The following is a 57,671-nucleotide window of genomic DNA, read 5'->3' on the forward strand; positions in this document are numbered from 1 at the left end:
CGTCTTTGCGTCATGCCAACCTGGCTCCACGATTGTCCTGGAGATATAACGCTTGAGACGCTCAACGGTTGTCATGATTTTAGGAAATATCAATAGCATGGTCTCTCCGAGCACTATTGGAAAAATGCAGTTTGTATTCCGGTCTTCGGTTTGCGCGGCGGTAAAAGGGCGCTAGCATTGCGTTTCATGGAGCGGACGAGGCACGCTTTGCGTCGCTACAGACGTCACTGTGGCAGACCTAGGTAACTATCCTAGGCCAGCATACTGATGCCCAGTCACGAACCTGCTTTTTTCGGTATTGCGAAAACTCGCATTCCTGATTTCGGTGTGAAACGGGCGTTCGTCCAAAGAAAACCTGCGCGGTCACCCTGCTTGGCTTCTAATCGCGCATTACCGTCGACTTGAATCGACTCGACTACCTCTTCTTCAAAGAAGATTGGCCCTTCCACCGCGACTGAATCTCCTACATGGATGACATTCCGTTCGATGACAACACCGAACTTTCCAGTCATTTCTTTGGCGACGGTGCCGATGTATTGATAATGTTCCGGCACGACGTCTATGCGGCCAGTCCGGTAAAAGACCGGACGTATATCAGTGCCATTCCAGCCGAGTCTGGGAGCATTCACAGCGAGTCGATAGAGATCAAACGCTGTCATGAGACCGAGGTCGGTCCCCGTCGTGACGTCCAGTAACTCCTGCCGAAATGGCATTCGGTTCTCGCGGTCAAGCGGAGGAAGGTGTCTTTGATGGTTGATGATGGACAAACCTTTCACATCCACACGCTTAAGTTCCTTTGCCAAAATGAACACGTGTTTGTCCGCTTGTGTCGCATCATCGTCGCTCGGATACCCCCCGATGCCCTTGATATCGACAACGAGAAGAGGGCTTATGTCGTGAATTTGCAGATCCTCTCTACGAGTCTTGCCTTCGCGATCGCGCTCTTCGTCAACGTCGACGACCTTGTCAAATCCAAATGCCGCGAGCGCGTTCTTTACAGCGCTGACTAGGACGTCTCCCGTGCCAGTGAGCAAGTCGTGGAGCCATCCTTTCTCAGTTTTCTCTAGCTCGATCTCGTCACTTAGTGCCGCGACACGTCTGTCTGCTTCTTGTCTTATGGATGCCTGCGCTGCCTGCAGTTCATTGATGCGGGGTAATTCGTATTCCGGGCGATGCGTCCATTTCCCTTTTTCGATCTCAGGGAAGAGATGAGGTGAGAGGTCAGGAAGGACGTTGAGAATTAGATCTCGCAGAAATCCGGTCTTGTCAGCGATTTGCGGCACAACAATAACGGTTCCCTTACTTCCGAGGCAACTGGACAATGCCACTGGATCGCCGAATTTATTCACAGCGAGCGTGTCCCAACCGTTGTGATTGTTGTACTTCCCGGCAAGGGTGCATTCGAAACGGCCGCCGGGCAAATACTGCGCGAGTAACTTCGTGAGAGGAGAGTTCATATCGGTTATGAACATCTCTTGGCCTGCTTGGTCGGACACGTGGATATCCCTCAAGTCCTCAACCAAGCCCCAGATATTCCAGTCTACGCTGCGTTCTTGTGTGAAATGGCCACCGAATCCCCGAGCTACCTTTAACTCATGCTCCGCCGCAGGCGCAGCAAACGCCACAAACACCCCCCCGGCCTTAAGGATGCGATTGAACGCGGGTTGGGCCTGAGAGACGGTGCGCACCCTATTGTCGATGTAACCGAGGTCACATTTCGCCCAAAGATCCATTTCCCCATCCGGACGATGAGGGTCGCCGACAGAACCATTCCCTAGCTCACGCAAGGTGAAGTCTGCGACGACTATTTCTTGCTCTTCGTAATCTGTCAGTTCGATATTTTGTATGACTGGGAGGAAGCCTGTCCCCTTTTTGACCCGATATGGCCGCCCTAGAGTCGAGTCTGAAACATTTTCGAACCAATTGCGCAGATCGCTCGCTGCAGGTGAGGCAATGTCAAGCAGCATTATTTTTGGCTTTGCAAAGGCTTTGCTAGACGTCGTCCCGCTTGTGTCGACCTGTGTATCAGTTTTTTTATTTCTGAAGATTGTCATTTCACTTACTTTGCTTGCAAAGGTTGTGAGCTCAGTCAGCGACCAGCGCGGCAGATCGCCAGTAGGCGTCCCAGCCAAGCTATTTCATTAGAGCATGTGTGGAGTACTGGCAAGCATACCGCGATTGAAGGTTGAAACCGCTCGCTTTCTATCGGATTGAGCTCCCAAGGGCCGGAGCATTTCCAATGTCCACCGCGCGTAGTCAATGCCGCGACGTGTCGCCCCCCTATGTATGGTTTTCCACTATCGCAGTCCCCCTCCCCGCCTGCGCTTCTCTTGGGTGGCTGCTTTTGATGCAGTCACCGATACCAGGCCTGGCCGTGCCGCTGGAAGGGGGCGCAGGCTACTTGAGAGGTGCAGAAGTGATGCGTTTTGATGCGCGTCGCGGCGGCATCGTGAGCCTGCATAGCGTTAGCAACGTTCACGATCTTACAAACCGGCGCGGGCGGTTGTGACCCCGCCACACCTGCCCGGAAAAACGAGTGGTTTTTATGCACTCATGCGGCCCACCTCTCAGGCCGCCCGTGGCGGGGTCGCGGCGTGCACATGGCTCCGAAAAACTATGCGAATTTATGCACCCTGTTTATGCGACCGGGGCGACGCGCTCCTGCTGATTCTGGAAACGGCGCAAAAAAAACGTAACAACGTAACGTAGGTCGAGAATCGGGCGCAAACCCTTGTGGGCATTGGGTTTGCAGCGTTACAAAAAAACGTAACATAACGCAACCGAAGATGTAACGGAACACTTAACTATTTGATTCTAAAGAGAAGTGATTTTTTGCTATGTTACGTTTTTCCTATGTAACCTTGTTACGGTGTTGTTATCCTGAAGTTACGTTAATGTTACGTTTTTTCAAAAGCCTCTAACCCTTATGCAGCAAGGCTTTCCGGGATTTTTGCCGCCGATGTTACGTTTTTTCCTGAGCAAGGTGATTTTAAGAGGGTTTAGCTAATTTCGAGCCGCTTGGGCATTGGGTGCGGTCGACATGGCCAGTCGGCCGCCGGCGCTGCGCGCTCTTGCATGGCAGCCGGGAAGCGCCAATTGGTAGAAGTCTGCCGTGGCATATATAAGAATGCCTAAGTAATCTAGAGGGGACAGGTGGCAGATTTCTATTCACTCGCACTTGCGGTCAATATGCATCCATGCAGCCTGTTCCTGATGTCGGCCGTGATGGGGTTGTGCGACGGAGAGGCCATAGTTGATGTCGGCGACCGCTCGCTACGTCGATGTGGGATAGCCGCTCCTTCAAAAAACGGAAGGCGCTGCGACATTCATAGGGGGCTTGATGATCATCTCTGCGTGGCATGTCGTATGGGCTGCGATCACCCAGACTGTAACCCAAATGGGAATGACGCTACTTGGTATTAGCGCGTCAATCATCGTGTTGATTGTTGGCTTGGTAATAGTGTTTAAAAGAGATGGCATGACTGCTGTGCGTGTACATTGGAAGAAAAATATTGTGGTGGTTTTGCTGCCAATTTGCGCAATTTGGGGTGGTGTCGTTATATATAACGTTGTGGAAATGATTTACAGCGACCACGTCAGGGAAAGGAATGCACTAGAGAGACTCGCTACGGCATTAGAGTCATCGAACGATCTATTTAAGGATGCGGAAATTGAGTGGGACGGACGCGGAGATGTCACGTTTGTCTTCACCGCCTTGCGGTCCGGTGACGACCTGCACGTTTATCTCGATCTTCGGCAAGGGAGCAACGTGCTCGGCGAGTCCTATTTGTTCGGCGGCCAGCCTTCAAAGCAGCCGCGCGTCGAAATTGGTACTATTTCGCATTTTGTGCGAGACGAACGCCTGAAAGTCACTTTGGCAGCGGTTTCGCACGTGGAAGGAGGCCAAATGGTGTTTCAGTGGGGCGCCAAAAAATATCAGAATTATGCAGTCGGGGTAAACTACGGTGACTATATTGGAAGAATAGTTGCGGTAGAGAAAAGTGGTCCTAAAGAATATCATTCGTATTTTGTTGTCGTGCCCAGAACATTCTTTGATGAAAAATCTAATTCCGCTGTTCTCGGCCCTGCTTTCATTGTTGGACCTAGTGTTCTCAGGGTGATCAAGAATTGGGACGCAACTTAACGCTTCGTTGCCAAGTGGCAAAAAAGCCGGGGTAAGTAGAAAATGCGGGGTATTCGGCGTATCATCCCCTCCCCGTGAACTATCGCCGCCGGAGGAAGGCCGCCCAAGTGACGTTTGGCGGCCGAGTTGGACCCATTGCCGACTGTCGGGTCGTCGCGGTTCCGACGACAGATATCAGAGTGGTACGGCCATCCTCAGCCCTCGTCTATGAATCCGTCTGCGGCCTTTGAGGATGCTCAGGCAACGATCCAGACAACGCTCGCCCCCGTCGGTTGCCTGCAGTCCATTGGTTGATGGCTATATCAATTCGGTGAACGCAAGCTTTCGCCCCAGCACTCCCCGTTCTTCTGTATAGCGGAGGCTAACATCGGACCAACCTGCAATATTCGTGGGACAGGCCGAGACGCCGGGGCTTGGCCAGATACGCATAAGGACACGCGCAAACAGGTCAGCCAATCCCTTTTAAATATTCCAGTGCCTTTAATTGCTCTGCGCTCATTTGACCAATGCTATCCGAGATCAATGTAGCTTCCTTGAGCTTGTTTTCTGGCACAAAGTATCGAACTGGTCGTTTATCAACGGGCCCCTCAAAATTATTATCCCTTTCAGATGAAACGATGTTCCAAGCATCCAAAATATTTTTGGCTGTATAGAAAGAACTCCATGTCATGCCGACCACAAATGTATCATCTTTGGGCATCTCCCTGTCTTCTGCCGCGAAAAATACGTGTCCAATATGCTCACGCGTTTCGCGAAACGGCGAATTTGGCTTGCGTGTCAGAAAATAATTTATTGCCACTAAATCGTCCGAAGCCTGTTCAGCCAGAAGGTCAAAAATTGTCACCGCTTTTCCAACGCCCACCGTTGCCGAAATCGTGCCCCCTCGATTCCCCGTTGGAGCCGCAGCGGCTTCTTTTGCCGTAGCGTAGGTACGCAAATCAGTTCGAACGGCAAGCATATCTGATTTAAGCTCGGGCAATGCCTTGACAATTGATTGCGTCAATTCTAGGTTCGACCGCAGTCCGGCAGACGTGCTTTCCAAATCATTATGGGTACGGTCCATTCTGCCCAATTGAATGGATAATTGTTGATTGGTTCGATTCTGACTTTCACCTTGCATGAAAGCATATACGATCGCAACAATGCCCAAAACAATTGAAATAAGCGTCCCCGCAAGCCCAATCCCATCAACAGCACTTCTTATATTCGCCCAGTTATATGTCGCCTGATAAATAGAATGTTGGATTATGAATTCAGTTAATAACAATATAATTACCACACTAATTGCTACGCGTTTTTCTTTTTTATGAAAAATTTCTTCGTTGCTCATCTAATCTCTCGCTCAAATGCTTTCTTGCTTCTATTAAATTAATTTTGGATTCGATTTTACTTCATGGTGTGGCACCATCCTAATTGACCGAACGGCTTGCAGTATATTACCGCTTGTCAAGCGACACCGCGATCGAGCGAATGTACGCAGAGGCCGACGACATGCATTAAATCGCTGGGTCGAACGACTGTTGATGGGCGGAAGTGGCCGCAAGAACGTCCATCTGGCAGCCTACATGAATGCCGCTTCATGGCCGATTGTCGTCGGATGTGCGCGCGAGTCAGGACCAGGTAGCGGTCGGCTGCTGCTCAAAGAGGGGAATTTTGTATGCTACAGATTTACTATAGCAATGGCAGAAATCCCATCTGACGGGCGTTGCGCCTGTCGTTCCACCCCCTGAATTATCGTCGCCGGGCAAGACCCAGTAACATGACTGTGGGCAGCGCAGTTCGACACGAATCGGAAATTCGGAGTGAAGGGTTGGCGACGCAGTCCGGACACACTTATAAGCTGGTGACCGACCTACATGCTGCGCCACAAAAGAGAAGAGCCACCGCTAGCGGTGGCTCTTCTCGCGGATCTGCGCGATTGTCCCTAATTAAGCGTTCGCCCCATCACGCCGTCATAGTCGTCTCCAGAGCGCCCGTTGCCGCCGGAGCCTGCCTTGTCTCGAAGCAGCCCCTCAATCGAAATATCGATGTCGCGATCTACAATGGTCAATGCCTTGCCGGCGAACGAGACGTGCATCGTTGCAAGCTCTTCATCGGAAAGATCCTGCAGTTCCTCGATCATATCGACATGGAACACCTTGGTTTGTCCCGACACGAAATGAATCATGATGGCGCGCCCTTCAGGTATATAGGTAACCTCGTCGGCCAACGGTACCGCTCCGAATAGCTTCGTCCAAGCAAGACTGTAACCGTAATCGGACAGGTGACTTGTCTTGACGTCGACCTTTAGCTTGACCACATGCTTGACCACATAAAGGTCGTCCACCGTGTGTCCTGGCTCATCTTCCTCGACCTCGGGCGGCGCCTCATCGCGAGCTTGGATGATCTTCATAGCTGAATTCCGAATTCGCCTATACCAAAGACAGTCAAAGTTGTACGACGGGTGGCGGAATCATAGGTTCCGCCGAGAATCTGTCTGGCCCCAAAATGTCCCTTCTTGCCAAGGGGCTCAACGACTTCCCTTGTTAGATTCCAGTAGCGATTTTCCAGGCAAATACCTTTCACAGCATCCATCCAAGCGTCTCGCACGGCCGGGAGCACAGCTTTGATGGTAGCTGAAATTTCGATGACTAGCTTTCCGGACAAACCACCGCATGAGGCGTCCCAGAAACTTACCCCGTTGTGCCAAAAGGAAAACTGGAACCTCGCGGACCAGTCCTTTCCATCAACATGTACATGCGGCGGGCAATGTTCGTCTCTAGTAAAGACGGCAATTCGCATTCCGTTATATTCGGCTACCTTCATTCTCAGCGTCTCTTTTTCTTTTTGGCGCTTCGCCAGCATTACGCACGCAACGTGCCACACCGCCAAGTGTAGCCGATTGTCCCGAACCCAACGCGCGGGAATGTTGCGTCGCTTAGCACTAGATCGGCAACAGGTATCGCCAGCTACTCGCCCTGATGAGGCGCTTTTATCTCATTGGCGTCAACGATGGATTGTTCAACTCGCCGGCGACTTACGCCCTGCATGTAAAGCATGGCGGACACAGATGAGCGCACGCGAGCCGGGACCACGCAGCGGTCCGCTGATGCTCTAAAACGGAAAGTTTTTGCATGCTACAGATCTGCTACAGCGGTGGCGGAAGTCCATAACTGACGGGCATTTCGCCTGTCATTCCACCCCCTGAACTACGGGGCGAGGACCAAACCAAAACAGCCGCCGCAATCCCGCCGACAACCAACTCCCGGCAAGGACCAGGCGAGTCCAAATTCGCCAACGAGCGCAGAGCGCATCAAACACGCCTATCCACGAGGAGGGCTGCAAAGCCCGCCCCACAAAGCAAACGGCCCAGCGGGCATCACCCACTGGGCCGCGCGAACCACCCGGCACACTACATCAAGCAGCGCACCCCCGGCTCAACCTAGCTCGCTCAGAATTCCACCACCGCAAACTCCGCCTTGCTGACATCGCACAGCGGGCAGCGCCAGTCGTCCGGAATCGCGGCGAAGCGCGTGCCCGGGGCGATACCTTCTTCGGGAAGGCCTTCTTCTTCGTTGTAGATCCAGCCGCAAATCAGGCAGACCCAGCTCTTATATTCAATCAGTTCAATTACTTCGCTCACGACGTACTCTTCTTTGGTTCGGTGCATTGATCCGCCAAATCTGCCCCTTTTTTGGGCATGGCGGCGATCCGCAATATTACCGGAATTTGTCAATTGGACAGATATTTACCCATGCGGCATCGCCGCAAAGTGCCTGAGACATGTCCGGGCCCGCGTGACGGACCCGTCATACACAGCGTGTATGCTTTGATCCGCAGCTAGTCGTTTGGACAGGCGCGCCGGGCGCCTGGCATGCATTGCGACGATCGGCCCGAGGTAACTGGAACCACGATCGACGCCCGCATGGCCCGCGCATGACTCTCGTTTCCCAAAAAGGAGAAAAACGATGTTTAAAAACAAATGGTTGGCCGGAACTGTATTGGCCGGGTTGCTCGCGGTATCGGGCGCGGCGCAGGCCGCTGGCGTGTCTTTCGTGCAACCGGCGGACGGCGCGACCGTCACCAATCCGGTGCACGTGGTGTTCGGCGTCGACGGCATGAAGATCGCGCCGGCTGGCACGATGACGGAAGGCACGGGCCATCATCATCTGCTGATCGACGGTAAGCCGCTTCCCAAGGGCGAAGTGATTCCCGCCACCGACAAATCGCTTCACTTCGGCAAAGGCCAGACCGAAACCGATCTGACGCTGCCGCCGGGTGACCACACGCTGACGCTGCAATTCGGTGACGGCGCGCATCGTTCGTATGGCCCCGAAATGAGCAAAACCATCACAGTGCACGTGAAGTAACGTCACAGGTGAGGCGGCTGGACGAGCGCGAGCGCCGTCCGGCCGCGTTGTTCTGTTTTATCTCCTGGCTCGCGCAGCGCTTGAACCCAGGCGGATCCGGTCTGCATCGGGCTTGCGTACGGTTCCTCCCCATTTTGCAAGCCGGTCATTCGGCCTATCTCTTCCGGCAGACAGGCACCCGCCCGCGCGCCCGGTACAATGAGCAGTTCCGACTCATCGCTGTCTTCTCCAATTCTCCATGTCGCTTTACACCATTACCGGGGCCCAACTGGCGTTCGGTCACGTCGCGTTGCTCGATCACGCGGATTTCTCTCTCGAAGCGGGCGAGCGCGTTGGGCTGATCGGCCGTAACGGCGCGGGCAAGTCGTCGCTGCTGAAAATCGTCGCCGATCTGACCAAGCCGGACGACGGCCTCGTCACGCGCCAACAGGGCCTGACGTCGGTCTACGTGCCACAAGAGCCGGAGTTCGATACGGACGACACGGTGTTCGAAGCGGTCGCCGCCGGTCTGACCCACGCCCGCGACCTGCTGGATCAATACGACGCGGTCGCCAATCAGCTCGCCGACGAGCCGGAAGGCCCGGAGCACGACGCGCTGATGTCGCGCATGAACACGCTGCAATCGGCGCTCGACCATTCGGATGCCTGGAACTGGAGCACGCGCGTGGCCACCACGCTGCAGCAGATTGGTCTGAATGGCGAGGCGCGGGTCGGTTCGTTGTCGGGCGGGATGCAAAAGCGCGTCGCGCTGGCGCGTGCGCTGGTCGTGCAGCCGGATGTGCTGCTGCTCGACGAGCCGACCAACCACCTGGACTTCGACGGCATCCGCTGGCTCGAGGAACTGCTGGTCTCGCTGCGCGCGGGTTTGCTCTTCATCACCCACGATCGCGCGTTTCTCGACCGTGTGGCCACGCGCATCGTCGAACTGGATCGCGGGCGTCTGCTGTCGTATCCGGGTAATTTCAGCGCCTACCAGACCAGGAAGGCACAGCAGCTTGAAGTGGAGCAAGTGGAAGCGGCCAAGTTCGACAAGTTGCTCGCACAGGAAGAAGTGTGGATTCGCAAAGGCGTGGAAGCACGCCGTACGCGTAGCGTCGGCCGGATCGCGCGGCTCGTGGAGATGCGCAACGAGCGCGCCGAACGCCGCAACGTCCAGGGCAACGTCAAGCTCGACGTGGGCCAGGGCGAGAAGTCCGGCAAGATCGTCGCTGAGCTGACCGACGTCACCAAGCGCTACGGTTCGCGCACGGTGGTCGATACCTTCACGGCCACGGTGATGCGCGGCGACAAGATCGGCTTTGTCGGTCCGAACGGTGCGGGCAAGACCACGTTGCTGAAGATGATCCTCGGCGAATTGCCGCCGGACGAAGGCACGGTGCGAATCGGCACCAATCTGCAGGTTGCATACTTTGACCAGATGCGCGCGCAGCTCGATCTGGACAAGAGCCTCGCCGATACGATCAGCCCGGGTAGCGAGTGGGTTGAAGTCAATGGCCAGAAGAAGCACGTGATGAGCTATCTCGGCGACTTCCTGTTCGCGCCGGAACGCGCGCGGTCGCCGGTTAAGTCGCTGTCGGGCGGCGAGCGCAATCGCCTGCTGCTCGCGCGCCTGTTCGCGCGGCCGGCCAACGTGCTGGTGCTCGACGAACCGACCAACGACCTCGACATCCCGACGCTCGAACTGCTCGAAGAATTGCTCACCGAATACGACGGCACCGTGCTGCTGGTCAGCCACGATCGCGCGTTCCTCGATAACGTCGCGACCTCGGTGATCGCGTCGGAAGGCGGCGGCAAGTGGCGCGAGTACGTCGGTGGCTTTACGGACTGGCAGATTCAGCGCGACCGTTCGCAACAGATGGCGCAGGACGCGCAGAAAGACGCGGCTAAAGAAGTGGCGTCGAAAGACAGCGGCGCAGCCAGCGCGGGCCGTAATACGCAGCGCGCGGCCAAGCTGTCGTTCAAGGACCAGCGCGAGCTCGAGGCGTTGCCGGCGAAAATTGCCGCGCTCGAAGCGGAGCAGAAAACCATTGGCGCCCAACTCGAAGACGGTTCGGTCTTCGCGAAAGATGCTCAGGAAGGTACGCGTCTGACCGAGCGCTACGCCGCGATCGACGAGGAACTGCTGATCGCGCTGGAACGCTGGGACGAGCTGGAAAACAAGCGCAAGTGATACAGGGGGGGCGGCGTGATCCGAGGTTGCGCCGAATTCATGCAGAGGACGGGGGGCGCGGCTGCGCAGCGGGCCCGTCGCAGTTTTTTACGGTCCCGTAGCGGTTTCATCGCGGTCGCACAATTGGCCGAAGTCGTGCGTCGCGCCTTATCCAAACGGCCAATCCCGCACCACGTGAATTGCCGCCCGTATCGAAATCAGTAAAATACCCCGCGAACAGGCTTCCCCGGCGTTCGCACCGGCTGGCCGTTGCCGGGCTGTTGAGTAAGCCCGCATCGAGCCGCCGTCGAGCGCGCCCATGGGAAGCCAGGCGATAAAACACGTTGCCCGCACTGCGGGCACCCCACCTAACCCCGTTGTTTCGTTTCGCTTTTTTTGAAAACTCAACGCATTGTCCACGGACCTGCCTACAGGACCTGTGGACAACGATGAACCGACGCACCCGAGTCAACCATGTCTACGAAAAAGCCAAACGCCGCGTATAGCGAAGCGTCGATCAAGGTGTTGAAGGGCCTGGAGCCGGTCAAGCAACGGCCCGGGATGTACACCCGCACCGAAAATCCGCTGCACATCATTCAGGAAGTTATCGACAACGCGTCGGACGAGGCCCTTGGCGGCCACGGCCGGCAAATCACGGTCACGCTGCACACGGACCATTCGGTCTCGGTCGAAGACGACGGCCGCGGCATTCCGTTCGGCCTGCATCCGGAAGAAGGCGTGCCGGTTGTCGAAATCGTTTTCACGCGCCTGCACGCTGGCGGCAAGTTCGATAAAGCCGCCGGCGGCGCGTACACGTTCTCGGGCGGCCTGCACGGCGTCGGCGTGTCGGTCACCAACGCGCTGTCCACCCGCCTCGACGTCACCGTATGGCGCGACGGCAAAATCGCCGAGCTGAGTTTTGCCAACGGCGACGTCGCCAAGCAGCTTGAAGTACGCCCCGCGACCAAAGGCGATAAGAAGTCGGGCACGCGCGTTACCGCGTGGGCCAATCCGAAGTACTTCGATTCACCGAACCTGCCGCTGGGCGAATTGCAGCGTCTGCTGCGCTCGAAGGCGGTGCTGCTGCCGGGTGTCGAAGTCACGCTGATCAACGAGAAAACCGGCGAAACGCAAACCTGGAAATACGAAGACGGTCTGCGCGGCTATTTGCTCGAAGGCATGAACGGCAGCGATCTGCTGATCCCGCTGTTCGAAGGCGAGCGCTATGTCGAAAACTCGCGCGCCAGTGAAGAGACGTTTGCCGAAGGCGAGGGCGCCTCGTGGGTCGTCGCATGGAGCGAAGAAGGCACGCTGATGCGCGAGTCGTACGTCAATCTGATTCCGACGCCTGCGGGCGGCACGCACGAATCCGGTTTGCGCGACGGTCTGTTCCAGGCGGTGAAGAGCTTTGTCGAGCTGCATAACCTGCAGCCGAAGGGTGTGAAGCTGCTGGCGGAAGACGTGTTCGCGCGCGTGTCGTTCGTGCTGTCGGCGAAGGTGCTCGATCCGCAATTCCAAGGGCAGATCAAGGAGCGCCTGAATAGCCGTGATGCGGTCAAGCTGGTGTCGTCGTTTTCGCGGCCGGCTTTGGAGCTGTGGCTGAACCAGCACGTCGAGCACGGCAAGAAACTCGCTGACCTCGTCATCAAACAGGCGCAGGCGCGCACCCGTGCCGGCCAGAAGGTCGAGAAGCGCAAGAGCTCGGGCGTGGCCGTTCTGCCGGGCAAGCTGACCGATTGCGAATCGACGGAAATCGGCCGCAACGAATTGTTCCTCGTCGAGGGTGACTCGGCGGGCGGTTCGGCGAAAATGGGCCGCGACAAGGAATACCAGGCGATCCTGCCGCTGCGCGGCAAGGTGCTGAACACCTGGGAAACCGAGCGCGACCGCCTGTTCGCCAACAACGAAGTGCACGACATTTCGGTGGCGATCGGCGTCGATCCGCATAGCCCGGACGACAAGGTCGATCTGTCGAATCTGCGTTACGGCAAGATCTGCATCTTGTCGGACGCTGACGTCGACGGTTCGCACATCCAGGTGTTGCTGCTCACGCTGTTCTTCAAGCATTTCCCGCAACTGATCGAACGCGGGCATGTGTGCGTGGCGCGTCCGCCGCTGTTCCGGGTCGATGCGCCCGCGCGCGGCAAGAAGCCGGCGCAGAAGCTCTATGCGCTCGACGAAGGCGAACTCGAAGCGATCCTGGACAAGCTGCGCAAAGACGGCGTACGCGACACGCAATGGTCCATCAGCCGCTTCAAAGGCCTGGGCGAAATGAGCGCGGAGCAGTTGTGGGACACCACGATGAACCCTGACACGCGGCGACTGACGCCGGTGGCACTCGGCGAACTCGACTATGACGCCACGGTGGCGCGTATGACGATGCTGATGGGCAAGGGCGAAGCGGCGTCGCGGCGCAGCTGGCTGGAAGAAAAGGGCAACGAAGTGGAAGCGGATATCTGAGCGGGCGTTCTTAACAACGCTCTGCCTTCGCACGAAACTTCACGCCAAACACGGATACGGAATCTAGATGGACGACGATAACACTCTCGACCTTTTCACCGAGCCGCCGCCCCCGGAGGGCGACTTCCTGACGCTCGGCAACTACGCGGAACGCCAGTACCTCGACTACGCGGTGAGCGTGGTCAAGGGGCGCGCGCTGCCTGACGTATGCGACGGCCAGAAGCCGGTGCAGCGCCGCATCCTGTTCGCCATGAACGACATGGGCCTTGGCGATAACGCCAAGCCCGTCAAGTCGGCGCGCGTGGTCGGCGATGTGCTGGGTAAGTACCACCCGCACGGCGACCAGTCCGCGTATGACGCGCTGGTGCGTCTCGCGCAAGACTTTTCGATGCGCTATCCGCTGATCGACGGCCAGGGCAACTTCGGCTCGCGCGACGGCGACGGCGCAGCGGCCATGCGCTACACCGAAGCGCGCCTGACGCCGATCGCGAAGCTGCTGCTCGACGAGATCGACCAGGGCACGGTCGACTTCATGAAGAACTACGACGGCGAGTTCGAAGAGCCGAGGCTGTTGCCCGCGCGCTTGCCATTCGTGCTGCTGAATGGCGCATCCGGCATTGCAGTGGGTCTCGCCACGGAAATCCCGTCGCACAATCTGCGTGAAGTCGCAGCGGCTGCGGTCGCGATGATCCGCAATCCGAAGATCGAGCACGCCGAGTTGATGCAACACATCGCCGGGCCGGACTTCCCGGGCGGCGGCCAGATCATTTCGAGCGACGCCGAGATTTCCGCGGCCTACGAAACCGGCCGCGGCAGCCTGAAGGTGCGCGCCCGCTGGAAGATCGAAGAGCTCGCGCGCGGCCAGTGGCAGCTCGTGATTACCGAACTGCCGCCGAACACGGCCGCGCAGAAGGTGCTCGAAGAAATCGAAGAGCAGACCAACCCGAAGATCAAGCTCGGCAAGAAGGCGCTTACGCCCGAGCAGTTGCAGACCAAGCAGACCATGCTCGCGCTGCTCGATGCCGTGCGCGACGAGTCGGGCCGGGACTCACCGGTGCGTCTCGTGTTCGAGCCGAAGTCGAGCCGCATCGATCAAACCGACTTCGTCAACACGTTGCTCGCCCATACGAGTCTCGAGTCGAATGCATCGCTCAATATGGTGATGGTGGGCGGCGATGGCCGGCCGCGTCAGAAGGGCTTGAGCGAGATCATCCACGAGTGGATCGCGTTCCGCTTCGCGACGGTTACGCGCCGCACGCGTCATCGCTTGAGCAAGGTCGACGACCGGATCCATATTCTCGAAGGCCGGATGATCGTCTTTTTGAATATCGACGAAGTCATTCGCATCATCCGCGAATCGGATGAGCCGAAGGTCGCGTTGATGGCCGCATTCGGCTTGTCGGACCGTCAGACCGAAGACATTCTCGAAATCCGCCTGCGTCAGTTGGCGCGTCTCGAGAAGATCAAGATCGAGAAGGAACTGTCCGAACTGCGCGACGAGAAAGCCAAGCTCGAAGAACTGCTCGGCAGCGAAACCGCGATGAAGCGTCTGCTCATCAAGGAAATCGAAGGCGACGCGAAGCAATACGGCGACGAGCGCCGCACGCTGATCCAGCAGGAAAAGCGCGCGACGTTCGAAGCACGTGTAGTCGACGAGCCGGTGACGGTGGTGGTGTCGCAGAAGGGCTGGGTGCGCGCGCTGAAGGGCCACGGCCTGGATGTGGCCGGTTTCACGTTCAAGGCCGGTGACGGCCTCTACGCGGCGTTCCAGTGCCGCACGCCGGACACGCTGGTCGCATGGGGCAGCAATGGCCGTGTCTATTCGGTGGCGGTGGCAATGCTGCCGGGCGGTCGAGGTGATGGCGTGCCGGTCACGTCACTGATCGAACTCGAGTCGGGCAGCCACCTGATGCATTACTACGCGGCGTCCGCGGATCAGGCTTTGCTGCTTGCATCGAGCAACGGCTTCGGCTTTGTCGCCAAGGTCGGCGATATGGTGAGCCGCGTGAAGGCGGGCAAGTCGTTCATGACGATCGACGCTGGCGCTGCACCGCTCGCGCCGATGCCGATGCTGCCGGATGCGACGCATATCGCGTGTTTGTCTTCAGGTGGACGCCTGCTGGTGTTCGGCCTCGACGAAATGAAGACGCTCTCGGGCGGCGGACGCGGCGTTACGCTGATGGCGCTCGACGACAAGGAAACGCTGGTTCAGGCGCTGTCCATCAACAAGGCGGGCGTGGTGTTGATCGGCACGCGTCGAGGTGGCCGTGTCGACGAAGAGAAGCTGAGCGGCGCCACGCTCACGCCGCATATCGGCAAGCGGGCGCGCAAGGGGCGTGCGCCTGAGAGCAAGATGAAGCTCGACGGTATGCGTCCGGTACTCGCTGCGTAATCGTAGCTAGCAGGTCGTAGCTGGAATTAGGTAGAACCAGGCATGAACGCGGCGTGTGCTTTAAAGTGCAAACAGCAACAACGCGCACCTTGAAGCACACGCCGCACGCCGCAAAATTCCGGGGTGCAGCACCGTCGCGGTATCGGGCGCGCTGCAATAACAACTACAAAGAATGTTAAGACGCAGCCAGTACATGGAACTGAGCGCATAGCGCGCGGTCGAATGCGCTCAATAGCCGCTATAAATATCACTCGTCATAAGCGGTGTGGCGTCATCGGGAGAGGAAAACAATTATGAACAAAGCTGTCGAACTCGCACTCTTTTTGCATCTGCTCGCAGTCGCCGTGTGGGTGGGTGGGATGGTATTCGCGCATTTCTGTCTGCGCCCGGCCATTGCCGATCTTTCGCCGCAACTACGCTTGCCTTTGTGGGAATCGGTGTTCAGCCGCTTCTTCAACTGGGTCGCCGCAGCCGTGCTGGTGATTCTCCTCACGGGCGGCTTCCTGCTGATGCAATTCGGTGGTGGTCACGCCACGTGGCCGTTGCATGCCATGGCCGGCCTCGGCATCGTGATGATGCTGATCTTCGGGCACATTCGTTTCGCCGTGTTCCCGCGCATTCGCCGTGCGGTGCAGGCGCAGAAGTGGCCGGATGGCGCGCAGGCAGTCGGTACGATTCGGCGTCTGGTGCTGGTGAATATCGTGCTGGGCGTGGTGACGATCGGCGTAGCGGTGTTGTCGCGCGGGTTCTGACGCCCGGCCCGCCTACTGCATGGCGCCGTAGGCAAGCCACAAGCCACACGCGGCCGCCACGGTTCCGTACACCGCGTACACCGGCACCTTGAGCTTTGCGAAGCACATGCCGGAGAACAGCGCCGTCACCAGATACACAGGTTTAAACGGCACATGCACCGCGATGCGCAGCACGGCCACCGCCAGAAACGCGGTGGTGACCGCGCGCAAGATCCGCATGCCGTGCTCGAAACGCGGATTGGCCTTCAACTGATGCAGATGCCGCTGCGCCAGCACGACGAGGCAGCCAGACGGCACAAAGAGCGCGAGCGTAGCAATCAGCGCGCCCACCCAGCCATCCACCAGATAGCCGAAGAACGGCACCACATTCAGCAGCGGTCCCGGCGACAACGGGGAGAGCGAAAACGCCAAGGTGAAGTCGTTATCCGACACGCCGATCGCCGGCGTGACGAACAATGTCTTAAGTACCGGCAACGCCGAGAAGCCGCCACCAAACAAGGTCATGCCCGCACCAGCCAGCCGCGGCCACAGCAGCGCCAGTTCATAGCGATGCGGCAACGGCAGGGCGAACAACACCAGCAACACGCTCAATGCGGCCAGCATCTGCCAGTCCCCGCGACCGATCGACAGCACGATGCGAGTATTGCGAACCGGGCTGACGAACCAACCGGTGCCGAAGGCTGCGCCGAGCATCAACACATAGGCCGCTGGGCTGCGTGCATAGAAAAGCGCCACACAACCGAGCACCGCCGCGATCCATTCGAGCTTGCCGCGTACCAGCGCGCGCGTCTGTTTGTACCAGGTGATCGCGATCAGCGTGGCCAGCACCACGCTGAAGTGATTGAGCAGGGTTTGGGAAGCAGCGGCGCGCACGAGCGGCGTGCGATAGAAGATCGCGAATAGCGTCATCAGAATGAAAAAGGGCAGCACGCTGGCGACGCCCGCCACCCAGGCGCCGGTGCGTCCACGCAGCGCATGTCCCAGTTGCACGGCGACATTGCAGCCCACCGGTCCCGGCACCATCCAGGCAAGCGCGATCAGATCGGAAAACGCCACGCGCGAGAGCCGCCCCTCGCGTTCTACGTAGTGGTTTTCGAGTTGCGCCATCAGCGCGAGACCGCCCCACGACAACGCCGACAGGCCGAACACGACCCGGAACAGCGTCCATAGCGGTTCCCGTTTCCCTCGCCTAGCGGCATTCTGGCTCGTGATCGACTGCATGGCGACGCGGGCCCCCGCATTCGGGCGGCCCGCCCTCTGAGATCATTGTTGTGTGTGTATTGGCGCGGCTCGCAGACGGCATCGCGCTGTGATGCATTACAGCGTGAATGTAGCCGGTTTTGCGAAGCAGCGGTTGGATAAGCGTGGGGCCGCGGCACATACGCTTACAGGCTGCACGCGGCGCGCTTGTGTGTGACTGGCGCGCCACCGCCGGGCCGCATTCAGCTATTGGTGCTCGTGCTGGACACGCTGCTGGTACTGTCGACATCGTGCACGTGGCGATGACCCTTCATACCGCATACGCCGAAGCGTTCGAGCAGCGCCGGAATCGCTTCGACCGGCACCGGACGCGAGAACAGGAAGCCCTGCGCCTCGATATGGCCGAGCGCGGCGAGCCACGCAATCTGCTCTTCGGTCTCCGTGCCTTCGACCACCACCGTGAGTCCGAGCGAACGCGCCAGGTTGACGATCGCGGTGACCATCACGCAGACACTGCGGTCGCCGGGAATCGCCTGGACGAACGAGCGGTCCACCTTCAGCGTGTCGACCGAGAAGCGATTCAGGTAGGACAGCGACGAATAGCCTGTGCCGAAGTCGTCGAGCGCGATGCGCACGCCGAGGCGCTTCAACGCGAAGATTTTCTCCGACACGAGCTCGGGATATTCCATCATCGCCGTCTCGGTGATTTCGAGTTCGAGGCGGCGCGCGGAGATGCCGCTTTCCTCGATCGCGTGTGAGATGGTTTCGTACAGATCGCCGCGCCAGAACTGCACCGCGGAGATGTTCACCGCGAGCGAGAGCGTGTCGTAGCCCTGTTGCTGCCACAACGCCAGTTGGCGGCACGCGGTCTCGATCACGAAGTCGCCGATGGGCACGATCAAACCGGTCGATTCGGCGACCGGAATGAATTCGTTGGCCGGGATCAAACCGTGTTGCGGATGGTTCCAGCGCACCAGCGCTTCGAAACCGGTGATGCAGCGGCGCGTCAGATCGATCTTCGGCTGATAGGCGAGGAACAACTGGCCTTCAGCGAGCGCGACGCGCAGTTGCTGCTCCCACTTCATCAAGTGGTCCGCGCGGTGCGACAACTGTGGCGAATAGAACTGGTAGCAGTTCTTGCCCGCATCTTTCGCGCTGTACATCGCGAGGTCGGCTTTTTTCAGCAGGTCGATCTCGCTTTCGTTGGCAACCGAGTAGAGCGCGATGCCGATGCTCGCGTGCAACACGAACGAGCTGCCGCGCACTTCGAAAGGCTTGGAGAATGCTTCGGCGGCCGCTTCGGCGAGCGTGACGGCGCGCTTCTCGACGTCGTCGCCCTTGATCACCACGACGAACTCGTCGCCGCCGATGCGGCTCAAGGCGCCGCCGTCGCCGACTGCGGTAGCGAGACGCGAGGCCGTCATTTGCAGCACGATGTCGCCGGCGTTGTGGCCTAGCGTGTCGTTGACGGTCTTGAAGTTGTCCAGGTCGATGAAAAGAATCGCGAGGCGCCCGAGATTGGAATGCTGCGCCACGTCGTGCCGCAGTGTTTGCAGCGTCGCATAGCGATTGCGCAGACCGGTCAGCAGATCGTACTCGACCAGATGCGTCATCTCGCGTTCGCGTCCGAGCAGCTTGCCGATCAAGCCGGTGGCCACCGCGAAGAAGCTCAGCATGGCGAGCGAGATGAAGCCCGCCATCAGCAGGTAGACGTTGCGCGTGTGGTTGTAGTCGGCGAATTCTTCGGCTTGCGACAGACCGACCAGCACGCCGAGCGGATAGCCGTCGATATGGCGGTAGGAGACGATACGCGTGACGTTGTCGATCGAATCGACGTAGGTGCCCGACACATGCTCTGAGGTCGGATACGAGCCGCTCGCCGAGAACGAACCGCTGGCGGTGTCGACGCTGCCCGTGCGGCGCGCGAGCACCGTGCCGTTGTCCGAGATCACCGCGATCACGCCTTCACGGCCGATGGCCGCGTTGTTGTAAAAGTCGCTGGTGAAATAGCTCGGGTCTTCGGAGACCACCACGACGCCCGCGAACGAGCCGTCGGGATGATTCAGCCGCCGTGTCATCTGCAAGGTCCAGTGGCCGGATACGCGGCCGAGCACGGGCTTGCTGATATACAACTGGTCGTCGTTTTCGTGTTCGTGGACCTTGAAGTGTTCGCGGTCCGACAGGTCGATGTGTTTGGGATTGAGTTCAGCCGTGTTGGCGATCAGCGTGCCGTGCTCGTCGATCAGCGACACCTGCACGAGCGTCTCGCTTTGCACCACGCCTTTTTCCACCGTGCTGGAGAGATCGAAATGATTCGGCGTTTTTTCGAACTCGTATTTGACGAAGCGGGTGATCTGGTCGACCTGGTGAATTGCCTTGACCGTGTGCTGCTCCAGCGCCGCGGAGAGAATCGCGGCAGAGGCCATCGCCTCGCGATTCGTGGCTTCCTTTTCAACCGACAGGCGCGCGAAGATCACAGTCCAAAGCAGGATCAGCACCAGCACGCCGAGCGCCGGAATGGCGAGCAGGGCACGACGGCGCGACACAGCAGGGTCGCGGCGGGGTTTGGCTTCGCGCTGGTCGGAGAAGCGGAACTGGCTCATCGGGCGGCCCGTTCCCTGGTGCCGGCCAGTTGCAACTGCGCGAGCATTGACTGCGCTAATTTCATGGGTGGCTGCATGGTGACCAAGGTGCCGGGACTGCTGCGCAGGGGAAGGGAGCGTGGCGTCGTGCCTGACCATCCGCAGGTCATCGGGTACGTTTCGATATTACTTAATGCCACTGGATTAAGGAAGAGTCCTCGCATCGGGTATACGCGGGCGCGACAGGGCGTGCCGTCCGGCTGAATTCGCAGCCGGCGCAGCCAGCCATGGGGCTGCGGCCTGGCACTTGTTTTCGAATATTTCATCGGGATATGGAATTCAGGTGTGCCAGGCCTCTCGTCATGCATGGCGCATTAATCGCGCAAAAGGTGCGGCATTTTGTTGTTAAGCGTGGCTTGAAGCGGCAAAACACGGCCGGCGCTCAGCAGCAGGCCGGCGCGCGCGAACCCGCAATCGAGCGCTGCGCCGTTCATGGCAAGCGGAACGTGCCGTCGACGATCGTCACCGACGGCCCACCGATCCACGTTTTGCCGGCGTCGTCGTCGTAGTGCACCGAAACGTTGCCGGCACGGCCCAACACGGTGCCTTGGCGGGCCGTGTAGTGTGCGCCGGGGCGCAATTGCTGGGCGCTCAGCAGGCCCGCGAGTGCGGCATTCGCGCTGCCCGTCACCGGATCTTCGCCCACACCGAAGCGGCCGCCTGACATCAGGCACCGTACCTCGAAGGTGGCCGGGCCGTCAGCGTCGTGCGGTCCATAGACGGCAAGGCCGTGGGTGTCCATCGCATGGACGAGGTCGGCGAGCGCGGCGGCATCGGGCTCGAGCGCGAGGCAATCGCGCGCTGAATTGACGCGTACCACGAGCCATGGCGCACCATTGTCGACCGCGCAGGGCGTCGCGCTGAAGTCGATCGCATCGCTACGTAAAGCCATAGTGAGCGCCGCGTACCGATCCTGGGGAAGCGCTGTGACGCGCGCAGGCGGGGCGGCGAATGCCCATGTCTCCTGTGCTTCACCGGTCGATTCAGCCGGCGCCTTCAGCGCCTTCAATTCGATGAGACCCACGCCGCATTGCTGGATCAGCTTGCCAGCCTGTTTCGGCCGGTACCCGCTTTCGAGCAGCGCATGCGCGGTGCCGAGTGTCGGATGACCAGCGAACGGCAACTCGCCATGCGTCGTGAAGATACGCACGCGATAGTCGGCAGCCGGGTCGGTCGGCTTCAGCAGGAAGGTCGTTTCGGAAAGATTGGTCCAGTGCGCGATGGCCTGCATCTGATCGGCATCGAGTGCATCGGCATCGAACACGACTGCAAGCGGATTGCCTTTGAACGGTACCGACGTGAACACGTCGACTTGTTTGAAACGAACGGTGTGAGCGGTCATCAGGCGCAGTCCGGCGAATCCGGCAGATTGATAGGGTTGGCGGATTCTATCTGGTGACAAAGGAACGATCTACCTCGCCACAAATGCAAAACGCGCCGCAGGTGACAGACACCTCGCGACGCGTTCAGGACGCTCGGTACGACCGGCCGGGCGAACCGGCGGCCGAACCTGTTGGCGGTTGTTATTCGACTTCGGCGATCATCTCGATCTCGACGCATGCGCCGAGCGGAATCTGCGCCACGCCGAACGCCGAGCGCGCATGCTTGCCGCGCTCGCCGAACACGTCTGCGATCAGTTCGGAGGCGCCGTTGGTCACCAGATGCTGCTCGGTGAACTCAAGCGTCGAGTTGACGAGGCTCATCAGCTTGACGATGCGCGTGACGCGGTTCAGGTCGCCCACATGCGCATGCAGCGTGGCGAGCAGGTCGATCGCGATGGAACGCGCTGCGGCCTTGCCTTCTTCGGTAGTGAGGGTGGCGCCGAGCTTGCCGGCCCATACCTTGCCGTCTTTCTTCGCGATGTGGCCCGACAGGTATACCGTGTTGCCGCTTTGCGCGCTCATCACATAGGCGGCTGCCGGCGCGCCTGCGCTCGGCAGTTCGATGCCCAGTTCCTTAAGCTTGTCGTACACGTTTGATTGAGCCATGGTGTGTCCTTGGTCGGTAGTGAACAGTAATGAAATTCGGTGGCGCGAGTTGGTCGGGACAGCTTAGACCTTCGCGCGGATCAGTGCCGCGAGACGCGACATGCCTTCGTCGATCTTGGCCGGCGGCACCGTGACGAACGACAGGCGCAGCGTGTTGTGCTGGGCTTCGCTCGCAAAGAACGGACCGCCCGGCACGAACGCCACATTCTGCGCGACGGCTTCTTCGAGCAGCTTCATGCTGTCGATCTGCGCGGGCAGATTCACCCACACGAACATGCCGCCTTCCGGCCGGTTCCAGCTTACGCCTTCCGGCATGTAGCGTTCGAGAGCAGCCAGCATCGCCGCGCATTGATCGCGGTACAGCTCGCGAATGGTCGGCACGTGCGTGTCGAGGAAGCCGTCCTTGATCACTTCGTACACGATGCGTTGTGTGAAGCTCGGCGTGTGCAGATCGGTGGCTTGCTTGGCCTGCACGAGCTTGAAGATCAACTCTTCGGGCGCAATGATGTAGCCGACCCGCAGGCCCGGCGCCAGCACCTTCGAGAACGAGCCGAGATGGACGATGTGATCCGGCGCCATCGACAGCATGGTGGGCAGCGGTTCGCCCGCGTAGTCGAGCGCGCCGTAGGGATCGTCTTCGATCACCGGGAACGGCGCGGTCTTCGCAAACGCGGCCAATGCGCGGCGGCGTTCGACCGGCAGGCGGCGGCCCGTCGGATTCTGGAAATTCGGTTGTGCGTACAGGAGGCGTGCGCCGGCTGTCAGCTCGGGCGTGAGCGCTTCGGGAATCAGGCCTTGCTCGTCGGTCGGCACCTGCACGTAGCGCGGTTCGTACATCGAGAACGATTGCAGCGCGCCGAGGTAGGTCGGCGTTTCGACCAGCACGGGGCTGTTCGGGCATACCAGCACTTTGCCGAGCAGATCGAGCGCTTGCTGCGAGCCGGTCGTGATGAGTACCTGCGAAGGACGAATCTGCGCGCCGTTCACCGAATAGCGTTGCGCGATCCATTCACGCAGCGGCAGATAGCCTTCGGTCGCGCTGTATTGCAAGGCCGCGGCGGGCGCGTCGCGCAGAATGCGGTCGGATGCTTCGCGCATGCGCTCGGCCGGGAAGGTTGCCGGCGAGGGCAGGCCGCCCGCGAACGAAATGACTTCGGGCCGTTCCGTGACTTTCAGGATCTCGCGAATCGCCGAGCTCGTGAGCTTGCGTGCGCGTTCGGACAGTTGCCACGTGGGGGCTTTCAAGTCGCTTTGGTCCATGGTCTCCTCTGCTGGTTTGTCTGGAACTGGTCAAAACTTCAATTATCGCGCGAGTCGACGGCCCACGCGCGCTGCTTATTTAAGGGTCCGTAGACCCTCGGGTGTCTCAAACTCGGCGACGAGCGCCGCCGCGCCGTCCGTGGACTCGAGTGCGATCAGGTGCGCCGCGCCCAGCCAGTGCAATTGCGCGGCAATTACGTCGGCCTGTGGATGGACTGCTTTCAAAGCTTTCAGTGCAATGCCCGTTTCATCCAATACCGCCGACGGGTGCTTCGGCGTGTCCCACTGGATCAGCGTCGGCAGTACGCCGTCGCCGGCGCCTTGCCACGCGGGGAAGGCGCCATCGTCAGGCACCGACAGGCTCCACGTGAAATCGCCGCGCGTCATCGGCACGATCGGTGCAATGCGCTGCGGATACTGCGTTTGCCATGCGCCGAGCTGCTTCGGCCGTTCGACTCGGGCAACCCAGTGCGACAGGTATGGGCCTTTTTCGAGCCGCGCTTGCGTCGCCGGATCGTCGAGGGCGAACAGGCGGGCACGGGGCGAGGCGCCATCCGCGGGTTCTGCCGCCTGCGGGTCGATCGCGATCACTTCCAGATACACGCCGCCCCATAGATTCAGCAGACGATTGTGCGTGCGCATCAGCGGATGCGCGCCGCCGCCGGCCGGTGCGACGCCGAGCGTGTCGGCAACGTACTGCGTGCCCTCGTCGAGGGTACGGGCGGAAATCACGAGGTGATCGAGGCGGAGCAAATGGGCAGTCATGGCGGATCAGGAAAACGGTTTCTGCGGTAGGCCGGGACGTGCGCCGGGTGCGGCAGCAGCGTTGCCGGGGTCGTAAGCATAACCGTTTGCCGGGTCGGCGGGCCAGGCGGATGGCGTTTGGGCGGGTCTTGCCCGAGTTCGCTTGTGAGCGGCGGGATGCAACCCGGGCCGCTTCATCATCCGTTGCTTATCTTAAATGTAGCCTTAAATGTAGCGGCGGCGACCGGCACAGTAACGGTACAATCGATTCGATACCGTTCGGTACAGTTGGAGTCCGTTATGTCCGTCCCGCTTACCCAGATTCCCACGCCTCACGACACGACGTCGCTGACGCTGGTCGAGCAGCTCGTCCAGTGGGCGCGCCGCCGCATCGAGGAGCGCGTGTTCCGTCCCGGCATGCGCATGCCGTCGATCCGCAAGCTGGCGCTGGACAAGGGCGTGTCGCGCTTCACCGTGGTCGAGGCGTATGAGCGGCTGGTGGCGCAGGGCTACCTGGAGTCGCGGCGCGGCTCCGGCTTCTATGTGCGCGAACGCTTGGGCGCTGCGCCGACGGCCGAGATCCGCACGATCGCCGCAGCGGCGCCCGCGCCGGCCACGATCGATGTCGTCTGGCTGCTGCGCAATATGTTGCATACGGGCGCGCGCCCCGAGCGCAGTCCTGGCCTCGGCTACTTGCCGGGCCGCTGGCTCGACGGCGATCTGATCACCAACGCGCTGCGCACGCTCGGCCGGCAAAGCGGCGCGCAGATGCTCGGCATCGGCACGCCGCAAGGCTTTTTGCCGCTGCGCCAGCAGTTGCAGACGCGGCTTGAGGAGCTGGAAATCGGCGCTTCGCCGGATCAGATTGTGATGGTCTCCGGCATCACCCAGGCGATCGATCTGATTTCGCGGATTTACGTGAAGCCGGGCGATGCGGTGATCGTCGGCGATCCGGCCTGGTTTCAGATGTTCGGGCGCTTCGCGTCGCAGGGCGCGCGGCTGGTCGGCATGCCGTACACCCCGGATGGGCCGGACCTCGACGCGCTCGAGTCGCTGGTCGAGACCTGGCGGCCGAAAATGCTGGTGATCAATTCGGTGCTGCAGAATCCCACCGGCACCTCGCTCACGGCCGCGCAGGCGTTCCGCATTCTGCGTCTCGCCGAGGCCTACGATTTCATCGTCGTCGAAGACGATATTTACGGCGATCTGTGCCCGCCGAGCTATCCGGGCACGCGCCTCGCGAGCCTCGACCAGTTGAAGCGCGTGATCTACCTGAGCAGCTTTTCGAAGACGCTCGCGCCCAATCTGCGCGTGGGTTTTATCGCCGCCGCGCCTGAAGTGGCCACGGCCGTCAGCGATCAGAAAATGCTGGTCGGCATGACGAGCCCCGAACTGAACGAGCGCGTGCTCTACAAGATTCTCACCGAGGGCCATTACCGCCGGCACGTCGAGCGGCTGCGCGCGCGGCTCGATGGCGTGCGCGAAAAATCGGTGCGGATGCTCGAAAAGACCGGCATGAAGCTGTTTCTGACGCCCGCGGCGGGCATGTTCCTGTGGGCCGACACGGGCGTCGATGCGAGCGCGCTCGCGGCCGCCGGCCACGAAGAAGGCTTTCTGCTGACGCCGGGTAGCCTGTTTTCTCCGCAGCAATCGCCCACCACGTGGATGCGTTTCAATATCGCCAACTGCGGCGATCCGGAGCTGTCGACGTTCCTGTGCCGCTATCTCGACAGTGTCTCGCGGCGCGCCTCTTGAAACCGCGCCGGGCTGCCCCAACTTAGCGGCGACACGGCAATCCGGCCATCCGGCGGCACGGTCCCGGCGGCCAAGGAGAGGCCCAAGTGGGCCCAAGCGGTTCGCGGCCGTGCGCCACGCCTGACTAGAACCCCATTCGTAACAGAGAGGAAGTCCGACCATGGCACAAGAAACCATGAGCTTTCAGGCAGAAGTTAAACAACTTCTGCACCTGATGATCCATTCGCTGTACAGCAACAAGGAAATCTTTCTGCGCGAGCTGATTTCGAACGCGTCCGACGCGGCCGACAAGCTGCGCTTCGAAGCGATTGAAAACAGCGCGCTGTACGAAAACGACCCAAATCTGCGGATTCGCGTGTCGTACGACAAGGCCGCGCGCACCATCACGCTCGACGACAACGGCATCGGCATGAGCCGTGACGAAGCGATCGCCAACCTCGGCACGATCGCGCGCTCGGGCACCAAGGAATTCTTCGGCAAGCTCTCCGGCGACCAGCAGAAAGATGCGGCGCTGATCGGCCAGTTCGGCGTGGGCTTCTACTCAGGCTTCATCGTCGCGGACAAGATCACGGTCGAAACGCGCCGTGCCGGTTTGCCGGCCTCGGAAGGCGTGCGCTGGGAAAGCGCGGGCGAGGGCGATTTCGCAGTTGAGCAGATCGAACGCGCCGCGCGCGGCACGACCATCACGCTGCATCTGCGTGCCGATGAAGACGAGCTGCTGTCGTCGCATCGTCTGAAGTCGATCATCCAGAAGTACTCGGACCACGTCGCGCTGCCCATCCTGATGGCGAAGGAAGAGTGGGACGCTGAAAAGAGCGAGATGGTCACGAAGGAAGAAGACGAGACCGTCAACCAGGCGAGCGCGCTGTGGACTCGTTCGAAGAACGACATCACCGAAGAGCAGTACAAGCAGTTCTACCAGCACCTCTCGCACGATCATCAGGACCCGCTGACGTGGACGCATAACCGCGTTGAAGGTCGCAGCGAGTACACGCAACTGCTGTACGTGCCGACGCATGCGCCGTTCGACATGTTCAACCGCGATCATCGCGCCGGCCTGAAGCTGTACGTGAAGCGCGTGTTCATCATGGACGACGCCGAACAACTGCTGCCGGGCTATCTGCGTTTCGTGAAGGGCGTGGTCGATTCGGCTGATCTGCCGTTGAACGTATCGCGCGAAATCCTGCAGGAAAGCCGCGACGTGAAGGCGATCCGCGAAGGCGTGACCAAGCGTTCGCTGTCGATGCTCGAAGAGTTGGCCAACTCGGAGAACGACGCCGATAAGGAAAAGTACGCCGGCTTCTGGAAGGAATTCGGCCAGGTGCTGAAGGAAGGCATCGGCGAAGATTTCGCCAATCGCGAGCGTATTGCGAAGCTGGTGCGTTTCGCGTCGACGCACACGGAATCGCCGGAGCAAAACGTCTCGCTCGCCGATTACGTCGCGCGGATGAAGCCCGAGCAAACGAAGATCTACTACGTGACCGCCGACACCTGGCAAGCCGCGACCCACAGCCCACATCTCGAAGTGTTCCGCAAGAAGGGCGTGGAAGTGCTGCTGCTGACCGATCGCGTCGATGAATGGATGCTGTCGTTCCTGAACGAATTCGACGGCAAGCCGCTGCAAAGCGTTGCGCGCGGCGATCTCGATCTGGGCGCGCTGAATGACGAAGAAAAGCAGGCGCAGGAAAAGGTCGGCGAAGAGTTCAAGCCGCTTGTCGACAAGATGAAAGAAGCGTTGAAGGACAAGGCCAAGGACGTGCGTTTGACGTTCCGCCTGACCGATTCGCCGTCTTGTCTCGTAGCTGACGATGGCGAAATGAGCGGCTATTTGCAACGTATGCTGAAGGCCGCGGGTCAGGAAGCGCCGTCGTTCCACCCGATTCTCGAAGTGAATCCGGAGCATGCGCTGGTGAAGGGCCTGCATGCGGACAGCGCGAATTTCGACGACTGGTGTCATCTGTTGTTCGATCAGGCTTTGCTTGCTGAAGGCGGCGCGCTGGAAGATCCGGCTAGCTTTGTGAAGCGTACCAACGCGTTGTTGCTGGCGCGTGCGAGTTGAGTTTTCGAGTTTGATTTGAACCCGAGCTGGCGTCGGTTCGACGCTTGTGATTGAAAAATGCGCTGCCTTGGCAGCGCATTTTTTTTTTGCCCTCCTGTAACCGATCAGATCTATTCAAAGCGCTAAATCGAGATTGATTTGTGAGATGTGAAAACGCGGCTCTGTTTTATGCTTGCGCGATCGAAATTCGGATGCTTAAGGGACTATCTGCGGTCTGCCAGCCGCTCACGCATCCGATCTCTTTTCTGCAATTGCGCATTGACGCGCCGCGCTAACTCTCTGTATCTCCATGCCCGATTCCGCACTGCCAACCCCCACCGATCCCGTGCATCTCCTGTGGTCGATCTTGCGCGAGCAAGGTTTCGACGCTGCCGAGCGACGGGCGCTTGAATTAACCGCGGAGGGCGTCACGCCGCAATTGCATGCAGATCTGTGCGCGGGTGCGGGGCGTTTCGAAGCTGCGTATCACAGTGCGTCGCAAGCACACACGCAGGCGGCAGAAAACGGCGCGCGTTACGCTCGGCTAGCCCTGTTCGCTGACGCACTAGGCCGTGCTGACGCCGCGCAGCGCAACAGCGAGTTGGCGGTAACCACCCAACCGTCGGCAGCGACGCTCGAATGGATCGTCTGGTTGATCAATCGCTGCGGCGCGCATTCGGCGGCAGTACACATGTTGCGCGCGTACGAGCAACACGAGCCACAGGATGCACGCGCCCCCTGGTGGTTGGCGATTGCGCTTGCGGCGCCGCCGGATGCGAGCGCGCGAGCCGAGCGTCGCGCGGCGCTGTTGCGGGCCTATGCGCTCGATCCGGTGATCCACCCCGCATTGCCGTTGCAGCTCGCGCTGGCTTTCCGAGAAATCCGCGATTGGTCCACCGTCGAACGCGTTTGTCGTGAGGTGCTGACACGCCATCCTGCCGATGCAGAAATTGCCTGGCCACTGAGCCATGCGCAGTGGCAGTGCAACGACGCTGCCGCGGCCGAAGCAACCATGCGCGCTGTCGATGCCGCCGCGCCCGGCAATGCCCAAGTGATGGGCGCGATCGGCATGTATCTGGCCGAGCAGGCGCGTTTTGCAGAAAGCGAAGCGGCACTGTATGCAGCGCTCACGCTCGACCCATCCGCATCGCAGGCGGCCGTCGATCTGGCCGATCTGAAGTTGCGGCGCGGCGACTGGTCGAGCGCATGGCCGCACTTCGCGGCGCGTCTGACGCGCGACGATCGCGAGCCCAACAACGTTGTGACGGTGATGGAAAGGCTGTGTCCGCGCTGGCAGGGTCAATCGCTGGCCGGCAAGACCTTGATCGTGCACAGCGAACAGGGCAACGGCGACGATATTCAGATGGTGCGATTCGTGCACGAGCTGGCGGCGCGCGTACGCGACGAAGGCGGTCGGCTGGTACTCGCAGTGCGCCGGGCGTTACAGCCGCTGTTCGCGCGCTTTTACGGGGATTGCGTCTCCATCGAGGACGGACCGCTCGGCAAGCCGCACTTTGGGCTGCCGATCATGAGCGTGCCGTCGGTGCTGGAGTTGCGGCCTGACCAGGTGCGCGGCGGTGCCTATCTAACCGCCGATGCAAGCCGCGTGGCGGCGTGGCGCGAGCGGATCGGCGCATGGGGCGGGGAGGCGGCGCGATTGCATATCGGTCTTGTCTGGTCGGGCAGCCCGACGCATCGTCGCGACGCGAAGCGGTCAATTCCGCTTGCGGCGCTGGCTCCCGTGCTCGCGCTACCCGATATCGTGTTCCATCCGCTGACGCCGGGCCGTGACGCCGATGTGGCGGCGCTGAGCGGAGCGGGGCATCGCGTGTGCGATCTGACTGCGCACTATCAGGCCGGTTTCGACGACGTGGCCGCGCACGTGAGCGCGCTCGATGCCGTGCTTACCATCGACAGTGCGCCTTTGCATCTGGGCGGTGCGCTGGGGCGCCCGGTGCTGGCGATGCTCGATCACGTGTCGCACTGGTGTTGGGGCAATGAAGAGACGCAACCGTGGTACGACTCTGTTGATCTGTTTCGCCAACCGCGGCCGGGCGCGTGGGAGCCGGTGGTCGAGCGCGTGGCGGCACGTCTGCAGGCGATGTAAGCGCTCGATAGTTGTTTGCGAGAGTCGCGCCGAAACTGCAAAGTCGCGTCTAAAAGACCGCACACGTAAAAACGCCCGCGTCATGCGGGCGTTTTTACGATCCTCACATCAGATGGCGAACACCTACTTCTGCCCCATCAGCGTATCCATCGTTTCACCGCGCACCACGATCTCGGTGCGTCGGTTCAGCGCGCGCCCTTCGGCTGTATCGTTGCTGGCGACGGGGTTGTTGTACGCGTAGCCCTTCGTCCTGATCCGGTCCATCGCCACGCCGCGCGCCACGAGCGCATAACCCACCGCAGTGGCGCGCGATTCGGAAAGCTGCTGGTTGTAGTCGAGCGTGCCGACATTGTCGGTGTAACCTTCAACCAGCACCGGCTTCTTGCTGCGCTTGAGCAGAACGGCTGAACGATTGATGACGGCCGCTGCATCACCACGCACTTCGGATTTGCCGAACTCGAACAGCGCGGCTTCGGGCAGCTTGACTGAGACACCATTGGCAACCGGCGTCACCTCGATGCCGACAGCCTTATTCAACGATGTTTCTTTGTCGCGGTTCAGCGGCGCCGCGCAACCCGCCATCAGCACGACAGACATTGCGCATGCAGAAGCGCCCAGGAACGATTTCATGTTTCTTATCTCCTTCAATATCCGATCACATGGCACGCCCTTCGATCGCGGGCGGACCGTCGACTTGTTAAAGCACGAAGGTTGTATCGCGCGTCGCTGGACGAGGAGAATCGGAACTGTCTGAAATCGATACGCTGACTGAGGCGGTTCCGTCCGGCATGGTGATCGACTGACATTCCCGACGGGACGACAGGTGAGGGACTCACGATCTTCTGACAACTGCGCCGTTATAATCCGACACCATGCCTATCCGTTTCGATGCCGCCGACGCCCACTGGCGTGTCGCGCCCTTACCCGGTTTTAGCGCCGCCCAGAAAGACTGGTTGACCCGCGGTGGATCGCTGACCGCGCATCTGCGCACGCTCGGCGCGGTTGCGGTGCGCGTGACGCGCGAAGCCGTCGCGCTGCCGTGGGCCGACGAATACGCCGCGCTGGGCCTCGCGCCGCGTGCGCCGGTGTGGGTTCGGGAAGTGGTGTTGTCGGTCGACGGCGTGCCGTTTGTCGCGGCGCATAGTGTCGCGCCGCTGGCTGCGAGCGTCGGCGTATGGCAGGCCACGCGAAGGTTGCGCACGCGGCCGCTCGCCGAGCTGCTGTACAGCGATAGCAGCGTTGCGCGATCGTCGCTGGTAAGTCGCAGGCTGACGGCGCGTCATCCGTTGTATCGGTTGGCCGCGGTTGAGATCGGTGGCGTGCAACCGCATGCGCTAGTCGCGCGTCGTTCGGTGTTCGAGCGGCACGGTGCGCCGTTGATGGTCACCGAGTGCATGTTGCCGGCGTTGTGGGCGCATCTGGCGTCTCCTTGCCAAACACCGTCTGCGCATTCAGCGTCCACCCACGTCCATGCACCGCCGCGCACTCATGTGCGGGAACACGGCCGGCCGCTTGAGCACACGGCATCGCGCGCCGCCCATGGTGCACAGCGCGCAGAGCCAGGACAGCTTTCCGGACAGGACGCACATGAACCCGGGCACGCGCCGGCATCGGACCGCAAGGAAAAGCGCTGATGCTGCGCGGCTTTCCTCCCGTCGTCGCGGCGGATACTCACATGCTGATTCTCGGCAGCTTTCCCGGCGAGGCGTCGCTGGCCGCGACGCAGTACTACGCGCATCCGCGTAACCAGTTCTGGCGTTTGCTCGGCACGGTGCTCGACGAACCGCTTCCGGAACTCGCCTATGAGGAACGGCTACGGCGTTTGCTATCGCACGGCATCGGCGTGTGGGACGTGCTCGCCGCCTGCGAACGCGAAGGCAGTCTCGACGCCGCGATCCGCAACGCCAGCCCCAACGATTTTGCTTCTCTGCGCGCCCACGCGCCGCTGTTGAAGAAAGTCTGCTTCAACGGCAAGACGGCAGGCCGCTTTGCGCCGGTGATCGGCGAAGCGGGCTACGTCACCCTCGTATTGCCTTCGTCGAGTCCGGCGAATGCTATGCTCTCGTTCGACCAAAAATTGCGTCTCTGGCGCGACATCCTTACATGACGAAACTGATCAAGCGCGCCTCGGCTGAAGCCCGTGCTTTCCGCAACAAAGACGCTGACGCCGGCGACCACACGCTGAACAAACAGAAAGCAGTGCGCAATAAAAAGCGCGCGCTGCTCGACGACGATCTGCACGACGCGCCGCAAATCGAAGCGCCGCGCAAGCCGCGTTTCGCACCGGTTACGTTCTCGGAAGAGGGCGGTGTGCGTTTCCTGCACTTCGGCACGGAATGGGTGCAAGGCGCCATGCGTCTGCGCAAGCCGGATCACATCGAACTCGAATACGCGCAGCAGATGATGGCCTGGTTGCTGTTCATCGAAACGCCCAAGCGGATCGTCCAGCTCGGTCTTGGCGCGGCCGCACTGACCAAGTTCGCACACCGCTTCCTGAAGCGCGCCAAAGTCGAAGCGGTCGAAGTGAACCCGGCCGTGGTCGTCGCCGCGCGCACGATGTTCGAACTGTCGCACGACGACGCCCGTCTGACCGTGCACGAAATGGACGCGTGGGACTTCGTCAACGACCGCGCCAACCACGGCACGATCGGCGCGTTGCAGATCGACGTCTACGATGCCACCGCGCGTGGCCCGGTGCTCGACAGCGTCGGCTTCTATCGCGCGGTGCGCGCGTGCCTGACCGAGGCGGGCGTCGTGACGGTGAATCTGTTCGGCGATCATCCGAGCTTCGTGCGCAATATGAAGCGTCTGAACGAAGCCTTCGATGGCCGCGTGGTCGCGCTGCCGGAAGTGCATGACGGCAACCGCATCGCCATCGCGTTCTCGGGCCCGGCGCTCGACGTGCCGTTCACGACGCTGCAAGCGCGTGCGAAGCTGATCGAAGCGGAGCTCGGCTTGTCGGCGCGCAAGTGGATCAAGGGTCTGCAGGAATCGACCGGACAAAATGGCAGTTCGTTCTCGATCTGATGTGAGAATGGGTCGGGCCGCTTGAAGCCGCTTAAGGCCGCGTAAGGCTGGTTGAGGCTGGTCCGACCCAGGTCCCCGTTGCGCTCATGCGACGGTTTCCCAACCGCTTCCCCCGTGCATTGCCCGGCTGGTTCGATATCCCCGGATACCCAGGACGCATCGCTCCCATCGGCGCCCCGGCCCCCCGCGTCCGGCGCCCTCGCGGCCACCCCTCATCTCCGCTAAACCACCGCCCCGCGCGCCCCAGCAGCACATTTGCGCCTCGGGTCGTCCCTGCTTGACCGGACGTTCTCGGCTCCTATACTCTTTCGAAGCTTTCGGGGTACCCGTGGCCTACCTGCGACGGGACATCCACCACCCGTCCACACACGGGCCAACATTTCAATAATAGGGAAGAGGAGACGTCATGGCTCACGACGCCGACGCGAACAAGGCCAGCAAGCACTGGCTCTGGTTGCTGCTGTTGCCCTGGATCGCGATGATCTGGGTGCCGTCATATAACAAGGTCGAACCGCAGCTGTTCGATTTTCCGTTCTTCTACTGGTACCAGCTGCTGTGGGTGTTGATCAGCGCGATCATCACGGCGCTCGTGTACTTCAAGACCAAGACCCGCTCGACGGGCAGCTCGCAAGGGGGCGCACGATAATGAACGCCACCGCAACATTCGTCTTCGTCCTGTTCTTTATCGGCGTCACCATTCTCGGCTTTGTCGCGGCTCACTGGCGCAAGGGCGACCTCGCCCATCTGGAAGAGTGGGGCCTCGGCGGCCGGCGCTTCGGCACCATCGTCACCTGGTTCCTGCTGGGCGGCGACCTGTACACCGCTTACACCTTCATCGCCGTGCCGGCGCTGGTGTTCGGTGCGGGCGCAACGGGTTTCTTCGCGCTGCCGTACACGATCCTGATCTATCCGTTCGCGTTCGTCGTGTTCCCGAAACTGTGGAGCATCGCCAAGCGTCAGGGTTACGTGACATCGGCCGACTTCGTCTCGGCTCGCTATGGCAGCCGCATGCTGGCGCTGGCGATCGCCGTGACCGGCATTGTTGCGACGATGCCGTACATCGCGCTGCAACTGGTCGGTATCGAAGTGGTGATCGGCGCACTGGGTTTCGACACCAAGGGCTTCGTCGGCGATCTGCCGCTGATCATCGCGTTCGCGATTCTGGCGGCCTACACGTACACGTCGGGCCTGCGCGCGCCGGCCATGATCGCGGTCGTCAAGGACGTGCTGATCTATATCGTGATCTTCGCCGCGATCATCGTGATTCCGCCGCAATTGGGCGGCTTCGGCCATATCTTCAGCGTGGTGCCGCCTGCCAAGCTGCTGCTGAAGGCACCGGACGTGTCGAGCCTGAACGGCTACAGCGCGTACGCGACGCTTGCAGTGGGTTCGGCGCTTGCGCTGTTCCTGTATCCGCACTCGATCACCGCGGTGCTGTCGTCGAAGTCGGGTAACACGATCCGCCGCAACATGGCGATGCTGCCGGCCTACTCGCTGGTGCTCGGCCTGCTCGCGCTGCTGGGCTTCATGGCGCTGGCTTCGGGCGTGAAGGACATGCCGGAATTCGCGCCGTACTTCAAGGCGTTCGGCCCGAACTTCGCGGTGCCGGCGCTGTTCCTGCACTTCTTCCCGTCGTGGTTCGTCGGCGTGGCCTTCGCGGCGATCGGTATCGGCGCGCTGGTGCCGGCGGCGATCATGTCGATTGCGGCAGCGAACCTGTACACGCGCAACATCCACAAGGAGTTCGTGAACCGCAACATGTCGCATGAGCAGGAGACTAACGTCGCGAAGCTGGTGTCGCTGATCGTCAAGGTCGGCGCGGTCGCGTTTATTCTCGGTTTGCCGCTCACGTACGCGATCCAGTTGCAACTGCTGGGCGGCATCTGGATCATCCAGACACTGCCGGCTATCGTGCTGGGTCTCTACACGCGCGTGCTCGACTACCGCGGCCTGCTGATCGGCTGGGCGGTCGGCATCGCAACCGGCACGTGGATGGCGATCTCGCTGAAGCTGGCGGGCTCGATCTTCACGATCCACCTGTTCGGCATGGCGATTCCCGGTTACGCGGCAGTGTGGTCGCTGATCGTCAACCTGATTGTGTCTGTCGTGGTGAGCCTGCTGGTGCGCGCGTTCGGCATGCAGCGCGCCGAGGACCGTACCCGCCCGGAAGATTATCTGGACGTGGTCGAAGGCTAAGCCAGCCGTTCCAGCTCGCCGGAAAAGCAACGCCCGCAGACAAAAGTTTGCGGGCGTTTGTCTTTCCGGGGCACTCCAGGGCAGGATAGCGGAACCGTCCTTCAAAGCGTCCGTCGCGCGAGCCATGGCTTCTGCCGATTCCCCCCGTGTCGTTGTCCGCCGCTCGGCCATCAGCCGCATGGTGCGCACGATCACGTCGCCGTACTACCGCTATCGCCACGCAAAGGTGTTGCATAGCCTGCGGGTCGGCGTTGCGATGCTGGTGTCGATTCTCGCAACCACCGGGATCGACATTCCGCACGGCATCTGGTCGTCGGTGACCTTGCTGGTCGTGATCGGCGGCTTGCAGCATCACGGCAACATCCGCAAGAAGGCCGCCGACCGGGCGGCGGGAACGCTGCTCGGCGCGGTGATCGGGCTTCTGCTCATCCTGACGCAGAACCTGACCGGGTCGCTGCCGCTCACCTATGTACTGATGTCGATCGTCGCGGGGATCTGCGCGTGGTTCGCGATCGGATCGTCGGGGTATATCGGCCTGCTGACGGCGATCACGATGTGCATCGTCGCGGGCCATGGCGACAATCTGATCGACGTCGGTCTATGGCGCACGCTGAACGTGCTGATCGGCATTGTGATCGCGCTGGCGTTTTCATTCGCGTTGCCGTTACACGCGACCTATTCGTGGCGCTATGGGATCGCCGACAATCTGCGCGACTGTGCGCGGATCTACACCCGTTTGCTGGAAGGCGAAACGATCAGCGAAGAGGAACAGGTCAAACGCTTCCTCGCGATCAACAAGCGGCTGGTGCAGTTGCGCTCGCTGATGCCTTCGGTGGCAAAGGAGATCGACGTGCCGCAGGCGAAGCTCGAAGAGATCCAGCGCTTGCATCGTTCGGTGCTCAGTTCGCTGGAGTTGCTGGCGACCGGCCCGCTGATGCGCGCCGACGCCGCGGCGCGCGCTGCGTATGCGCGGGAGTGCGGCGTCGAGGTGCACGCCGTGCGCGGCATGCTGTTGGCGATCGCGCGCGGGCTGCGTTTTGGCCGCGCGACGCACTTCGGCATTCCGGCTGCAACGCCGCTCACCGAGGTGTGCGGCGGCGCGGCGCTTGACTTGCCACCCGACTTGCAAGGGCCGTATTGGCTCGGGCAGCGGCTTGCCGAACAGGTGGACCGCTTGCGCGCTTTGCTGCTGGAGACTGAGCCGAACTGGAACATCGAACGGCATTCGCGCAGTTTGCTGAAGGTTTAGGGCGCAACGCTCAGGGCCGCGCGCCCCTTCCCGACCTGTCGCTTACGATTCATGCTCTTCCGGCACGCCCACCATCCAGGCGAGACCGAAGCGGTCCACCAGCATCCCGAACCCCTTGCTCCAGAAGGTGGGCTGAAACGGCATCATGACCTGTCCGCCGTCGGCGAGCGCATCGAAGTATTTTTTCGCCGAGGCGTCGTCGTCGGCCGTGAGCGACAGGCTGAAACCGTTCATCGAGCCTGCGTCGGGGTCGCAGTGGCCGTCGGACGCCATCCAGATCGTCGAGCCGAGCTTGATGGCCGCGTGCATGATCTTGTCCTCGATGCCGGGACGTATCCCCGCTTGCGCATCGGGCGGCGCGTCCTTGTAGCGCATCTGGAATGTGATTTCAGCGCCGAGCTTCTCGCAGTAATACTTGAGCGCTTCTTCACAGCGGCCGTTGAAAAATACGTAAGGCTGAACGTACATGATCGTCTCCCGGGATATGGGTCAGCGGCGCCACGTTCCTTCGGCAAATGGCAGCGAGGGAGCAGCGTGTAGACGATTGTAGTCGTCCGTTGGAGTAGCGATTGTGACGTTATTTCGTAAGGCGTTGCGGTGTGGGCAGGTGTCGGACGTGAGCCGGCGGTAAACGGCACGCGGCCCTGAACCGGAAGGCTCAGGGCCGCGTATTTGGACTAGCTGTGTGGGACGATGTGCGCGGCCGCATACGCGACCACGGCCGCGCATTCAAGCCGCGAAGGCCCGGCTTAACGCAGCGCTTCGATCAACTTTTCCAGCTTGACGGCGTCTGCCGCGAACGCGCGGATGCCTTCAGCGAGCTTTTCGGTCGCCATTGCTTCGTCGTTGACGAGGAAGCGGAACGACGATTCGTCGACCGGCACGCGTTCGATGTCCACTCCCTTGCCCATTTCAGGCGACAGCTTGCGCTCGACCGTTTCGGTGCTCTCCTGCAGCTTTTGCAGCAGATCCGGGCTGATGGTCAGCAGATCGCAGCCAGCCAGTTCCAGAATCTGGCCCGGGGTGCGGAAGCTCGCGCCCATCACCTCGGTCTTGTAGCCGAACTTCTTGTAGTACGCGTAAATGCGGCGCACCGATTTGACGCCCGGATCGTTGGCGCCGCCGTCTTTCGCTTCGTCCCACGCGCTGCCGGCGTTCTTCTTGTACCAGTCGTAGATGCGGCCGACGAACGGCGAGATCAGTTGCGCGCCTGCTTCGGCACAGGCAGCGGCCTGCGCGAGCGAGAACAAGAGCGTCATGTTGCAGTGGATGCCTTCCTTTTGCAGCACTTCGGCGGCGCGGATGCCTTCCCACGTGGAGGCCAGCTTGATCAGCACGCGTTCGCGGCCGATGCCGTGGTCTTTGTACAGGGCGATCAGCTCGCGGCCCTTGGCGATCGACGCTTCGGTGTCGAACGACAGGCGTGCATCCACTTCGGTCGACACGCGACCCGGGATGATCTTGAGAATTTCGGTGCCGAAGGCGATCAGCAACTGGTCGATGATGGCGCCGACCGGCTTCGACGCATGCGCCTTCACCGTCTTTTCGAGCAGCGGCTTGTAGTCGTCTTTCTGGACGGCTTTCAGAATCAGCGAGGGATTGGTGGTCGCGTCCTGCGGCTTGTACTGGGCAAGCTGCTGGAAGTCGCCGGTATCGGCCACGACGGTGGTGTATTGCTTGAGTTGGTCGAGTGCGGTTGTCATGTTCGAGCCTTCATGGCGCGCGTGCGCCGTGGTTCAGGAGAAATGAGATCGCCACCGGACGGAAAAGACAAACCGTTCCGGCGGCCGCGGGTCACGCTGCAGCGTCTGCCCGTCATGTTGCCGGGGAATTTTGACGGAAAGCGCTGCCGGATGCTTCTATTCTATGGCGGATCGTCTGACGCAGTATTGACACTTGCTGCCGGCGATCCGTTCACAGGGATTTTGGGTGCCGATTTCCGCCGACGATTCAGGCGCGCCGGGCGTTCAGCACCAGTTGCGTCAGCACGCCCGCCACCAGCCCCCAGAACGCCGAGCCGATCGACAGCAAGGTGAGGCCGGAAGCCGTCACCATAAACGTCACCAGCGCCGCCTCGCGTTGCTTCAGGTCCTGCATGGCGTTGGCGAGGCCGCTCATGATCGAGCCGAACAGCGCCAGCGCCGCAACGGAGACCACCAGCGCCTTCGGCAAGGCGGCGAACAATGCGGCGATGGTCGCGCCGAAAATCCCGGCAATCAGATAGAAAATACCGCACCAGACTGCCGCGGTGTAACGCTTGTCACGATTTTCGTGCGCTTCGGGGCCGGTACAGATCGCCGCCGTGATCGCCGCAAGATTGATGCCGTGCGAGCCGAAGGGCGCGAGCAGCAGCGAGGCGATGCCGGTTGTCGAAATCAGCGGTGCGGAAGGCGTGGTGTAGCCGTCCGCGCGCAGCACAGCGATGCCCGGCACGTTCTGCGACGCCATCGCGACGACGAAAAGCGGAATGCCGATGCTGATGCCCGCCGCGACCGAAAACACCGGCATCGTGAACACCGGGTGGGCGAGCGCGACGTGAAAGCGGCTGAAGTCGAGCAGCCCGAGCGCGCCGGCGGCGGTTGTGCCGACGATCAGCGTCGTCACGATCGCGTAGCGCGGCGCGAGGCGTTTGACGATCAGATAGGTGAAGAACATTGCCAGCACGAGCGCGGTCTGGAACTGCGCGGCGCGGAAAATCTCGATGCCGATCTCGAACAGAATGCCCGCCAGCAAAGCGGAAGCGATGCCTGCCGGGATTTTCCTCATCAGCGTGTCGAACCAGCCGGTCAGGCCGACCACCGTCAGCAGCACCGCGCAGACGATAAACGCGCCGATCGCCTCAGGGTAGGTCACGTGTGGCAGCGACGACACCAGCAGCGCCGCGCCGGGCGTCGACCAGGCAATCACGATCGGCGCGCGAAAGCGCAGTGAAAGGCCGATCGTGAAGACGGCCATGCCGATCGACAACGCCCAGATCCACGACGAAATCTGCGCATCGCTGAGATGGGCTGCCTGGCCGGCCTGGAACATCAGCACGAGCGAACTCGTGTAGCCCGTCATCATCGCGACGAAGCCGGCGACGAGGGTGGACAGGGACGTATCGGCAAACGGTTTGAGCGGCCCGGGGTGCACGTCGGCAGGGGACAAATCGGGCGATGAAGACGGACTCATGCAGAAGCTTTCTTATAGTTGGAGAAAAACGTGATCTGATTACTTGCTCAACATGCGCATCGCCGATTCGAGTCCGGCGAGGGTGAGCGGATACATGCGGTGGCCGAGCACTTCGCGGATCGCGCTGACCGACTGCCGGTACGCCCACAAACCTTCGGGCTCCGGATTGAGCCACGCGTAATGCGGGAAATGATCGGCGAGGCGGCGCAGCCACACGGCGCCGGCTTCAGCGTTGTTGTACTCGACCGAGCCGCCCGGTTGTAGCACTTCGTACGGGCTCATGGTCGCGTCGCCGACGAAGATCAGCTTGTAGTCGGGCGTGAACTTGTGCAGCAGGTCCCACGTCGGCATGCGCTCGGCGTGACGGCGGCGATTGTTCTTCCACAGGAAGTCGTACACACAGTTGTGGAAGTAATAGAACTCGAGATGCTTGAATTCGGCCTTGGCGGCGGAAAAGAGCTCTTCAGTGCGCTTGATGTGATCGTCCATCGAGCCGCCCACGTCGAGCAGCATCAGCACTTTGACCTTGTTGTGCCGCTCCGGCACCATCTTCAGATCGAGCCAGCCGGCGTTCGCCGCGGTGCTGCGGATCGTGTCGGGCAGATCGAGCTCTTCTGCCGCGCCTTCGCGGGCGAAACGGCGCAGGCGGCGCAGCGCGACCTTGATGTTGCGTGTGCCGATTTCGACCTGGTCGTCGTAGTCGCGATAGGCGCGTGCTTCCCACACCTTCACCGCCGTGCGTTGACCCGCCGCGTCGCCGCCGATGCGCACACCCTCAGGGTTGTAGCCGCCGTTGCCGAACGGCGAGGTGCCGCCCGTGCCGATCCATTTGTTGCCGCCTTCGTGGCGCTCTTTCTGTTCGTCGAACAGTTCCTTCAGGCGCTCCATCAGCTTGTCGAGGCCGCCCATCGCTTCGATCTGCGCTTTTTCTTCGGGCGACAGATCGCGTTGCAGCTTCTTCTTCAGCCAGTCGAGCGGGACGTCGAAGGCGAGCTCCGAGGCTTGCGCGACGCCGTTGAAATACGCGCCGAACGCCTGGTCGAACTTGTCGAAATACTGCTCGTCCTTGACCAGCGTGATGCGTGCGAGATAGTAGAACTCGTCGAGCGACGGCGCGATCACATTGGCTTTGAGCGCTTCGAGCAGCGTCAGGTATTCCTTCACCGACACCGGCAGTTTGGCGGCGCGCAGCGAGTAGAAGAAGTCGATCAGCATGCTGTGTCCTCGGCGGCGGCGAGTGGGCGGTGCGCCGCGCTCATCAACGGGTATTCGCGATTAGTCAACGATTCGTCAACGGTTAATCAACGGTTGTTGCGGTTCATGAAGATCAGCCGCTCGAACAGGCTCACGTCCTGTTCGTTCTTCAGCAGCGCGCCGTGCAGCGGCGGGATGATCTGCTTCTGGTCGGACGAGCGCAGCGCTTCAGGCGGAATGTCCTCGGCAAGCAGCAGCTTCAGCCAGTCGAGCAGTTCCGATGTGGACGGTTTCTTCTTCAGACCGGCGACGTTGCGCAACTCGAAGAAGCTCTGCATCGCCGCGGCGAGCAGTTCCTTCTTGATGCCGGGGTAGTGCACTTCGACGATCTGTTGCATCGTCACCGGATCGGGGAATTTAATGTAATGGAAAAAGCAGCGGCGCAGGAACGCGTCGGGCAGCTCCTTCTCGTTGTTCGACGTAATGATCACGAGCGGGCGCTGTTTCGCGCGGATCAGCTCATGGGTCTCGTACACGTAGAACTCCATGCGGTCGAGCTCGCGCAGCAGGTCGTTCGGGAATTCGATGTCGGCCTTGTCGATCTCGTCGATCAGCAGCACCGTCTGTTCCTCCGACTCGAACGCCTGCCACAGCACACCCTTGACGATGTAGTTGCGGATGTCCTTGACGCGCTCGTCACCGAGTTGCGAATCGCGCAGGCGCGATACCGCGTCGTACTCGTACAGGCCTTGCTGAGCCTTGGTAGTGGACTTGATATGCCATTGCAAGAGCGGCATGCCGAGCGCGGCGGCGACCTCTTCCGCGAGCATGGTTTTGCCGGTGCCGGGTTCGCCCTTGATCAGCAACGGGCGCTTCAGCGTCATCGCGGCGTTGACCGCGAGCTTGAGGTCGTCGGTGGCGACGTACTGCGATGAGCCTTCAAAACGCATGGCGAGATGCTCTTTTCTGGGAAAAAACCCAGTATAAGTCAGAAGGCCTGTTGGGCTGAATCAGCCTGGCGTAAGGTGTCACCCGCGGTGCTGGACGCTGGTTCAAGTGCTTACGCGGCGTTCGCGAGCAGTCCGTGCTCGCCTGGCGTGCCCGGTGGGCGGGCGCGCCAGGCGTCGTGGGTCGGGCGGATGGAGCGTAGCGGACGGCACGAGGCCATGCGGAGCCGGTGCGGCGGAGCAAAATGGCGCCAGCAGCGGCTTTGCGGCGGCCGGATAGGCTTCTGGCCCCGCGCGGTGGACGTTCGGCGCGGCGTCGCGGTACAATTAGCCCGATTTTTTTGGCCTGCGTGGCTACCCATAAGAATAACGGCGCGGGCCGTTGCCTTTTCGGGCGCCCGTTTCCCCTCAAGCCAGGTTACATGCTATGAATAAATTCGTTGGCAAACACGTCGTGATCGCAGCGCTGTCGGTGCTCGCGGGCTATGCGGCCAGTGCGCAGGCAGCGGATGTCGTCGGCAACGCGAAGGCGGGCCAAGGCAAGGTCGCGATGTGTATTGGCTGCCACGGCATCCCTGAATACCGCACGGCTTACCCTGAGGTCTACCGCGTGCCCATGCTCGGCGGCCAGAATCAGGCGTACCTCGAGAATGCCCTGCACGGCTACAAGAAGGGCGACCGCCATTTCGAAACGATGCGCGCGATCACCGCGTCGCTGTCTGATCAAGACATCGCCGACATCGCTGCCTACTACGCAGCGCAAAATTCCTCTTCGAAGAGCAATCCCGACAAGTGATCGGCTTCGGTCATCCAGGCGGTCACTCGGCTATTTATATTCGCGGGATAGGAGAATTCATGAATAAGCCCCAACAGGCACTCCACACGGTGTTCAAGGCTGCATGTGCGTCGGCGGCAGTTATCGGTCTGTTTGCTGCGAACGTCGCGCACGCCGCTGACGCCGGCAACGGCAAGGTGCTGGCTAACACCCACAACTGCGCGGCCTGCCACGGCGTCAACCTGAACAATCCGGTGAGCCCGGAATATCCGAAGCTCGCAGGTCAGCATTCCGACTACGTCTACTGGGCGCTGCGCCAGTACCAGATGGGCAACGGCAATCCGCACCTCGGTCGCAACAACGCGATCATGCAGGCGCAGGTGCAAAGCCTCTCGCCAAGCGACATGAAAGACATCGCGGCCTACATCGAATCGCTGGACGGCGCGCTGGTGCAGAAGAAGTAAGCGCGCAGCGCTGCTTTTGCACGGTTTTCAGATTGAACAACACCCCGCTTCGGCGGGGTGTTGTGCTTTGGGGCTAGGGTTTGTGCGGGGGTGGCGGGTTCGGCTGGCGTGCTAACGGGCGCTGGGTTGCCCGCGTGCCTCAGTCTCGTGTAGCGCGCTGTTCGATGCGCTGCAAATACGCGTCCGTGTCAGGCGGGGTGCCGGTGCGTTGCGCTTCCCAGATGGTTTCGCCGAGGCAATCCATGATCGCGTGCTGCGCTTCGTGGGTCGAGCCGAGCCGGGCGGCAAGCCGCTCGTGCGCCGCGCGGATGCCGGGCGGCTGGTCGATCGACAGCTGTTCGGTGATTGCCAGATGCATCGACAGATGCAGGAACGGGTTGGTCTGGCCGCGTTCGGGCGAGTAATCCTGAGCCTGGGCGGCTTCCGTGCTGGTGAGGTCGGCGTGATATTCCGGATGCTCGACGATCCAGTCGGCGGCGATCGCTTCGAGCGGCGTCAGAATCTCGCCTTGACGCTGCTTGCGCCAGGTGTCGGTGAAAAATTGGCGGACTTCGTCGCGGCTGGGATTGAACATCGTGGGGGCGGTGTGTTGAGTGTGAGGCGGCCTGGAAGGGGGTGATTTTACGCCGAGGCAGGGCGGCTTGCTGGCGGCGCGTTAGTGGACCGAGGTGAAGCGGCGGCCGCCGGCGCACTGAGTGCGCACCGCGTAGGCGCCGGACAAACGCGCTAACGCGATACGGCATCCGTTCGGGCGGCCGCCGAGCGGCACCGCGCTCAAAGATCCGGCGGCGGCGTCTTGGGCCGGAATTCGCAGAGTGGCTCGATCGCGCAGTGCCAGCATTCCGGACGGCGCGCTTTGCATACATAGCGGCCATGCAGAATCAGCCAGTGGTGGGCGTCCTGCTTGAACTCGGCGGGCGTGAATTTCTCCAGCGCCACTTCAACCGCGCGCACGTCTTTGCCAGGTGCGAGGCCTGTTCGATTCGCAACCCGAAAGATATGTGTATCGACAGCGATGGTCGGATGACCGAACGCCGTGTTCAGGATCACGTTCGCCGTTTTTCGGCCGACCCCCGGCAAGCTCTCGAGCGCTTCACGATCTTCCGGTACTTCGCCGCCGTACTGGTCGAGCAGAATGCGGCAGGTTGCGATCACATTCTTCGCTTTGGTCCGATAGAGGCCAATCGTCTTGATGTAGCCGGTCACCCCTTCTTCGCCGAGATCGAAGACCTTCTGCGGTGTGTTCGCGACCGGGAACATCTTGCGCATGGCCTTGTTCACCGACACGTCGGTAGCCTGCGCCGACAGCAGCACGGCAATCAGCAGTTCGAAGGGTGTGGTGTACTCGAGCTCGGTCGTGGGATGCGGATTGAGACTCTGAAGCGTCTCGTAGATGGCGCGGCGTTTGTTCGCGTTCATGCGCAGCGTAGAGTTAGAGGTTAGCGCTTCGTTGGCGGAAATTCAGTGTTACCCGCGGTGTTACCCCCGGAGTTACCCGCGGTGTTGTCCGCAGCGAGTCCGAGACGGCGGCGGCGAGCTTCGGCGGCGTCGATCTGCGCCTGCACGTCGGCGCTAACGCGCTCGGTGTTCTGCGGACCTTGGCCCTTGGCGGCCAACTCTTCTTTCTTCTGGCGTGCACGCTCGAGCGCGGCCTGGATGATGGCGCGTTTCCTCGCTTCGGCGGAGTCCGCTGCGGGTGCGGCGGGCGTTGCCGCAGCACCGGTTTCCATCACCTGAGCAGGCGCGCTGCTGACCGCTCGCCGCGCTGCAGCACGCGCCTCGGCCGCTTCGCGTTCGCGTGCGAGACGGGCTTCACGCCGGTTGTGACGCTCGCGCGCGGCGTCAGCCTGGCTCTGGCTCCATGCGTCCCAGCCGGTTGCTTCACCGGTGACCGGTGGCATCGCAATGCAGTCGACCGGGCAGGGCGGCACGCACAGGTCACAACCGGTACAGAGCTCGGCGATCACCGTGTGCATCTGTTTCGGTGCACCAACTATTGCATCGACCGGACAAGCCTGCATGCACAGCGTGCAGCCGATGCAAACTTGTTCGTCGATAACCGCCAACGGGCGCGGCCGTTCGACGCCGTTGGCGGAATTGAGCGGGATCACCGGCTTGCCGAGCAGTGCGGCGAGGCGCGCGATGCCTTCGGCGCCACCCGGCGGGCACTGATTGTAGTTAGCCTCGCCATGGGCGACGGCTTCGGCATACGGACGGCATGCGGGATAACCGCACTTCGTGCATTGCGTTTGGGGTAGCAGATCTTCGATGCGATCTGCGAGTGTTCTGGAATCGGTCACGGTCACGACGTTGGGGCTTGCCTCGTGGCCGCACAGTTTGCCGAGCGCGGGTTAGGGAAAACACGCGGCAGACCGGGGCAACACAAAAGCGCTGCGAAAGCGGGCAAACACGCGCCAATATAGGCAAATACAGACACGAATAGAGGCGCGAATTTGTGCAACTAAGGCTGCAACTAAGCGCAAGCGCTGGGCTTGAACTAAATAGCACATTATCGCCGATTTCCCCAATTGCCATCCGCAATCCATGTGCCATAATCGAAGCGCTTTTTCGAAAGACCGCAGAAGGGTGTTCCCCCAACCAGCCCGTTCAGTGCTGTCGGTGCAAGGCCCGAGGAGAGGCCGGCGGCGCGATCCGGATAACGCGGCTCACGAAGACGATGCCACCATGAATCAGCCGAAAATCAAAAGAGATCCTGAAGGCACGCGGCGCCGCATTCTGCTTGCGGCGGCCGAAGAGTTTGCAAATGGAGGGTTGTTCGGCGCACGCGTCGATCAGATCGCCCGCCGCGCGGAAACTAATGAACGCATGCTCTATTACTACTTCGGTAGCAAGGAGCAGCTTTTCACGGCTGTACTCGAGCACGCATTTAGCGCGCTCAATGAAGCGGAGCGAACGCTCGAACTGAACGGTATCGCACCCGTCGAGGCTGTCACGCGTCTCGCGCATTTTGTTTGGGATTACTACCGCGATCATCCCGAGTTGCTGCGTCTCGTCAACAACGAGAATCTGCATGAGGCACGCTACATGCAGAAGTCGACGCGCATCCGCGAAATGATCTCACCGATCGTCGCCACGCTCGGCAGCATTCTGGAGCGGGGTCAACGCGCGGGCTTGTTTCGCACCAATGTCGATCCATTGCGCTTTTACGTGACGCTGTCAGGCATGGGCTACTACATCGTGTCGAACCGCTTCACGCTTGAAGCAACTCTTGGTCGCGATTTCAGCAGCGCGAGTGAGCGCAGCGAAGTCGTCCAGATGAACACCGAGTTGCTGCTGGCGTATCTGTTGCGGAAGTAAGCCGCAACGCGGCCGCGCATCGACGGCATAAGAAGCAGCAAAAGAAGCACCAGAAACGACAACGGCCTCTGAAGAAGAGGCCGTTGCTTATCTCTGCGCGCGGGGTGCTCAGGCTTCGACTTTTTCCTTCGCTACCTTCGGCGCCTTGTTGTGCTCGAGGATGAAGTCGCGCAACTGCGGATAGATGATGGTGCGCCAGCGGCGGCCCGAGAAAATGCCGTAGTGGCCGCATTTTTCCGCGGTGAAGTGGCGCTTGTTCTTCTCCGGAATGCCGCTGCACAACCCTTGCGCGGCGAACGTCTGACCGTCGCCGGAGATATCGTCCAGCTCGCCTTCGATCGTGAAGAGCGCGGTCTTCGTGATGTCCTGCGGGCGTACACGTTCGCCGGCGACATCCCACGTACCTTCGGCCAGACTGAATTCCTGGAACACCACGCGGATCGTGTCGAGGTAATAGTCCGCGTCCATGTCGAGCACAGCGTTGTACTCGTCGTAGAAGCGGCGATGTGCTTCCGCGTCGTCTTCGTCGCCGCGCAGCAGGCTCTGGTAGAAGTCCCAGTGCGAGGCTGCATGGCGCTCAGGATTCATTGCCACGAAGCCGGTGTGCTGCAGGAAGCCCGGGTAAACCTTGCGGCCCACGCCCGGATAGTTCGGCGGCACCGTGAAGATCACGTTGTTTTCGAACCATTCGTACGAGTGCTGCGTGGCGAGCGAGTTGACCGAGGTCGGGCTCTTACGCGCGTCGATCGGGCCGCCCATCATGGTCATGGTGCGCGGTGTGTCTTCGCCGCGGCTCGCCATCAGCGAAATGGCGGCGAGCACCGGAACGGTAGGCTGGCATACCGAGATCACATGCAGATTCTTCGCGCCGATGTGGCGGATGAATTCCTGGATGTAGGCGATGTAATCGTCGAGATGAAACTCACCTTCTTCGAGCGGCACCATGCGTGCATCGATCCAGTCGGTCAGGTAGACCTTGTGGTCTTGCAACAACGTGCGCACGGTATCGCGCAGCAGCGTGGCGTGGTGGCCCGACAACGGTGCGCACACCAGCACGACCGGCTCATCTTTCAATTGGGTAACAGCGTCGCTGTCGTCCGCGAAACGCTTGAAGCGCATCAGGCGGCAAAACGGTTTTTCGATGATCGTTTGTTCGATGATCGGAATGTTGTGACCGTCTTTGACAATCTGATGAAGGTTGAACTCAGGCTTTTCGTAATCTTTGCCAAGCCGGTAGAGCAGTTCGTAACCGGCCGAGAGGCGTGTGGCACCGGGCACATAGGCTAGCGGGCTGGCGGGATTCGCGAACGATTTCGACGCGGCCTGGGCCCAGGCGGTGAGGGGGCTCAACATCGCCCGCTGGAATTCGTGCAATTGGTAGAGCATGGGTGCTCCGTTTAAGCGGTTCGCATGGGGCTTGGCAAACACGCGTGTGGCGTTGCGGCAGGCCGTATTGGTTGTAGGCGCATTGATTTTCGGCCAACAGTCTGCTGGATCATACTGAACAAAGCGTACTTGTGCAATGCAGCAATTTGCGCGCGGGCTGCGCGCAAACTGTCATTAAATCATGGTACTGACGATGCTGCCGCGCCGCTATCGGGGGTTGCCGCAGCCTCAAGTTCCTCAGCCAGCGTGCCGATATGGGGCGGCTGCCCGGTCGCCTGAGCCATGGCCTGTTCGTGCTTCATCAGGTTCAAACCGGTGTGCACCAGCGCCACATGGGAAAATGCTTGCGGAAAATTACCGACCAGGCGTTTCGCTGCCGGATCGTACTCTTCCGCCAGCAAACCGACGTCATTGCAGAGGCCGAGCAGCCGTTCGTACATCGCGACGGCTTCGTCGATGCGGCCTTGCAGCGCCAGGTTGTCCACCATCCAGAATGAGCACGCGAGGAAGGTGCCTTCGCCGGGCGGCAGACCGTCGTCGTATTCCGTGGTGCGGTAGCGCATCACGAAGCCGTCGTGCATCAGATCTTTTTCGATCGCGGACACAGTGCCTTTGACGCGCGGATCCGTCGGTGGGAGGAAGCCGACCAGCGGCATCAGCAGCACGCTCGCATCGAGCTGATCGCTGCCATACGATTGGGAGAACGCGTTGAGCGCCGGATTCCACGCCTTCGCGCAGACTTCCGCGTGGATTGTCGCTCGGGTTGCGCGCCATTCATCGAGCGGGCCTTCCAGCTTGAACATTTCGGCGGAGCGGATGGCGCGGTCGTAGGCGACCCACGCCATCACCTTGGAGAAGGTGAAGTGCTGGCGGCCGCCGCGCGTTTCCCAGATGCCTTCGTCCGGCTCTTGCCAGATCGTGTCGAGATGGGTGAGCAACGCGCGCTGCACGTTCCATGCGGTGTCGTCCGCTTGCAAGCCGCCGACGCGTGCGAGATGCAGCGCGTTCATCACTTCGCCGTAGACGTCGAGCTGGCGCTGCCCGACCGCGTTGTTGCCGATCCGCACGGGTTTGGCGTCCTGATAACCCGGCAGCCAGTCGATTTCGAATTCGGGCAGGCGCCGTTCGCCGGCGATCCCGTACATGATCTGCAATTGATCCGGCGCGCCGGCCATCACGCGGCCGAGCCAGCTGCGCCAGGCGCGCGCTTCGTCGTAATAGCCGCCGCGCATCATCGCGAGCAGCGTAATGGTGGCGTCGCGCAGCCAGCAATAGCGGTAGTCCCAGTTGCGCGTACCGCCCAACTGTTCCGGCAGCGACGTGGTGGGCGCGGCGACGATGCCGCCGGTCGGCTCGTACGCCAGCGCCTTCAATGTAATCAGCGAGCGGCGGATCTGCGCGGCCCATTTGCCCTCGACCGTGCTGCGCGACGACCATTCGAGCCAATGGTTCTCGGTACGGGCGAGCGACGTGTGCGGATCGCGTCCGGGCGGAATGCGCAGGTGCGAAGCCGCATAGGCCAGTGAAAACGGCACGCGCTCGCCTTCGCTCACGGTGAACTCCGCGACTGTCTTCATGTTCTCGCCGCGCAACTCGACCGGCGTGCGCAGCACAGCGGTGTCTGGGCCGACGATCGCCTTGATGCCGCTGTCGTGCTTCAGGCGGTCCACCCACGGAATCGAAAAACCATAGTCGAAGCGCAGCACCAGTTCCATCTGCATGCGCACCGTGCCGCGTTTGCCGACGACGATCCGCACCATCTCCGACCAGCCGTTGCCCGGAGGCATGAAGTCGATCAGCGTGACCGCGCCTTCGGGCGTTTCGAAATCGGTTTCCAGAACCAGCGTCTCGCCGCGATACCGGCGCGTGATCGTGGGCGGTGTATCGGAGACTGGCGAAATCAGCCAGCGGCCATTGTCGGGCGTGCCGAGCAGGGCGGCGAAGCACGCGCCGGAGTCGAAGCGCGGCCAGCAGAGCCAGTCGACCGAACCCTCGCGGGAGACGAGCGCGGCCGTGTGGCCGTCGCCGATAAGCGCATAGTCTTCGATGAGTGCGGGCATGGGGGAGCGTGTCTGTTTTAGGCGAGGCGAAGGCCGCCACGCTGGGGGTCATTGTGTTACCGGACTCGCGCGATGCGTTTTGGTTCAGCGCGCAATGCGGCAAAACGCGAGTTGGTAATTGTCAAATCACTGCCTACAATCAGATTTCAAGCCGATGCCCGGAGCCCTCCGGATCATGCAGCGGCCTTGCCCTGGCGAATGCAGACGCCGTTTTCGAGGATCCAAGCAATGCTGAACCCGTCGAAATCCGATTGCATCACAATTCTCTCCGCCGCCAGCGAACTCGCTGACGATTCGATGTTGCCGCTCGAACATGGCCGGTTGGGCCTGAGCCGCAACGGCATGCTGGCTGCGGCGGCCTTTCTGATCGAACGGGCCTGCTTCCGCCGTCATCAGGAAGGTGGCGGCCATTATGCCGTCGGCGGATTGTCGTTGCAGGGGCGTTTGCGGCTGGATCAGCTTTCGAACGGCTGATCGTTTCTCCATTTCTCTGTTGCGCGGGCTCGCTTCATGCGGGCAGTCCGCTGTTGTCTTGCATCTGGCGCCTGGCGTCCGATGCGAATCTGTCGCGTACGTACCGCTTCGCTGTGCCACGTGTTGCATTGCGGTAGCCGCCATCAGTACGCGTGCCCTATCCCGCACCAGTCCTCCTTTCGTGCGAGACATTGCCGGGCCGGCACTGCGCCCGGTCGTGCGTCCCTTCTTGCAGCTTCCGTGGCTGATTGTTGCCGCCTAGAAGTGCGACGACCCCACGCCGAAGATCCCAATGATGCCGATGATGATCAGATAGAGCGCGACGATGTAGTTCAACAGGCGCGGCATGACAAGAATCAGAATACCGGCGATCAACGAAACCAGCGGGCCCAGGCTGAGTGTGACGTTCATGAAAACTCCGTAGTGTGGGATGGGTGAGACGCGGTTGAAAAAACGTCCCGTCAGGCGGGACAATTGTTACTCATGCGCCGGCAGGCCAGTCAACTGAACGCGGCCTGGCCTACGTGGCCCGCCGGATTCGCTGCATGATCCGACGCAACGCTTTTATACTTGCCTCGATAAAACAATTCGACCGACGGCGCGGCAGACCAGAGACACCATTACAACCGGATAACCGAATAACTGATGTCCAGGAGGTCATATGCTTCGTAGTCACCGTGCCGTTGTGCGTGCCGTCTCAAGCGCTCCATTGCCTTCTGCTGCTCGATCCACCTCATGGCGCGGCGGCCGGCCAGTTCCTCTAAGCTCCGCCCGCTCGATAATAAAAGGTTTCGTGCTCATGGTCTCGATTGTTGCTTCGCATGCGTTTGCGCAAGATTCCGGCCCGGCTCCCGCCGATGGCGTCTATGACATGCTGGTCGGCACTTACACGGGGGGCAAGAGCGAAGGGATATACGTCTATCGCTTCGACACGAAGACGGGCGAAGCGACCCGCGTGTCGGTCGCGCAGACGGTCAATCCGTCGTATCTGGTGGTGAGCCGTGACCGGCGCTTCGTCTATGCGGTCAACGAATTGCCCGGCGACAACGGCCCGGCCACCCAACGCGGCGGGATCAGCGCGTTTCGCTTCGATGCCGCGAGCGGCCAGCTGAGCTTTCTCAACAAGGTCTCGGCCGACGGTAATGACCCGTGCTATCTGAGCCTGTCGCCGGACGGCAAATATCTGCTGACCGCGAACTACTCTGTGGCGGCCGATCCGGGCGGCAGCTTCGCGGTGTTCCCATTGCAGGCGGACGGCCAGGTGGGCGCGTCGGTGCTCACGGTGCATCATGAAGGCGGCGGTCCGGTGAAGGGACGTCAGGACAACTCGCACGTTCACTCCACCGTGTTTTCGCCGGACGGTCACTATCTGTTCGCTCAGGACCTGGGCGCCGACAAGCTGTACTCGTACCGCTACACGCCGGACGGTAGCCGCGGCCTGTTCGGCCCGACCGATTGGCGCTACACCCAGGAGAAAGCAGGCACGGGCCCACGTCACCTGGTGTTCGGCGCGGACGGCAAGCATGCGTATCTGACGAGCGAACTGGCCGCCACGGTCAGCACCTTCAACTATGCCGATGGCAAGCTCACGCAGGTGCAAACGAGTTCGCTGATCGAGCCCGGCTTCAAGGGCGCGGTAGGCGCCGCGGCCATTCATCTGTCGCCGGACGGACGCTTCCTGTACGCCACCAATCGCGGCGATGCGAACGAGATCGTGATCTTCTCAGTCGATCCGACCAACGGTCATCTGAAGAAGATCGGACACCAGTCGAGCCTCGGCAAGTCGCCGCGCGAATTCGCGATCGACCCGACCGGCAACTGGTTGATCGTCGGCAATCAGAACAGCGGCACGGTGTACGTGTTTAAGCGCGATCAGCAGAGTGGATTGCTCGAAGCGAATCCAAAACGTATCGAGATCGATTCGCCGGTGGACTTCAAGCTGGTGTCGCCGTCTTGAGGTGGGGGCGCTGGTGATCTGAATACGCGCGTTGAATAAAAAACGGGTCGCTTCGAGCGACCAGTTTTTTTGTCTGGCTTGTGTTGGTTGCGTTGGCGGCTACCAGCCCGTGCCGTTTATTCCGCCGGTCCCGGCGCGAGCACTTCACGGCTGCCGTTGATGCCCATCGCGGACACCAGGCCCGCCGTCTCCATCTGCTCGACGAGGCGCGCTGCGCGGTTATAGCCGATGCGCAATTGCCGCTGCACCGACGAGATCGACGCGCGCCGCGTGCGCACCACGAAGGCAACGGCTTCGTCGTAAAGCGGATCGGCTTCGGCATCCGGCGTGTCGCCGAACAGATCGGGCGACGCGCCTTCGGTGGCCGGGCCGTCGAGAATGCCTTCCTCGTATTGCGGTTCGCCGAACTGCTTCAGATACTCGACGATCCGGTGCACTTCCTCGTCGGCGACGAACGCGCCGTGCACGCGCTGCGGGTAGCCCGTGCCTGGCGGCAGGAACAGCATGTCGCCCTGGCCGAGCAGCGATTCGGCGCCCATCTGATCGAGAATCGTGCGCGAGTCGATCTTCGACGACACCTGGAACGCCACGCGCGTCGGAATGTTCGCCTTGATGAGGCCGGTGATCACGTCCACCGACGGACGCTGCGTCGCCAGAATCAGGTGAATGCCGGCGGCGCGCGCCTTCTGTGCGAGACGCGCGATCAGTTCTTCGATCTTCTTGCCGGCGACCATCATCAGGTCGGCCAACTCGTCGATCACCACGACGATCAGCGGCAGCGGCGCGAGCGGCTCGGGCGCGTCCGGGGTCAGCGAGAACGGGTTGCCGAGCTTCTTGCCCTTAGCTTCCGTATCGCGGATCTTCTGATTGAAGCCGGCCAGGTTGCGCACGCCGACCGCGGACATCAAACGGTAGCGCTTTTCCATTTCGCCGACACACCAGTTCAGCGCGTTGGCCGCCAGCTTCATGTCGGTGACGACCGGCGCGAGCAGATGCGGAATGCCTTCGTACACCGACAGTTCCAGCATCTTCGGATCGATCATGATGAGCCGCACTTCTTCGGGCGTCGCCTTGTAAAGCAGCGAGCAGATCATCGCGTTGATCGCCACCGATTTGCCCGAACCCGTTGTGCCCGCAACCAGCATGTGCGGCGCCTTCGCGAGATCGGCGACCACCGGATGGCCGGTGATGTCCTTGCCCATCGCCAGCGTCAATTGCGAATGCGAGTTCTGGTAGACGCTGGCTTCTAGGATTTCGGACAGGCGGATCGTCTGCCGCTTGGCGTTCGGCAACTCGAGACCCATGCAGGTCTTGCCGGGAATCGTCTCGACCACACGAATCGACGTTAGGCCGAGGCCGCGTGACAAGTCCTTCATCAGGCCGACGATCTGACTGCCGCGCACGCCGAGCGCCGGCTCGACTTCGAAGCGCGTGATGACCGGGCCAGCCGAATGGCCGACCACCGTGACCGGCACCTTGAATTCCTGCAGACGTTGCTCGATCAGCAGGCCGGTTTCGATGAGCTTTTCTTCCGAAACGGGTTCGACGTCAGTGTCGGCGCGTGCGAGCAGATCGAGTGTCGGCAATTCGACCATCGATGCTGCGGGTGCGTGGAATTCGAAACCGTTGGCGGGGGTGTGGCCGCGCAGCGGTGTGCGCTGGATTGTGGGTTCGGTGGGTTCTGCGAGCTCTGCGGATTCCGCAGGGTCGGTGCGCTCGGTCGAGGATTCGTCGACGATGGTGGCCGAGGTCGCTGGTGCTGCATGAGCCGCGAAGCTAGGGAAACGAACCACGTTCGACGTGTGCGATACGGCGCTTTGCGGCTCTACGGTCGCAACGATGGCCGAAGCGTCCGAAGCGGCTGACGAGTTCAAATCGTCGGCTACGCCCACTGTTTCCAATGCGTCCGATACATCCGATAGGGCAGGGGTGTCCGTTTTTTCCACATCGACTGGAGCGACAGCATCGATTCGGGTTTCCCAGGGCGCGAGCGGTTTATCGATGACGGCTTCGGCAATCGGCGCGGGCGTCGCAGTGTGCGCTTGCGTCGGTTCGTCTTCGACGAGTGGTGACACGTCCGTTTGCGCGTCGCTGGCTTCCAGTTGGGCTGCAAAGATTTGAAACGGCGTGGGCGTGGGCACCAGTGCTTCATGCTGCGTGGCTGGTGTGTGTGCCGCAACCAACGGCGCCTGGATAACCGGCGGTTCAATCGGCCATTGCACGACGGGCTCGGTATCTTCCTCGAGCGGCGCTTCAGAAGCGGCTTCGATTCGCGGCGTTTCGACGGGCGATTGCGTCGCTGTGTGGTGGTCCAGCGCGGCCTCGACTACCTCCTGCAAAGGCGCGTTGACATCCGGTACCGCGGCAATTTCAACATCATCGTTCGCATGTGAAGACGAAGCTACGTCCGATTGCCCAGCCTCGACTGTCGGCTCGGCACCCGTCGGAGCGTCCGGAGTCGTAGTGACGACCGCATTTTCCGCGCTGCTGCTGCGCGCGAGGCTGACGCCGGCGATGTCGGTCCAGCGCGCGGCATTTTCCGCGATGCTGCGAAGGGTTTCCTGGACGCTGGCGGGTGGCGTTACCTTCTGTGCGGTCGCCATCGGCCGGGTATAACTCGGGGCCGGCGTGCTGAAAGAAGCCGGACTCCGCGTTGCCTGCGTAGGCGCGGCGTTGGTGTCTGCGCGCGGAGCAGGCGAGAACGGCTGCTGGGCAGTGGTGGAGCGACTTCCCGAGGATCCTGCATTGGCGGCTGAACCCGGCATCGTCGACGGACGGCTTTCGCCAGCCGAGGCGTTCATCGCCGAACCGGCTGCCGAACCCGACACCATCCGTGCTGTCGCCGTGGTGGGTGCCGCTTGCGCTGCAGCGGCCTGCGCTGCGACCGCTCCCGCGAAACCGGCCGCCCCCGCCGCCCCCGAGCCGGCGCCCGACGATCCCGCCGGACGTTGCTCTCCAGCAGAACGCCGACCAACTTGCGATGCGCCATCACGAGCCGGAGTCGCCGCCGATCCTGATCCCGCTGTCGAACCAGCAGCAGATGCGGGCGCACGCGGCGCCGTTGTCGATTCACGCAACCATCCGGCCGGCGCGACCGGTTCAGCCGGCATCCATGCGCTCCGGTCCGCGTTCTGCAAGGGTGTCGGCGTCGTCGGCTGCATCGGCACTTGTCTTGGTGCCTGGCGCGGTGGCGTCGCGGCGGACGTGCGCAGCACCGGCTCCGCCTGCGTGGGCTGACTACGCGGCTTCACTGCGCCGGCACGCCAGTTCGCCCCAGCGCCACGCGCCGCTGCGTCCCTGGCCGCGGCGGCACCAGCCGCACCGGCAGCCGTCGCCGCGCTGCGGCCGTTCGCCGGTGGCCGCCAGACGGTCGGGCGCGCATAACGTCCATTGCTTTTGGGCGCCATCGTATTGGTCGACGTCGACATGTGCGACGGCAAACCGTCATCCACGCTGCGATGGCGGCGCGCTTCCTCGTCGCGCTTGGCGAGGCCGCGTGACAGGCCGAGGCCGAATGCACCGTCGGCCCATACGGCGACGTCGCGCCAGCGGAAGTCGATCAGCCAGGGCAGGCTGATCAGGAGCAGGGCAAGCGCCGCGAGCGGCGTGCCGATATGGCCGAGCAGATGACCGAAGCCCGCCGCCAGCGCGTGGCCGAAGCCATTCGCGCCGGCCACGCCGATCAGCGACGCCTCCAGCGTGCAGCTTGCCACCAGGACGCAGACGAAGCCGAGCCAAAGGCGGATCGTGCCGGGGCCGCGCAAGCCTGCGCCGCCCGGCAGCACCGACTTCACGAGGCGCCAGAAAAGAGGAATGAACCAGACGGCCGACCCGCCGAACCAGCCGAAAACTACCGTGTGCATACTAGACATCAACGAATGACGGACGCGCAAGAACGCAATCCGTCGAGTTTAACCGGCGAAGCCCGATGCTTCGAAGGCAGACGCAAGTATGCTTGCGTCAAATGGGAAAGCAGGCCGGCGTGCGGCCCGCCGTCGGTGAAAAACAACGGCTGCTACGGCAACGTGTGCGCGCCATGCGGACCGTGACGACCGCAACCGCAAATCCGCTTGCCGGTCCGCCCGGCGGTCCACCGGCCGAACCGCTCAATGGTAAGCGTACCGATCACTTGGCGCTGCGGTCGAACGTGAGCGTGTCGCCGTTATCGAGCACCAGTTGCATCTGCTGCGGCGCGCGCATCTGCACGCCGGTACGGTCGATGTGGTTCAGCGCGTCGAGATACGGAGCTTCGATCTGCCCGCCCGGCGTCGCGCATGCCATGCGCGTGCCGCCTAGGGTGCCGAAGCTGAGCTTGCCGTCTTTCAGCGCATACGAGCCCATGTAACGATTGCAGCCGGAAAAGCCGCTGGCGTGGCGCTGGCCTTTGTCGGTAGAGAGCACGAGCGTGATCGGCGCGCCCTGATCCGCGGTCGGAATCGCGCGGGCCGTGCCGTCGGCCTGTTTCCAGCCGCTGAGCACCCAACTGGTGTCGTCGAGCAACTGGGTGGCGGCCGGGTTGAACGGATCGGGCGGTGCCGCTTCCGAGTCGGGATGCTTCGGCATGGCGCACGCGCTGCATAGCGCGGCGACGCTCAACGCGGCGATGGCCGTGCGCGCAAAAGGGATGAAGCGCGCAACACCTCGCGCGGAGGAGCTTTGGAGCATGACGTCGTTCCTCTTCAAACTGGCGAAGGCGTAAGGGTAACGCACTCGGCACGCCGCACGCGAGCGCGGCGTCGACGCAGCGGGTGCGGTGCGGGTTACGGCGCGGGGTGCGCATCGGGGGACGCATGTTAACATCGTGTTCTACTCAATCCCACCCTCATCCGACTTTTATCTGGAGACCCCATGCAGATCGGCCAACGGATCGGCACGCCCCTTTCTGAATCCGCCACGCGCGTCATGCTGCTCGGCGCCGGCGAGCTCGGCAAGGAAGTGATCATCGCGCTGCAACGGCTGGGCGTCGAAGTGATCGCCGTCGACCGTTATCCGAATGCGCCGGGTCATCAAGTCGCGCATCGCTCGCACGTGATCGACATGACCGACCGCGCCGCCTTGCGCGCGCTGGTCGAACAGGAGCGTCCGCACCTGATCGTCCCCGAGATCGAAGCCATCGCGACCGACGCACTCGCCGCCATCGAAACCGACGGCCTCGCCGAGGTAATCCCGACCGCGCGCGCCACCCAGCTCACGATGAACCGCGAAGGCATCCGCCGTCTGGCCGCTGAAGAGCTCGGTCTGCCGACCTCGCCGTACGCGTTCGCCGATTCGCTTGAGGAACTGCGCGCGGGCATCGCCAAAGTCGGCTATCCGTGCGTCGTGAAGCCGGTGATGTCGTCGTCGGGCAAGGGGCAGTCGGTGCTGAAGAGCGATGCGGATGTCGAAACCGCCTGGCAATATGCAATGGCGGGTGGCCGCGTAAATCACGGCCGGGTGATCGTCGAAGGTTTTATCGACTTCGAATACGAAATCA

General features: G+C 61.5%; 46 protein-coding genes (1 of these 46 running past the window's edge). 21 read left to right on the forward strand and 25 right to left on the reverse strand.

From position 1 onward, the window contains the following. Positions 1–275 precede the first annotated feature (275 nt). On the reverse strand, positions 276–2,132 hold the full coding sequence (locus BM438_RS24790; protein WP_143131749.1) for a hypothetical protein: 1,857 nt from the start codon (positions 2,130–2,132) through the stop codon (positions 276–278). A 1,208-nt stretch (positions 2,133–3,340) separates the two neighbouring features. On the opposite strand from BM438_RS24790, the gene BM438_RS24795 reads away from it, so the two are divergent. Further along, complete coding sequence (locus BM438_RS24795) at positions 3,341–4,144, forward strand: hypothetical protein (RefSeq protein WP_093639311.1); 804 nt, start codon at positions 3,341–3,343, stop codon at positions 4,142–4,144. A gap of 448 nt (positions 4,145–4,592) precedes the next feature. Here the strand turns inward: BM438_RS24795 and BM438_RS24800 are convergent, their stop codons facing one another. The 4 genes from BM438_RS24800 to BM438_RS24815 form a co-directional block, all read right to left on the reverse strand. Further along, positions 4,593–5,474: a hypothetical protein gene (locus BM438_RS24800; RefSeq protein ID WP_093639314.1), complete on the reverse strand. Its 882-nt coding sequence runs from the start codon at positions 5,472–5,474 to the stop codon at positions 4,593–4,595. Between the two features lie 594 nt (positions 5,475–6,068). Beyond that, a complete protein-coding gene (locus BM438_RS24805; RefSeq protein ID WP_093639317.1) occupies positions 6,069–6,536 on the reverse strand; it encodes a DUF2442 domain-containing protein in 468 nt (155 codons plus the stop codon). After that, positions 6,533–6,988: a hypothetical protein gene (locus BM438_RS24810; RefSeq protein WP_093639320.1), complete on the reverse strand. Its 456-nt coding sequence runs from the start codon at positions 6,986–6,988 to the stop codon at positions 6,533–6,535. Before BM438_RS24810 ends, BM438_RS24805 begins: the two co-directional genes overlap by 4 nt. 586 nt (positions 6,989–7,574) lie before the next feature. Next, the gene (locus BM438_RS24815) at positions 7,575–7,766 is read right to left on the reverse strand and encodes a rubredoxin (protein ID WP_093639713.1); all 192 of its coding nucleotides are present in this window, start codon (positions 7,764–7,766) and stop codon (positions 7,575–7,577) included. Positions 7,767–8,091: 325 nt separating this feature from the next. On the opposite strand from BM438_RS24815, the gene BM438_RS24820 reads away from it, so the two are divergent. The 5 genes from BM438_RS24820 (at position 8,092) to BM438_RS24840 (ending at position 16,246) form a co-directional block, all read left to right on the forward strand. Then, on the forward strand, positions 8,092–8,493 hold the full coding sequence (locus BM438_RS24820) for a DUF4399 domain-containing protein (protein ID WP_054035043.1): 402 nt from the start codon (positions 8,092–8,094) through the stop codon (positions 8,491–8,493). Positions 8,494–8,731: 238 nt separating this feature from the next. Further along, on the forward strand, positions 8,732–10,663 hold the full coding sequence (locus tag BM438_RS24825) for an ATP-binding cassette domain-containing protein (RefSeq protein WP_093639323.1): 1,932 nt from the start codon (positions 8,732–8,734) through the stop codon (positions 10,661–10,663). A 453-nt stretch (positions 10,664–11,116) separates the two neighbouring features. Next, positions 11,117–13,102 carry a DNA topoisomerase IV subunit B gene (locus BM438_RS24830; RefSeq protein WP_093639326.1) on the forward strand — a complete coding sequence of 662 codons (1,986 nt, stop codon included), beginning with the start codon at positions 11,117–11,119 and terminating at the stop codon, positions 13,100–13,102. 67 nt (positions 13,103–13,169) lie between these two features. Beyond that, positions 13,170–15,494, forward strand: a complete 2,325-nt coding sequence (gene parC / locus BM438_RS24835) for a DNA topoisomerase IV subunit A (protein ID WP_093639329.1) — start codon at positions 13,170–13,172, stop codon at positions 15,492–15,494. Positions 15,495–15,787: 293 nt separating this feature from the next. Next, positions 15,788–16,246, forward strand: a complete 459-nt coding sequence (locus BM438_RS24840) for a CopD family protein (RefSeq protein WP_054035038.1) — start codon at positions 15,788–15,790, stop codon at positions 16,244–16,246. A gap of 12 nt (positions 16,247–16,258) precedes the next feature. Here BM438_RS24840 and BM438_RS24845 read toward each other — a convergent pair whose 3' ends face one another. The 6 genes from BM438_RS24845 to BM438_RS24870 form a co-directional block, all read right to left on the reverse strand. Next, positions 16,259–17,467, reverse strand: coding sequence for a chromate transporter (locus tag BM438_RS24845; RefSeq protein WP_093639332.1), 1,209 nt, complete (start codon positions 17,465–17,467; stop codon positions 16,259–16,261). A 221-nt stretch (positions 17,468–17,688) separates the two neighbouring features. Then, the gene (locus BM438_RS24850) at positions 17,689–20,049 is read right to left on the reverse strand and encodes a bifunctional diguanylate cyclase/phosphodiesterase (protein ID WP_093639335.1); all 2,361 of its coding nucleotides are present in this window, start codon (positions 20,047–20,049) and stop codon (positions 17,689–17,691) included. Positions 20,050–20,518: 469 nt separating this feature from the next. Beyond that, positions 20,519–21,430, reverse strand: a complete 912-nt coding sequence (locus BM438_RS24855; protein ID WP_093639338.1) for a PhzF family phenazine biosynthesis protein — start codon at positions 21,428–21,430, stop codon at positions 20,519–20,521. Between the two features lie 181 nt (positions 21,431–21,611). Beyond that, complete coding sequence (locus BM438_RS24860) at positions 21,612–22,076, reverse strand: RidA family protein (RefSeq protein WP_093639341.1); 465 nt, start codon at positions 22,074–22,076, stop codon at positions 21,612–21,614. A gap of 63 nt (positions 22,077–22,139) precedes the next feature. Further along, positions 22,140–23,336: an aminotransferase-like domain-containing protein gene (locus BM438_RS24865; protein WP_093639344.1), complete on the reverse strand. Its 1,197-nt coding sequence runs from the start codon at positions 23,334–23,336 to the stop codon at positions 22,140–22,142. Between the two features lie 75 nt (positions 23,337–23,411). Next, on the reverse strand, positions 23,412–24,101 hold the full coding sequence (locus BM438_RS24870) for a VOC family protein (protein ID WP_093639347.1): 690 nt from the start codon (positions 24,099–24,101) through the stop codon (positions 23,412–23,414). A gap of 279 nt (positions 24,102–24,380) precedes the next feature. On the opposite strand from BM438_RS24870, the gene BM438_RS24875 reads away from it, so the two are divergent. The 3 genes from BM438_RS24875 to BM438_RS24885 all read left to right on the forward strand — a co-directional run bounded on the left by BM438_RS24875 (position 24,381) and on the right by BM438_RS24885 (position 29,980). Then, positions 24,381–25,835 carry an aminotransferase-like domain-containing protein gene (locus tag BM438_RS24875; protein WP_093639350.1) on the forward strand — a complete coding sequence of 485 codons (1,455 nt, stop codon included), beginning with the start codon at positions 24,381–24,383 and terminating at the stop codon, positions 25,833–25,835. Positions 25,836–25,995: 160 nt separating this feature from the next. Continuing rightward, complete coding sequence (htpG, locus tag BM438_RS24880; protein WP_093639353.1) at positions 25,996–27,894, forward strand: molecular chaperone HtpG; 1,899 nt, start codon at positions 25,996–25,998, stop codon at positions 27,892–27,894. Between the two features lie 289 nt (positions 27,895–28,183). Further along, entirely contained in the window at positions 28,184–29,980 is a 1,797-nt protein-coding gene (locus BM438_RS24885; protein ID WP_093639357.1) for a hypothetical protein, read from the forward strand. Positions 29,981–30,103: 123 nt separating this feature from the next. Here the strand turns inward: BM438_RS24885 and BM438_RS24890 are convergent, their stop codons facing one another. Beyond that, positions 30,104–30,610, reverse strand: a complete 507-nt coding sequence (locus BM438_RS24890) for an OmpA family protein (protein WP_093639361.1) — start codon at positions 30,608–30,610, stop codon at positions 30,104–30,106. 242 nt (positions 30,611–30,852) lie between these two features. Here BM438_RS24890 and BM438_RS24895 point away from each other — a divergent pair, with 242 nt between their 5' ends. The 6 genes from BM438_RS24895 (at position 30,853) to BM438_RS24920 (ending at position 36,452) form a co-directional block, all read left to right on the forward strand. Next, positions 30,853–31,614, forward strand: a complete 762-nt coding sequence (locus BM438_RS24895) for a chorismate--pyruvate lyase family protein (protein WP_093639364.1) — start codon at positions 30,853–30,855, stop codon at positions 31,612–31,614. After that, complete coding sequence (locus BM438_RS24900; RefSeq protein WP_093639367.1) at positions 31,614–32,087, forward strand: DNA-deoxyinosine glycosylase; 474 nt, start codon at positions 31,614–31,616, stop codon at positions 32,085–32,087. The genes BM438_RS24895 and BM438_RS24900 overlap by 1 nt, the downstream gene beginning before the upstream one ends. Further along, positions 32,084–33,007 (forward strand): class I SAM-dependent methyltransferase, encoded by a 924-nt coding sequence (locus BM438_RS24905; protein WP_093639370.1) that lies wholly within the window; start codon positions 32,084–32,086, stop codon positions 33,005–33,007. The genes BM438_RS24900 and BM438_RS24905 overlap by 4 nt, the downstream gene beginning before the upstream one ends. Positions 33,008–33,413: 406 nt before the next feature. After that, positions 33,414–33,653, forward strand: coding sequence for a DUF3311 domain-containing protein (locus BM438_RS24910; RefSeq protein WP_054035028.1), 240 nt, complete (start codon positions 33,414–33,416; stop codon positions 33,651–33,653). Next, positions 33,653–35,203 carry a monocarboxylate uptake permease MctP gene (mctP, locus tag BM438_RS24915; RefSeq protein WP_093639374.1) on the forward strand — a complete coding sequence of 517 codons (1,551 nt, stop codon included), beginning with the start codon at positions 33,653–33,655 and terminating at the stop codon, positions 35,201–35,203. The genes BM438_RS24910 and mctP overlap by 1 nt, the downstream gene beginning before the upstream one ends. Positions 35,204–35,327: 124 nt before the next feature. Then, positions 35,328–36,452, forward strand: a complete 1,125-nt coding sequence (locus tag BM438_RS24920) for an FUSC family protein (protein WP_208620704.1) — start codon at positions 35,328–35,330, stop codon at positions 36,450–36,452. Positions 36,453–36,494: 42 nt separating this feature from the next. Here the strand turns inward: BM438_RS24920 and BM438_RS24925 are convergent, their stop codons facing one another. The 5 genes from BM438_RS24925 to BM438_RS24945 all read right to left on the reverse strand — a co-directional run bounded on the left by BM438_RS24925 (position 36,495) and on the right by BM438_RS24945 (position 41,767). After that, the gene (locus tag BM438_RS24925) at positions 36,495–36,920 is read right to left on the reverse strand and encodes a VOC family protein (RefSeq protein WP_093639380.1); all 426 of its coding nucleotides are present in this window, start codon (positions 36,918–36,920) and stop codon (positions 36,495–36,497) included. Positions 36,921–37,201: 281 nt separating this feature from the next. Then, on the reverse strand, positions 37,202–38,155 hold the full coding sequence (gene tal, locus BM438_RS24930) for a transaldolase (protein WP_093639383.1): 954 nt from the start codon (positions 38,153–38,155) through the stop codon (positions 37,202–37,204). A 247-nt stretch (positions 38,156–38,402) separates the two neighbouring features. Further along, positions 38,403–39,623, reverse strand: coding sequence for a benzoate/H(+) symporter BenE family transporter (locus BM438_RS24935; RefSeq protein WP_093639386.1), 1,221 nt, complete (start codon positions 39,621–39,623; stop codon positions 38,403–38,405). Between the two features lie 39 nt (positions 39,624–39,662). Continuing rightward, positions 39,663–40,838, reverse strand: a complete 1,176-nt coding sequence (locus BM438_RS24940) for a vWA domain-containing protein (RefSeq protein WP_054035024.1) — start codon at positions 40,836–40,838, stop codon at positions 39,663–39,665. An 86-nt stretch (positions 40,839–40,924) separates the two neighbouring features. After that, positions 40,925–41,767 (reverse strand): AAA family ATPase, encoded by an 843-nt coding sequence (locus tag BM438_RS24945; protein ID WP_093639389.1) that lies wholly within the window; start codon positions 41,765–41,767, stop codon positions 40,925–40,927. 424 nt (positions 41,768–42,191) lie between these two features. On the opposite strand from BM438_RS24945, the gene BM438_RS24950 reads away from it, so the two are divergent. Next, entirely contained in the window at positions 42,192–42,560 is a 369-nt protein-coding gene (locus BM438_RS24950; protein WP_007175710.1) for a c-type cytochrome, read from the forward strand. Between the two features lie 59 nt (positions 42,561–42,619). After that, positions 42,620–43,003, forward strand: a complete 384-nt coding sequence (locus tag BM438_RS24955) for a c-type cytochrome (protein WP_093639391.1) — start codon at positions 42,620–42,622, stop codon at positions 43,001–43,003. A gap of 139 nt (positions 43,004–43,142) precedes the next feature. Here BM438_RS24955 and BM438_RS24960 read toward each other — a convergent pair whose 3' ends face one another. From BM438_RS24960 to rsxB, 3 genes are all read right to left on the reverse strand, one after another. After that, complete coding sequence (locus BM438_RS24960) at positions 43,143–43,577, reverse strand: DUF1841 family protein (protein ID WP_054035021.1); 435 nt, start codon at positions 43,575–43,577, stop codon at positions 43,143–43,145. Between the two features lie 200 nt (positions 43,578–43,777). Beyond that, the gene (gene nth, locus BM438_RS24965; RefSeq protein WP_093639394.1) at positions 43,778–44,422 is read right to left on the reverse strand and encodes an endonuclease III; all 645 of its coding nucleotides are present in this window, start codon (positions 44,420–44,422) and stop codon (positions 43,778–43,780) included. 20 nt (positions 44,423–44,442) lie between these two features. Beyond that, entirely contained in the window at positions 44,443–45,303 is an 861-nt protein-coding gene (rsxB, locus tag BM438_RS24970; protein WP_244179445.1) for an electron transport complex subunit RsxB, read from the reverse strand. Between the two features lie 385 nt (positions 45,304–45,688). Between rsxB and BM438_RS24975 the strand changes: the two genes are divergently transcribed. Beyond that, entirely contained in the window at positions 45,689–46,321 is a 633-nt protein-coding gene (locus BM438_RS24975) for a TetR/AcrR family transcriptional regulator (protein ID WP_093639400.1), read from the forward strand. Between the two features lie 108 nt (positions 46,322–46,429). On the opposite strand, the gene BM438_RS24980 is transcribed toward BM438_RS24975, so the two are convergent. Together BM438_RS24980 and BM438_RS24985 are read right to left on the reverse strand one after the other, a co-directional pair. Continuing rightward, positions 46,430–47,707 carry a polyhydroxyalkanoate depolymerase gene (locus BM438_RS24980; RefSeq protein WP_093639403.1) on the reverse strand — a complete coding sequence of 426 codons (1,278 nt, stop codon included), beginning with the start codon at positions 47,705–47,707 and terminating at the stop codon, positions 46,430–46,432. A 179-nt stretch (positions 47,708–47,886) separates the two neighbouring features. Next, positions 47,887–49,767: a glycoside hydrolase family 15 protein gene (locus tag BM438_RS24985; RefSeq protein WP_093639406.1), complete on the reverse strand. Its 1,881-nt coding sequence runs from the start codon at positions 49,765–49,767 to the stop codon at positions 47,887–47,889. 228 nt (positions 49,768–49,995) lie between these two features. On the opposite strand from BM438_RS24985, the gene BM438_RS24990 reads away from it, so the two are divergent. Continuing rightward, positions 49,996–50,241 carry a hypothetical protein gene (locus BM438_RS24990; protein ID WP_093639716.1) on the forward strand — a complete coding sequence of 82 codons (246 nt, stop codon included), beginning with the start codon at positions 49,996–49,998 and terminating at the stop codon, positions 50,239–50,241. Positions 50,242–50,499: 258 nt separating this feature from the next. Here the strand turns inward: BM438_RS24990 and BM438_RS24995 are convergent, their stop codons facing one another. Continuing rightward, entirely contained in the window at positions 50,500–50,652 is a 153-nt protein-coding gene (locus BM438_RS24995) for a DUF3096 domain-containing protein (protein ID WP_007175701.1), read from the reverse strand. A gap of 250 nt (positions 50,653–50,902) precedes the next feature. Between BM438_RS24995 and BM438_RS25000 the strand changes: the two genes are divergently transcribed. After that, on the forward strand, positions 50,903–52,198 hold the full coding sequence (locus BM438_RS25000; protein ID WP_093639409.1) for a lactonase family protein: 1,296 nt from the start codon (positions 50,903–50,905) through the stop codon (positions 52,196–52,198). Positions 52,199–52,314: 116 nt separating this feature from the next. Here the strand turns inward: BM438_RS25000 and BM438_RS25005 are convergent, their stop codons facing one another. Both BM438_RS25005 and BM438_RS25010 read right to left on the reverse strand, forming a co-directional pair. Further along, on the reverse strand, positions 52,315–56,061 hold the full coding sequence (locus BM438_RS25005) for a DNA translocase FtsK (RefSeq protein ID WP_093639412.1): 3,747 nt from the start codon (positions 56,059–56,061) through the stop codon (positions 52,315–52,317). Positions 56,062–56,323: 262 nt separating this feature from the next. Further along, the gene (locus tag BM438_RS25010) at positions 56,324–56,863 is read right to left on the reverse strand and encodes an META domain-containing protein (RefSeq protein ID WP_093639415.1); all 540 of its coding nucleotides are present in this window, start codon (positions 56,861–56,863) and stop codon (positions 56,324–56,326) included. Between the two features lie 183 nt (positions 56,864–57,046). Here BM438_RS25010 and purT point away from each other — a divergent pair, with 183 nt between their 5' ends. Further along, positions 57,047–57,671: the 5' portion of a formate-dependent phosphoribosylglycinamide formyltransferase gene (gene purT, locus BM438_RS25015; RefSeq protein WP_093639418.1), read on the forward strand. The gene runs 590 nt beyond the window's last position; the window shows 625 of its 1,215 coding nt (coding positions 1–625); it begins with the start codon at positions 57,047–57,049; its stop codon lies off the right edge, out of view.

It is taken from the genome of Paraburkholderia aspalathi, assembly GCF_900116445.1.
Classification (GTDB): Bacteria; Pseudomonadota; Gammaproteobacteria; order Burkholderiales; family Burkholderiaceae; genus Paraburkholderia; species Paraburkholderia aspalathi.

Coding starts and splice junctions, on each gene's coding strand:
- BM438_RS24795 (WP_093639311.1), top strand. CDS start 3,341: ATGATCATCTCTGCGTGGCATGTCGTATGGGCTGCGATCACCCAGACT.
- BM438_RS24800 (WP_093639314.1), bottom strand. CDS start 5,474: ATGAGCAACGAAGAAATTTTTCATAAAAAAGAAAAACGCGTAGCAATT.
- BM438_RS24805 (WP_093639317.1), bottom strand. CDS start 6,536: ATGAAGATCATCCAAGCTCGCGATGAGGCGCCGCCCGAGGTCGAGGAA.
- BM438_RS24810 (WP_093639320.1), bottom strand. CDS start 6,988: ATGCTGGCGAAGCGCCAAAAAGAAAAAGAGACGCTGAGAATGAAGGTA.
- BM438_RS24820 (WP_054035043.1), top strand. CDS start 8,092: ATGTTTAAAAACAAATGGTTGGCCGGAACTGTATTGGCCGGGTTGCTC.
- BM438_RS24825 (WP_093639323.1), top strand. CDS start 8,732: ATGTCGCTTTACACCATTACCGGGGCCCAACTGGCGTTCGGTCACGTC.
- BM438_RS24830 (WP_093639326.1), top strand. CDS start 11,117: ATGTCTACGAAAAAGCCAAACGCCGCGTATAGCGAAGCGTCGATCAAG.
- parC (WP_093639329.1), top strand. CDS start 13,170: ATGGACGACGATAACACTCTCGACCTTTTCACCGAGCCGCCGCCCCCG.
- BM438_RS24840 (WP_054035038.1), top strand. CDS start 15,788: ATGAACAAAGCTGTCGAACTCGCACTCTTTTTGCATCTGCTCGCAGTC.
- BM438_RS24845 (WP_093639332.1), bottom strand. CDS start 17,467: ATGCAGTCGATCACGAGCCAGAATGCCGCTAGGCGAGGGAAACGGGAA.
- BM438_RS24850 (WP_093639335.1), bottom strand. CDS start 20,049: ATGAGCCAGTTCCGCTTCTCCGACCAGCGCGAAGCCAAACCCCGCCGC.
- BM438_RS24855 (WP_093639338.1), bottom strand. CDS start 21,430: ATGACCGCTCACACCGTTCGTTTCAAACAAGTCGACGTGTTCACGTCG.
- BM438_RS24860 (WP_093639341.1), bottom strand. CDS start 22,076: ATGGCTCAATCAAACGTGTACGACAAGCTTAAGGAACTGGGCATCGAA.
- BM438_RS24865 (WP_093639344.1), bottom strand. CDS start 23,336: ATGGACCAAAGCGACTTGAAAGCCCCCACGTGGCAACTGTCCGAACGC.
- BM438_RS24870 (WP_093639347.1), bottom strand. CDS start 24,101: ATGACTGCCCATTTGCTCCGCCTCGATCACCTCGTGATTTCCGCCCGT.
- BM438_RS24875 (WP_093639350.1), top strand. CDS start 24,381: ATGTCCGTCCCGCTTACCCAGATTCCCACGCCTCACGACACGACGTCG.
- htpG (WP_093639353.1), top strand. CDS start 25,996: ATGGCACAAGAAACCATGAGCTTTCAGGCAGAAGTTAAACAACTTCTG.
- BM438_RS24885 (WP_093639357.1), top strand. CDS start 28,184: ATGCCCGATTCCGCACTGCCAACCCCCACCGATCCCGTGCATCTCCTG.
- BM438_RS24890 (WP_093639361.1), bottom strand. CDS start 30,610: ATGAAATCGTTCCTGGGCGCTTCTGCATGCGCAATGTCTGTCGTGCTG.
- BM438_RS24895 (WP_093639364.1), top strand. CDS start 30,853: ATGCCTATCCGTTTCGATGCCGCCGACGCCCACTGGCGTGTCGCGCCC.
- BM438_RS24900 (WP_093639367.1), top strand. CDS start 31,614: ATGCTGCGCGGCTTTCCTCCCGTCGTCGCGGCGGATACTCACATGCTG.
- BM438_RS24905 (WP_093639370.1), top strand. CDS start 32,084: ATGACGAAACTGATCAAGCGCGCCTCGGCTGAAGCCCGTGCTTTCCGC.
- BM438_RS24910 (WP_054035028.1), top strand. CDS start 33,414: ATGGCTCACGACGCCGACGCGAACAAGGCCAGCAAGCACTGGCTCTGG.
- mctP (WP_093639374.1), top strand. CDS start 33,653: ATGAACGCCACCGCAACATTCGTCTTCGTCCTGTTCTTTATCGGCGTC.
- BM438_RS24920 (WP_208620704.1), top strand. CDS start 35,328: ATGGCTTCTGCCGATTCCCCCCGTGTCGTTGTCCGCCGCTCGGCCATC.
- BM438_RS24925 (WP_093639380.1), bottom strand. CDS start 36,920: ATGTACGTTCAGCCTTACGTATTTTTCAACGGCCGCTGTGAAGAAGCG.
- tal (WP_093639383.1), bottom strand. CDS start 38,155: ATGACAACCGCACTCGACCAACTCAAGCAATACACCACCGTCGTGGCC.
- BM438_RS24935 (WP_093639386.1), bottom strand. CDS start 39,623: ATGAGTCCGTCTTCATCGCCCGATTTGTCCCCTGCCGACGTGCACCCC.
- BM438_RS24940 (WP_054035024.1), bottom strand. CDS start 40,838: ATGCTGATCGACTTCTTCTACTCGCTGCGCGCCGCCAAACTGCCGGTG.
- BM438_RS24945 (WP_093639389.1), bottom strand. CDS start 41,767: ATGCGTTTTGAAGGCTCATCGCAGTACGTCGCCACCGACGACCTCAAG.
- BM438_RS24950 (WP_007175710.1), top strand. CDS start 42,192: ATGAATAAATTCGTTGGCAAACACGTCGTGATCGCAGCGCTGTCGGTG.
- BM438_RS24955 (WP_093639391.1), top strand. CDS start 42,620: ATGAATAAGCCCCAACAGGCACTCCACACGGTGTTCAAGGCTGCATGT.
- BM438_RS24960 (WP_054035021.1), bottom strand. CDS start 43,577: ATGTTCAATCCCAGCCGCGACGAAGTCCGCCAATTTTTCACCGACACC.
- nth (WP_093639394.1), bottom strand. CDS start 44,422: ATGAACGCGAACAAACGCCGCGCCATCTACGAGACGCTTCAGAGTCTC.
- BM438_RS24975 (WP_093639400.1), top strand. CDS start 45,689: ATGAATCAGCCGAAAATCAAAAGAGATCCTGAAGGCACGCGGCGCCGC.
- BM438_RS24980 (WP_093639403.1), bottom strand. CDS start 47,707: ATGCTCTACCAATTGCACGAATTCCAGCGGGCGATGTTGAGCCCCCTC.
- BM438_RS24985 (WP_093639406.1), bottom strand. CDS start 49,767: ATGCCCGCACTCATCGAAGACTATGCGCTTATCGGCGACGGCCACACG.
- BM438_RS24990 (WP_093639716.1), top strand. CDS start 49,996: ATGCTGAACCCGTCGAAATCCGATTGCATCACAATTCTCTCCGCCGCC.
- BM438_RS24995 (WP_007175701.1), bottom strand. CDS start 50,652: ATGAACGTCACACTCAGCCTGGGCCCGCTGGTTTCGTTGATCGCCGGT.
- BM438_RS25000 (WP_093639409.1), top strand. CDS start 50,903: ATGCTTCGTAGTCACCGTGCCGTTGTGCGTGCCGTCTCAAGCGCTCCA.
- BM438_RS25005 (WP_093639412.1), bottom strand. CDS start 56,061: ATGCACACGGTAGTTTTCGGCTGGTTCGGCGGGTCGGCCGTCTGGTTC.
- BM438_RS25010 (WP_093639415.1), bottom strand. CDS start 56,863: ATGCTCCAAAGCTCCTCCGCGCGAGGTGTTGCGCGCTTCATCCCTTTT.